Below are 57,671 nucleotides of genomic sequence, written 5' to 3'. Positions count from 1 at the left end.
ATTTATTTTCTTTTGCTTACCTGGCAGTTTTTTATAGCCGCTAAATCTGAAGCAGGATTAATACCATTAAAGGGCAAAGCAGTTGACATTTCTGTTATGCTTTTCTTTTCAATTCAGCCTAATGGTTGGAACGAAAATATTATAAATTTAGTTATTTTGTTGGCCTTAGTACCTATCTTTGGAGCTGGTCTCTTAATCTATTTTAAAAATAATAATATGTTTAGCGCTGTCCAGCAAAGAATTGGATATCATGGTTTTATTAAAGCAGGGAGTATTAACTCCTTTATTATTGGTGTAGTATTTTCTTTAATAACTAATCTTTACCAGTTAGTATTAATTAACTTATTTTATTATCCCTTTTTCTTTAAAACCAGACCTATCAAATTATACATTGGTGCCAGACCAGGATATTTTTCCACTAACCAACTAATTGACTTATGTTCGTATGTTATATTATCTGCTATTGGCTGGGGTATTTTTGCTGTTTTAATTTTCAGTATTGGTCTGTTTGTATCAAAAAATAGTATTTATCTAGTTTTGGGCCCGTGTGTAGGGATGGGTTTAACCTTATTGTCATTCATAATATCACTGGGCAATGAATTTTTGCTCTTTCTCTCGTATTTGTGGTTTCCATTTGCTGTACTTGCACCGGGACAGTTTGCGTTAGGATCTCGCTTGCCACCGATTAATTCATATTTGCTTTTTGTTTTGGTTGCATTGCTTTATCTGTTACTTGCTGCTTACTTAATCAAACTGTGGCAGCAGAAAAGAAAGCTGGGCTAATCATGCGCTTAAAAAGAATATCCTGCAGACTTGTTTTAATTGGTTTCATCATATTTTTGATAGGACTAATGGGAAGCATTATACTTATAAAAACAGGTTCACCAGAAACCATGGAATTGCCAAATGAATACCTCAATTTTCACATGGTATCACTGTATTTGCAGCCAGCGGTCTTCTTGCTATTTTATAAGCAGGTACTTACTTTTCGTAACATCAACGTGTTTGTGACGGTGCGAAAAAAGAATAAGTGGATGACATTTCACTTAATGGTACTGGCTACAATTTATTGTTTAATTTTTTTATTAGGTCTTTTTGTTCCGTATTTTTTAACTGATTATCCCATATTTAAATTTGGTAACCCAATTGTGGGCATTGAACTCATACTACTACACGTGCTGGTTTTTTTGCTTCTACTTTGGCTGTTAGTTGGTGGCTATAACTGGCATAGGCCTTATTTATTATTGCTAATGGCGATAATCATAGATTTAATTTATCACTACTATATAGAAAAAAATATTTTAATAAATTATAGTCCCGTGTATGACGAGTTATATCGGGCTATCCATGAAATTTATGGTGGCTTTTAAGGAGAAATAATGTTAGAGCTTAAGCAGATAAAAAAGTCATTTGGTCAGAAGCTGGTTTTAAAAAGCGTATCTTTGACAGCTAAGCCAGGAGAACTAATTCATATTTCAGGTATTAACGGTTCTGGAAAGTCTACCATTTTTAAGATTATTACCGGTTTGTTAAAGCCTGACAGCGGTGAAATTAAGCTGGATGAAAAAGATATTGTTGGGGCATTAATTGAAAATCCCAATTTTTTGGAATATGAGTCAGCCATGTCTAACCTTCATTTTCTGGCTAATCTTAACAAGCGCTTTAATGAGAAAGAAGTTAGGGATTTACTACAGTACTTTATGCTTGATCCTGACGATCCGGAACCCATGGTCAAGTATTCTGTTGGTATGAGGCAAAAGGTGGGCATCATCCAGGCTGTGATGGAAAACCAAAATATTATTTTGCTTGATGAGCCGACACGTGGAATTGATCAAGAGAGCATTGGCTTATTTGTAGCTATGCTTAAAAAATTAAGACAGCAAAATAAAATTATAGTGGTTGCCAGCCATGATCAAATTAGTGAGCTTAAATACGATCGTCAATTCGTATTGCAGCGGGGAATACTACAGGAAAAACAATTTTAAATACCTATTCAAAGCGTATAAAAAAGCATTGGGAAAACTTCAAGGTGATATAACCACCAAATTTCTCAATGCTTTTTAATATTTAACTTTTTGAACGGAAAAAATAACTTTATTTAAAAGCCAAAGCGCCCATTGGATCCCATGGTAATAATTGAATCGGATCTTTAGCTCCTTCATCAAAGGCTGTTCTTAAATCATCAGGTAAGAATTTCTTGTTAATAACGGCTTGGTAAACAAAATCATCAAACCAAGAATCACTCATGACAAAGTAGCCTTTAAAGCCAGGTTTTTCTCCCCAGGAATTTTCAATCTTCCATTTAGTAGGCTTGTCATCGACTAAGTCAACGCCGGTGATAACCATGGCATGATCCATCATACTTTCACTTGAATCAAGCTTGTCTGCCTTTGACATTGAAAAGTCAACGTCAAATAGCTCATCACGCTTATAAATGTTAGTATCAAGCAGGCCCAGTTGTCTTTCTGAATCTTTACCAACATTTGAACCAAACCAAACAACTTCTCCGGCTTTCAGTTGTTTAATAATCAAGTCTTTCATTTCTGAGATTTTGACGTTAAGATGACGTACTTGTCTGCCGCCAACTACATTACCTAAGTACTCAACTGAAAAGACTTTGTGATATGGCTTGTCATCAGTAGGGGAGTTAATAATTGAAACATGGTCTTCTAAGTTCATGCCCACAAATTTATCAAAGAATTCTTTAGGAGTAATACCAGCTTCACGGTGGTAGTTACCATCATCATCTTTATATTCAAAGTCAAATTTCTTTGGTGGTACGCCTAATGAAATAGCTAAAATGCGGAAAACATCATTTAACAATTCGTTTTTACGTTTTTCAATCTCGTCTTCTGACTTACCTGCATTGACCAAATCACGTAATTCTAAGCCGTCTTTACGCAAAAGAGTATTTAAAGTATCATTTAAGGCTCCAGAATTGTTTGAGTTGGCAGTTTCTGGATAAACAGACTTGGGTACAATACCATACTTTTCAACTAATCCACATAACATGTCCCATTGACCACCATCTTGTTGGGGGGTTGCGAATAAGAAGCTTACCTTACGGTCACCGAGTGGCTTCTTAGCTGACGCAATTACATTTTCAAAGAAGAAGTTTGATTTTTCAAATTTGTCCCAGAAGTTAGTGTAATTTTGAGATAATTCAAAATCCTTAATCTTAAATTCTTTTTGCAATGGGTGACGCATAGTATTTAATGCAGAAAACATCCAGCAGCGACCAGACTGCTTTTGATCAGCAGGTTTACCGGTATCAATCTCTACGGAAAAAGTAGGTGTTAAATCAATTTTTGATTGCAAATTTTGACTTGCCTTAAAAATGCCGTTTTCTTGAGCAGCATGACTGGCAATATTAATTCCAGCATGATTTGATAAGTCTTTTGTAAATTTATCAATGGCTGCACTTGTAATTTCTTTTGTCATTTATATTAAAATCCTCCTTAAACAAACTAATACTATTTTAGCCTAACTAAATAAAGTAGTCTATCTTTGAAAATTTAATTATTGTTAAAAATATATTTGCTTTTGCTTTACCTATTTAATCTGAAATGTTTATATATTTTTGTTTGCTGGATTTGGCTTATGATACCAGATCGAATGAAATTCCGAATGCTTCTCAAAGTATTTAATAACTAAAGGATCAAGTGGCCAAACAGGTAAGTGAGATTCTTGAGCAATAAACATTACTGTTGCCATTTGTTTGTGTAAAATCTTGATACTGTCTATTTTGGGGTTGATAAAGAAATGGCTCATTATCCAGACAGTAGCGTCTTTGCGCTTAATTTTATCCATGGTCCAGCTGCAAATAGTTTCGCCATTATCATCATCTTCGCGAAAAAATTGGTGAGGGTTATCTAAGTTAAACATTTATTCTTCCTTCAAACTTTAATATTTCAGCTAATTTTACCAAACTAATTATATAAGATTTTAAAACACAGCAGTAAATTAATGTAAAATAGTGTTTAAAGATTTTTAAAGGAGATAACATGGAGAAAATTCGGGGCTTTGAAATTGTATCTAAATATAAAAATAAAAATGTGGCGTTACCTAGAAGACAAACAATTGCCAGCGCAGGCTATGATTTAGCAGCAGCAAAAGACGTTTTAATTCCCAGTATTTGGCGGCTTAATTTTGTGCGTATTTTTCGGTTAATTCGTAATGGTCATCAGCTATACGAACAAGACTATGAAATGGCCGAACATGTGCTCAAGCCGTTTTTGATTCCGACAGGTGTAAAGGCTTATATGCCTGAAGATGAAGTGTTAATATTGGCTAACCGCTCTTCAAATACTTTTAAAAAAAATCTTTCTTTGCCAAATGGCGTGGGCGTCATCGATGCGGATTATTACAATAATGATGACAATGAAGGTGAAATTTTCGTACAGTTAATTAATTATGGCGTCAGACCAATTCAGATTCACAAGGGGGATCGAATTGGTCAGGGGATTTTTGTTCATTATTTAAAAACCGATAATGATCTGCCTATTGACAGGCAAAGGTTAAGCGGTTTTGGCTCAACTAATAAGAAGGAAAGCTAAATGGCAAAACTTAAAACAAAGTATAAATGTCGTTCTTGTGGCTATATTTCTGCCAGCTATTTAGGACGCTGTCCTAATTGCGGTGCCTGGAATCAGTTTGAAAAGGAAACTGAAGCGGTGCAAAATCGCTCAACTAAAGGCAGCCCTAGTCGCTTGATCAAGAAAACCGGAATAAGTGAACCGGTTAAGCTGGAAAATGTTAAGGCTGAAAAAGAAGAACGCATTCAGACTAGTATGGAAGAATTGAACAGGGTTCTAGGTGGGGGCATTGTTCCAGGCTCCTTAGTCTTAATCGGTGGTGATCCAGGAATTGGCAAGTCGACTTTAATGTTGCAAATCATGAGCGAACTAGCTGGTAAATATAAAGTATTGTACGTTTCCGGTGAAGAATCAGCTAATCAAATCAAGTTAAGAGCAGATCGCTTGGGACTGCCGGCTAATGATATGATGCTTTATCCAGAAACTGATATGGAAGATATTCGCCAGCAAATTGCCGCTTTAGCACCTGACTTTGTTGTCATTGACTCAATTCAAACTATGAATGAACCTAGCTTAGACTCAATGACGGGTTTAGCATCACAAGTAAGGGAAGTTACAAGTGAGTTAATGAAAATAGCAAAAATGGATGCTATTACCGTTTTTGTTATTGGCCATGTTACAAAGGAAGGGGCAATTGCCGGCCCTAAAATTTTGGAGCACATGGTTGACACTGTTCTTTATTTTGAAGGTGATGAACACCATGCCTACCGTATTTTGCATTCCGTTAAAAACAGATTTGGCGCAGCTAATGAAATCGGCATGTTTGAAATGGTTAATAATGGTTTAAAAGAAGTTACTAACCCGTCTGCTATTTTTTTGGATGAGCGTTTACCGAAGTCAACCGGGTCTGCTATTGTCGTTTCACTCGAAGGGACTCGTCCTATTTTGGCAGAGATTCAGGCATTAGTTACACCCACTGCTTTTGGCTATGCTAAAAGAACTACATCTGGTATTGATTATAACCGCGCTGGACTGCTTTTAGCAGTTTTGGAAAAACGGGGCAACTTAATGTTGCAAAATCAGGATGTCTATTTAACAGCTACCGGTGGAATACGCCTTAACGAACCCGCTGTCGATTTGGCTGTAGTGATGGCTATAGCGTCTAGCTATAAAAATCAGGAAATTTTGCCCACAGATTGTTTTGTAGGCGAAGTCGGTTTAACTGGTGAAGTAAGGCGAGTTAATCAAATAGATGCGCGAATTAAGGAAGCAGCAAAAACTGGGTTTAAGCGTATTTTTATTCCCAAACATAATATGCATACCAGCCTGAAAAACGCAGATATTGAAATTATTCCGGTTTCAAGTATTCCGCAAGCATTAAAACTGGTTTTAGGCTAACGAATATTGAACTTTTTGACTATTACGCGTAAACTTAAATTGTTTATATTTACTTTTTGAAAGAGGCATGAATTTTGGCTAAACAAAAAATTCGGGTAAGATATGCCCCAAGTCCAACGGGGCATTTACATATTGGTAATGCACGGACTGCGCTATTTAATTACTTATTCGCGCGGCATAATAAGGGCACTTTTGTTTTAAGAATTGAGGATACGGACCAGAAACGGAATGTTGCAGGCGGCTCGCAGTCGCAAATGGAAAACCTGCACTGGCTTGGTATCGATTGGGATGAAGGTCCTGATAAAGGTGGCGCTTATGGCCCATACCGTCAATCTGAGCGTAAGGATATTTACAATAAATATATCAAACAGCTGATTGATGAGGGCAAAGCTTATTATTCTTATAAAACTGAAGAAGAATTAGAAGAGCAGCGTGAAGAACAGCGGGCCATGGGAATTGCGCCCCACTATACTTACGAATATGAGGGCATGACAGCTGCTGAAATTGCTCAAAAGCAAGAAGAAGCAGAAAAGAAGGGCTTAAAGCCGGTTGTTCGTATCCACATTCCTGAAATGGAAACATATTCTTGGGATGATATTGTTAAGGGACATCTAAGTTTCGAATCTGATACTATTGGTGGCGATTTTGTCATTCAAAAGCGCGATGGTATGCCAACTTATAACTTTGCTGTTGTTATTGATGATCACCTGATGGAAATCACTCATGTTTTGCGTGGAGATGATCACGTTTCAAACACCCCAAAACAATTAGCGGTTTATGAGGCATTAGGCTGGCAGCCGCCAAAGTTTGGTCATATGACTTTGATTATTAATTCTGAAACAGGTAAGAAACTTTCTAAGCGTGATGAATCTGTTTTACAATTCATTGAACAATATAGAGATTTAGGTTATTTGCCTGATGCAATGTTTAACTTTATTACTTTATTGGGCTGGTCTCCTGTGGGCGAGAGTGAAATTTTCAGTCAACGAGAATTAATTAAGCAATTTGATCCTGCGCGTTTGTCAAATTCTCCTGCTGCTTTTGACCAGAAAAAACTGGAATGGATTAACAACCAGTATATTAAGAAAGCTGACCGGGACACTCTTTTAGATTTAGCACTTAATAATCTGCAGGAAGCTGGTTTGGTTGAAAAAGATCCCAATCCGGAAAAGATGGAATGGGTAAGGCAATTGGTTAATATTTATTCTGTCCAAATGTCTTATACAAAACAAATTGTGGATCTGGCAAAGATTTTCTTTAATGCACCTAAAGATTTAAGTGAAAAAGAAATTGCGGAAATTCGTCAGGATGAAGCCAGACCAGTAATTGAGGAATTTAAGAAGCAAATTGATTTAATTCCCCGGTTTACTGCTCCGCAAATTATGAATGCGGTTCAGGCAACTCGTCAAGCAACTAAAATTAAGGGCAGACGTTTGTTTATGCCAATCAGAATCGCTACCACGAGATCAATGGTAGGACCAGGAATTGGCGAAGCGATGGAGCTCTTAGGCAAAAAACGCGTATTAGAGCATCTGGACTTAACATTAAAACAAATGAGTGAAAATGGCTTGTAAATAAAAGCAGCGTATTATTCCGTTATTGAATGAGTAATACGCTGTTTTAGTGTACATTTGAAAGAAACTTGGCTACATTAAGCTTAAATCTTTTGCTTGTTAGGATTTGCCAGAGTTTCTGGTAAAATGAGAATATAAGATTTTAGAAAGGCAAGTCAGCCGCTGTGAAAATTTATAATACTTTAACTAATACAAAGGAAGAATTTAAGCCGATAGTCCCAGGACAAGTGACAATGTATGTTTGTGGACCAACGGTATATAATTACATTCATATTGGTAATGCCAGAAGCGTCATTGCTTTTGACACAATCAGACGTTATTTAGAATTTCGTGGGTTCAAGGTTAACTATGTGTCCAATTTTACAGATGTAGATGACAAGATGATTGCTGAAGCTCAAACTGAACATCTGACTGTCCCTGATTTGGCTGCAAGATATATTAAAGCTTACCTAGCAGATATTGCTGCTTTAAATGTTGAGCCTGCTACTAAAAATCCTCGTGCTACGCATGAAATCACTGCGATTATCAAATTTATCCAAAAACTAATTGATAAAGGATATGCCTATGAATCAGATGGGGATGTCTATTATCATGCCCGGAAATTTAAGCACTATGGTCAACTTAGTAGTCAAAACATTTCCGAACTTGAAGAAGGGGCTTCTAAGCATATTAATGCTGCAGAACAAGAGCGTAAAAAAGACCCGATTGATTTTGCCTTATGGAAAAAGCAAAAAAGTTCAGCTGAAATAGCTTGGAAATCGCCTTGGGGAATGGGTCGGCCTGGTTGGCACATAGAATGTTCAGTGATGGCTATTAAATATTTGGGAGAAACCATTGATATTCATGGTGGGGGCCAAGACCTGGAATTTCCCCATCATGAAAATGAAATTGCACAAAGTGAAGCTGTAACAGGAAAAACCTTTGTTCATTACTGGATGCACAATGGTTTTGTGACAGTCGGGGCAGATGCAGAAAAAATGTCTAAGTCACTGCACAATTTCGTGACTGTCCACGATTTACTGCAAGAAGTGGATCCACAAGTATTGCGCTTTTTTATGGCAAGCGTTCAATATCGCAGACAAATTAACTATTCAGCGGAAAATCTAAAACAGGCGCAAATTATTTTACAGCGGTTCAAAAATACATTTAATAACCTGGAATATCGCCTAAAAGATGATTCAACTAGTGAAGAGTCAGAATTTCTAGCCGCTAAAATTAAAGATACTGAGCAAAAATTTGTCACAGCTATGGACGATGACTTTAATGTGCAAAATGCTTTAACTGCCATTTACGATTTATTACCAGAAATAAATGCTAATATTAATGCTAAAAATGCTGATAAAGGTGCTCTTAAAAAAGCGGCTAAGCTTTTAACAAGCTGGCTGGCTGTTTTTGGAATAGATGTACAGCGCTTAATTACCACTGAAAATCAAAATAATGATGAGCAAGTTCTGCGACTAATTAAAAAACGTGAAAAAGCACGTAAAAATAAAGATTGGGCACAAAGCGATGCGCTGCGTGATGAATTAAAGCAAATGGGCATCACAGTTGAAGATACCCCGCAAGGAACGAGGTGGCTACGTGAGTAAAACTAAAATAATGATAGAAAATGATGTTAATCCAGAGACCTTAAATGGGCAAACTTTAGCTTATCTTGGTGATGCTGTTTATGAAATATTTATTAGGCGTCACCTCATCAAATGTGGCATTGTTAAACCCCAATCTTTGCAAAGACGGGCAACCCATTATGTTTCGGCTAAGGCACAGGCAGCATTAATTACAAAACTGCAAGAAGATAATCTGCTTACAGCAGATGAGATTGCAACTTTTCATCGCGGAAGAAATTCAAAAACTTATACGAAAGCCAAAAACACCAGTTTAGCCACTTACCAATTATCTACAGGTTTTGAGGCAGTTTGGGGCTACTTGGAGCTTTTAAACAAAAGAAATCGCATTCAAGAATTAACTGAGTGGTGTATTAAAACCATTGAGAATGGGGGCATTGAAAAGTATGACTTCAAGTGACAAGGATTTTGTCTATGGCCGGCATGCTGGACTGGATTATTTAAGAACACAAGATGCTGATCACATTAACAAAATTTTCTTGCAACAAGGAATAAAGGAAAATTTTGCTAATGAAATTTATGCCCTGGCTAAGCAAAAGGGCTTAATTATACAAACTGTTCCTAAAAGTAAATTGGATAAGTTAGTTCAGGGTGAGAATCATCAAGGACTAGTTTTAACAGTTGCGAGTTTCGAATATGCTGATTTGGAACAATTATTAGAGCAATTTGCTAATACTAAAGAGGATCCATTTTTATTAATGCTTGATTCAATTGAAGATCCCCACAATTTAGGCTCTATTTTAAGAACTGCTGATGCAACTGGCGTTGATGCAATTATCATTCCTAAAAGAAGAGCTACTGGTTTAACTTCTGTGGTGGCCAAAACTTCAACTGGTGCGATTGATTATGTGCCAGTAGCACGGGTAAATAATCTTGTACAAACTGCAAAGATGCTTAAAAAGCGGGGCTACTGGCTTTTTGGTACTGATATGAAAGGCACAGATTATCGTCAATGGAATAGTAATGGTAAAACAGTTTTGGTAATTGGCAATGAGGGTAAAGGAATATCACGACTTCTCAAAGAGCAGATGGATCAGATGTTGACTTTACCCATGATCGGTCACGTACAATCACTTAATGCCAGCGTCGCTACAGGCGTTTTGCTTTATCAGATGCTTAATAGTAGAAATCCACTCCCATAATTTCGTAACACTTTGGTTTAACCAGAGTGTTTTTTTATTGCAAAATTCTAAAAAACTCTTTTTAGTTTAATGCAGCTTTAACAAATTTAACTTTTTGTCATGGCTAAGTTAACACAAAAAAATAGTTGCTGAATTTGAACCTAAGTTCGATTTTTAGGATATTTTGGTTGTTGTATTCTTCAGAAAAATTTACCAAAAGGAGAAAGTAAATGAAGGATACCGAAAAAACCATTAAAAGTGAGGCGGAATTAATTCGGCAAATTAAAGAAGGGGATGATGAGGCGCTAATAAATTTGTGTCGGCTTTATAAACCTTTGGTTAATAAAATTAAGAACATATATCATGTTCGCTACTATGATAGTCAGGACTGGGAGCAGGATGCGATGATTATTTGTCATGAATCGGCAATTGGTTTTGATTTAAATAAAGGAAAATTCAGCAGCTATTATAAGACCAGGCTTACTAACCATGCGCGATCTTTGGTTAGGTATGACAATGCTTATCGCAGACAGGCGTTGAAACAATCAATTTCTTTAGAAACGGCAAAGAAAAATCATATTTTGCCCCTAAATAAGTCTTTTGCCTCTATACCAGAAATACCTTTAAGTGAAAATATTGCAATTTTAACCGCAAGATTATCTGATTTGGAAATTAATGCGCTGCTAGTGGGATTAGGCATTAAGGATCAAGAAGATGTAATCAACAATTTAAAGATCAGCCAGCTAACTTTAGCGAGAGCGCGTTCGCGCCTTGTCCAAAAAATGCGCCAAACATTGCTTAGTTAGTATTTTTATAGTATACATTTAGAAAATGCGGTATAATTTTACATGTAGAATAATTTTTAGGAGGTAGTTAAGATGGCAGAAGATGTTATGAAGACTGCATTGTTAGATCGTCACATGAAAGAAGTTTTTGACTGGAGTGATTCAGATCTTCCAGTTAGAGATGCACTTTGGGATTATTTTATGGAAAAGAATGGTAAAGATACCATTAAGACTGAGGAAGCTATGCTCCCATTCCTAAAAGATACTAACGATAAAATCGAATCCTTCGTAAACGAAAATCTTAAGAAGTAAATCCGACTAATACAATGTTCTACGCACAGTGGTCACGCTATTGTTTGACCACTATAAAGCAGCTGCTTGAAGAAGCAACTGCTTTTATTATATTTTTTAAAATTTGAACTTAATCAAGTTTATAGGTAATTATTAAATTAATTGCTTAAGCAATTAATTTTTGCTAAAATACAATAGTTTGGAAGTGAGATTATGGCAGTGAAAAAAGCATCTTTGGCCTGCAGTATTTGCGGCTCTCGTAATTACTCAATCACCGCAAGTAAAAATCGCACTCAGCGGCTTGAATTGAAAAAGTTTTGTAAGCATTGCGGTAAAATGACTATACATAAGGAAACGAGGTAAGTTATGGTTAAATTTTTTAGAAGTGTAGTTGAAGAAATGCGTTTGGTTACTTGGCCAACTGCTAAACAAAATCGTCATGACACAGCAATCGTAATTGTTTCCTCAATTTTGTTTGCAGCATATTTAGGTTTGCTTGATTTATTGCTCACCAATATTACACAAATTGTTATGTAATAGCACAGTTTCTCTGTTTGTGGTACAATTGAATAAGTTATAAAAGTCTTCTGACGTGGAGGCTTTTTTGTTTGCCAAAAATAAAAGGAGAATTTCTAATAATGGTAGAAACAACTAAGAAGCAGTGGTATGTGCTTCACACTTATTCAGGATATGAAGATAAGGTTAAATCAGATCTATTGTCACGTGCACAAAGTATGGGAATGCAAGATTATATCTTTCGCGTTATGGTTCCTGAACAAGAAAAAATTGAAAAAGTAAATAATAAGAAAAAAGAAGTAGAAGAAAAAATCTTTCCGGGCTACGTTCTGGTGGAGATGGTAATGACGGATGAAAGCTGGTTTGTCGTGCGTAATACGCCAAATGTAACTGGCTTTGTGGGTTCACACGGTGGTGGTTCGAAACCATCTCCTCTTTTAGAAGAAGAAGTAAATAGACTCTTACGTCAACAAGGTGAACCGGCTAAAAGACCACAAATTGACTTTGAAGTTGGGGAAACTGTTACTATTATTGATGGCGCTTTTAATGGCGTTGAAGGCAAAATTACTGAAATTCAGCCTGATAAATATAAGTTGTTTGTTTCGGTTGACATGTTTGGCCGTGCTACTACCACTGAGCTTGACTATGATCAAGTGAAGAAGATTAGTTAATAAATAGGTCAATTATTGCAAAATTGCTAAATTGATGATAATATATTAAAGTACTTTTATTATTGTGGGAGGAAAAGTAGGTAACTTTTCCATTTTAACCACGCACGGAATCAAGGAGGTTTTGACCGTGGCAAAGAAAGTTGTAAATGTTGTTAAATTACAAATTCCAGCTGGTGCTGCAACACCCGCTCCACCAGTTGGTCCAGCTTTAGGTCAAGCAGGTATTAACATTGTTGGTTTTACTAAGGACTTCAATGCTAGAACTGCTGACCAAAAAGGCATGATAATTCCTGTAGTCATCACAGTCTACGAAGATCGTTCATTCGACTTCGTAACTAAGACTCCACCAGCTCCAGTTCTTTTGAAACAAGCTGCTAAGATCGATAAGGCATCTGGTGAACCTAATACCAAGAAAGTTGGTAAGGTTACCAAGGATCAAGTTAAGGAAATTGCTGAAACAAAGATGAAGGACCTTAACGCTGCTGATGTCGAAGCTGCTATGCGGATGATCGAAGGCACTGCTAGAAGCATGGGTATCGAAGTCGAAGACTAATCCTGTTATTTATAACAATTTAGGTGGGAGAGTTTAAACTCGCTTGACCACATATTAAGGAGGAAATCACATGCCAAAGCATGGTAAAAAATATTTAGAAGCTGCTAAAAAAGTAGATTCAAAGAAATTATATTCAGTTGCTGAAGCAATTAAATTAGTTAAAGAAACTTCATATGCAGGCTTTGATGCATCAGTTGAGGTTTCATACAACTTAAGCGTTGACCCTAAACAGGCTGACCAACAAATTCGTGGTTCACTGGTATTGCCTAACGGTACTGGTAAGACCCAAAAGGTGATTGTTTTTGCCGATGGTCCACAAGCTGAACAAGCTAAAGCGGCTGGAGCTGACGAAGTTGGTTCTGACGATCTGGTTGAAAAAGTACAAAATGGCTACTTAGACTTTGATGTTGTTGTTGCTACACCAACAATGATGGCTAAAGTTGGTCGTTTAGGTCGTATTTTAGGACCTAAAGGCTTGATGCCAAACCCTAAGACCGGTACTGTAACAATGGATATTGAAAAAGCCGTTAAGAATGTTAAGGCTGGTCAGGTTGAATACCGTGTTGACCGTCAAGCTGCTATTCATGCTGCTATCGGAAAAGTTTCATTTACTGATGAACAGTTAATTGAAAACTTTGATGCTTTACGTGACGTTATTTTACGTGCACGTCCATCAGCAGCTAAGGGTCAATACATTAAGAGCGTAGCTGTGGCTGCAACCTTTGGCCCTGGAATTAAACTTGATCCATTAAATTTGGACTAAAACAAAATAGTTAACTAAAGCAACTTTGCTATCTTGGCAAGTTGCTTTTTTTCTCTTTGCAAGTATTTATGATTGGTCTATGGTGAAAGTTTTGATAAACTAAAGCTGAATTTATTTGTCTAATTGAGGGAATTATTATGAAAAAAAGTAATTTGGGTGTACTGCTAGCATTAATCTTGTTTATACCCCTTTTTTTAACTGGCTGCAGTCAAAACCGGGAAAAAATTACTATAGTTGGCTCCAGTGCCTTACAGCCTTTAATAGAACAAGCAGGTAATGATTATCACCTGGCCCATATGAGCAGCAATATTGTGGTTCAGGGCGGAGGTTCCGGTACCGGTTTAAGTCAAGTGCAAGCCGGAGCTGTTGAAGTGGGTACTTCAGATGTTTATGCGGAAACACAAAAAGGTATTGATGCCAAAAAACTGGAAGATTATCCAGTCGCTGTAGTGGGAATTGTTCCGATTGCTAATAAAGGCGTTGGGGTTAAAAATTTATCACCGAAACAGCTTTCTGATATTTTTACCGGCAAAATTACAAACTGGCGTCAAGTAGGTGGCAAAAATCAGTCAATCATTGTGATTAATCGTTCACGTGGCAGTGGTACAAGATCTACATTTGAAGATTTGATTTTAAAAGGAAAAGACGCGGTAAATTCTCAAGAGCAAGATTCTAACGGTACGGTTAAAAAGATTGTTAATTCAACACCTGGTACTATTTCTTATATTTCTTTTCCCTACGCAAATGACCAAAATATTCAAAAAATAAGTATAAATCATGTTCAGCCCGAAAATAAAAATATTCCTACGAATAAGTGGCCGCTTTGGTCCTATGAGCATATGTATACAAAAGGCAAGCCCAATAAGGCAACGGCCGCTTTTATCAAATATGTACTAAGTAAAAAAGTACAAAAAGATTTGGTTCCCAAAATAGGCTATATAAGTGTTCACGAAATGAAAGTAACACGCAATAGTCAAAATAAGGTTATAAAGATAGGTAAATAAAATGGCAAAAAAAGAACAAGACTTACAGCAAGTGGTTGAAAATGCAATTGCCGAACAAAAAGTACCTCACGTTAAGTTTAAAGGCATTGATCCTAAAAATATTGATGTTGATCGTCTGACCAAGCCATCAAAAGAGACCCGACAAGAGTGGTGGGGCAGAGGACTAACATTTTTAGCAATTATCTTAATTGGCATACTAATTATTGCAATTATTGGCTTTGTTGGGATGCATGGCTTGGCCACTTTCATTGATAATAAGGTAAATATCTTTCATTTTCTTTTTTCTACTGACTGGAATCCCGGTGCTGGTAAGAACCACGTTGGGGCAGCAGCAATGATTGTAACTTCGTTTGCAGTAACTCTACTTGCAGCGCTAATTGCGACACCTTTTTCCATTGCCGTAGCACTATTTATGACTGAATATGAATCAGGCAAAAGGGTGCAACTATTGCAATCGGTAATGGAGTTATTAGTAGGAATACCATCCGTAGTATACGGCTTTATTGGTTTAATGGTAGTGGTTCCGGCTGTCAGAACAATTTTTGGCGGAACAGGTTTTGGTATTTTAACAGCAACATTAATACTTTTTGTAATGGTTTTGCCGACAATTACTTCTCTAACTGTTGATGCGTTTAAAGCGATTCCTAAGGATTTGCGTAAATCTTCCTCTGCATTGGGCGCGACAAAATGGCAGACTATATATCACGTTGTTTTAAGGGCTGCGCGTTCCCGTATTATGACAGCTATTATCTTTGGTATGGCTCGTGCTTTTGGGGAGGCCCTGGCTGTTCAAATGGCAATCGGAAATGCGGTTCTAATGCCTTATAACTTGGTAAGTCCGGCAGCTACTTTAACAAGTCAATTGACTAGTCAAATGGGTAATACTGTTATGGGGACTTTACCTAATAATGCGTTATGGTCATTGGCACTTTTACTGTTAATTATGTCATTGGTGTTCAATTTCTTAGTACATTTAATTGGAAAGAAGAGTTAGTAGTATTATGAATGCAAAAAAAACAAATCGAATTGCTACTGGCGTAATTTACTTTTTAGTGGGAATTGTTATATTGCTTTTGGTGGGAATTTTAGGTAATATTTTGGTTTCCGGAATCCCACACTTATCTTGGCATTTCTTAAGTTCAGCTTCCTCATCCTTTGAAGCAGGCGGCGGAATTAGAGACCAACTGTTTAATTCTCTCTACCTTTTACTTTTAACTTTGATTATTTCCCTGCCAATCGCTCTGGGAGCTGCTATTTATTTAGCTGAATACGCCCCAGACAACTGGTTTACGCAATTGATTAGAACTACTATCGAAATTTTGAGTTCATTACCATCAATTGTTGTCGGTCTTTTTGGCTATCTTCTGTTTGTAGTTCAGTTTGGCTTGGGCTTTTCCATCCTTGCTGGTGCTTTAGCACTAACCTTTTTTAATTTACCTACTTTGACCAGTAATATCGAAGAAGCAATTAAAGGTGTTCCTCAGACGCAAAGAGAAGCCGGCTGGGCTTTGGGGCTGTCAAATTGGAAAACTATTCACGGTATTGTTTTACCAGCTGCTCTTCCTGGAATAATTACTGGCGTGATTTTAAGCGCCGGAAGAGTCTTTGGCGAAGCTGCTGCTTTAATTTACACAGCCGGGCAGAGCGGCTCTACCGTAGATTATTCAAACTGGAATATGTTTAGTCCTACTAGTTTTTTAAATATTATGCGTCCCGCTGAGACATTAGCTGTACACATTTGGAAAGTAAATACTGAAGGTATTATTCCTGATGTTAACGTGGTGTCTGCTGCGACTTCAGCGCTGTTAGTAATTGTGGTTATCATCTTTAACTTTGGTGCGCGTGCACTTGGCAACTGGATCTATAAACGGTTAACCGCTGCCAAGATAAAGTAGGAGGGTTCTTATGGAAAATTGGCAAAATCAAAAAAGCTACATTAAGACCTTTGCTGAGGATGAGTGTGCAATATCAACGAAAAATTTGAGTGTTTTCTATGGTGGTACTGTCCAGAAGTTGTTTGATGTCAGCTTGGGCTTTAAGAAAAATACAATTACTGCTTTAATTGGAGCTTCTGGATCAGGAAAATCAACTTTCTTGCGCTCACTTAATCGTATGAATGATCGGGTAGCCCGGGTTGATGGCAGCATTATGTTTCATAATCTTGATGTTAACCAAAGTAAAATTAATGTCTATGAATTGCGTAAAGCAATCGGTATGGTTTTTCAAAAACCAAATCCTTTTCCTAAATCGATTAGAGAAAACATCACTTACGCTTTGAAAGCTAACGGTCAACAGAACAAAAAGAAACTAGATCAGATAGTTGAGGAAAGTCTTAGAGCTGCAGCTTTGTGGGATGAAGTCAAAGATAAGCTCGATCAGAGTGCTCTAGCTCTTTCTGGGGGTCAGCAACAAAGACTGTGTATTGCTCGAGCCATTGCTTTAAAACCAGAAATTTTACTTCTAGATGAACCGGCCAGTGCCTTGGATCCGGTGTCTACTGCCAAGCTTGAAGATACGCTGAAGCAACTGCGCAAAAAATATACCATGGTTATGGTAACTCACAATATGCAGCAGGCTTCAAGAATTAGTGAGTATACAGCATTCTTTCATCTGGGACATGCGCTAGAATATGATACTACAACCAATATTTTTACTAATCCTCAAGGTGAAATTACTGAAAAGTACATTCAAGGTAGTTTTGGATAAAGGTGGCGTTATTAATGACAAATGTAATGGAGGCAAAAAATGTTAAACTTAAATACGGCAATTTTGAAGCTTTACATGGAATTAGTTTAGCATTTCCTGCCCAAAAATTGACCGCCTTGATCGGGCCTTCTGGTTGCGGCAAATCAACCTTCTTGCGTTGCCTAAATCGCATGAATGACGATATTGATGATATTAAAATTACCGGTGAAATTTTGTTAGAAGGTAAAGATATCTATCATTCTCATATCGACTTAGTTGCTTTACGTAAGAAAGTGGGTATGGTATTCCAGCAACCAACACCGTTTCCGTTTTCAGTTTTTGATAACGTCGCTTACGGCTTGCGTATAGCTGGGGTCAAAGATAAGGAACTGATTGAGCAGAGAGTTGAAGAAAGTTTAAAGCAAGCTGCAATTTGGAACGAAACAAAAGATAGCCTGCAGCGCAATGCCCTTGCTTTTTCAGGAGGACAACAACAACGTATCTGCATAGCCCGGGCGCTGGCAATTAGGCCGGAAGTGGTTTTGCTTGATGAACCAACTTCTGCTTTAGACCCAATATCAAGTTCTGAAATTGAAGAAACGTTAATGGCATTAAAGCAAAAATATACTTTCATCATGGTGACACACAACTTGCAACAAGCGAGTCGGGTTTCAGACCAAGTAGCTTTTCTAATGAATGGTGAGTTGATCGAATCTGGTTCGACACAGGAAATGTTCTTGTCACCTAAGAAAGAAATGACAAACAATTATCTTAATGGCCGTTTTGGCTAAATTTGGAGGTGGATTATGCACGAAATATTTTTAGACGAATTGAAGAAATTGAATGCTCGGTTTATGGAGATGGGAGTTTTAGTTAACGACCTGATCGATAGAGGTACGCGTTCTTTCGTCGAACATGATAAAAAAGCAGCGCAACAAATGATTGCTGAAGATAAGGAAGTTGCTAAAGAGGCCGTTAAAATAGAAAAAAAGGCTTTGGAATTAATGGCTTTACAGCAGCCGGTTGCGACTGACTTCCGAGTTGTTATTAGTATTTTAAAAGCTACAACAGACTTAGAAAGAATAGGAGAAAATGCTAATAGCATTGCTATTGAAACTGTCAGAGTTAAAGGTAATCCACGTCTGCCAGATGTTGAAAAAGTGATTTCCAACATGACACATCAGGTGCGTGAAATGCTGGTACAAGTATTAACGGCTTATGTTCAAGAAAATGAAAAGGATGCCAGACAAATGGTACTTGGTCATGCCAAAGTTTATAAGGATTATAAAAACGCCAGACAAATGATTATAGACGGAGTTGAACAAGAACCTGATGCTGCAGTGGCTTCTGCTAGTTATTTTGTCATTATTAGATTACTCGAAAGAATTAGCGATCACATTGTTAATTTGGCGAGTTGGGTAATTTACAAGACTTCGGGTGAATTATTCGAATTAATTAAGCCTGATCCGAAAGAAAAATAATTAACTTGCATTTAGAATATAATCCTGTTATATTTAATAAAGTAAATTCTACCTAAGACTCGGGTGGCATGATGCCTTAATTTCCCGCCGAGGCCAGAAGATAATGAAGAGTTTGAAGCTCCATGTCTTTCTTGGCATGGAGTTTTTATTTGGGCCTGATGGAATTTATTATTAATTTGATGGAGGTGAAATCGAGTGAGTAAAGCTGCTATTGCTGAAAAAGAGAAGTTCGTTGACGCGTTTGCTGAAGAACTTAAAGCTGCAAAAGCAATCTTGGTAATTGATTACCTTGGCTTAACTGTTGAAGAAGTTACTAACATGCGTAAGGAACTTCGTGAAAACGACGTTAACATGAAGGTTGTTAAGAATACTTACTTAAGACGTGCTGCTGCTAAGGCTGGTATTGAAGGCCTTGAAGAGACTTTTGTTGGTCCTACTGCTGTAATTTATACTGATAATGCTGAAGATATTACTGAACCAGCACGTATTGTTTCTAAGTACGAAGATAATTATGATGTTATCGACATTAAGGGTGGTATGCTAGAAGGCAAATTGACTTCTAAAGAAGAAATCAAAGAACTTGCTGCCATTCCTGGACGCGAAGGTTTACTGTCAATGCTTGTTTCTGTATTACAAGCTCCAGTACGCAATTTCGCATATGCTGTTAAAGCTGTTGCTGATTCAAAAGATGAATCTGCAGAATAAATAATGTAATTTATATCTAAAAATTTTGGAGGATAAAATAAGTATGGCTTTAGATACTGATAAGATTATTGAAGACTTAAAAGGTGCTTCAATTCTTGAATTAAATGACCTAGTAAAGGCTATTGAAGATGAATTTGGTGTTTCTGCTGCTGCTCCAGTTGCTGCTGCAGGTGCTGCTGGTGGCGAAGCTGCTGCTAAGACATCATTTGATGTTGAATTGACAGAAGCTGGCCAAGAAAAGGTTAAGGTTATTAAGGCTGTCCGTGATATTACTGGACTTGGTCTTAAGGACTCAAAAGATCTTGTTGATGGCGCTCCTAAGAACGTTAAGGAAGGCGTTTCTGAAGACGAAGCTAATGACATTAAATCTAAGCTTGAAGAAGTTGGCGCTACAGTTACAGTTAAATAATTGTAGTCTAGCTAGCCAAGCTAATAAAGGACGTATTTGCGATAAGCAGGTACGTCCTTTTTATATTACTTATTACTATACTTTTAAGTATTATAACTACAAATATCATCTTATAGGATAATAAAAAAGATAGTTATTTATTTATAAAGTTGGTAGTGCTATTATTAAATTAATAATGTACCCAAATAAAAAACTGTAAAAAGAAATTTTTAAAAGGTAGTTAACAGCTATTTTGGAGCTAAAGCTATTTCACAGTGGTGTAATTATTTCAAAGTCAGTTTTTTCTAAAAGGCACTAATAAACAAAAGGAGAAGTAAATGAAAAAGATTAATTATCATAAACTTGTGGCTGCAGCAATAGCAATCACAAGTATTGCAAGTGGGTTATTTGTTGACTCAAGAGTTACTGAAGCTAAGTCAGTATCGGGCAGTATTGTCTTGAAAGCACCTGCAGTAAAAAGGGTGAAGGTCAAAAGAAAAGCAAATTTATATAACAATAAGGGCCGCAAATTAAAGAAAAAAGTTTTGAAAAAAGGCAGGAAATTAACTGTTATTAAAAAAGCCACGAAAATAAGAGGTAAGAAGTTTTATTTTGTGACTAAAAATAGGCTGATTTTGGCCAAAGATGTTACTACTTTAAAAGCGAAAGCTAAAAAACCACAAAAGTTGCCGGCAAATCCGACAAACCCTTCCGCTACCCAAGATAAAGTAACACCACCAAATTCGACCAATACAGGTACAACTCAGACTGCTAAAAAGAATGCAAAAATTGAAAGTTTTTCTCTAAGTGAATTTAGACAAGAATTTTTAAAAAAATTGAATGAAGAAAGAGCTCAACGTGGACTTAATGCTGTTAGTGAAGATGCTAATCTTGATGAAGTAGTTCAAAATAGAACAAAATTATTGCTTGATAATTTTGCACACGTAGATGCTGCTGGCAATTTCATTTTGAATGATTTCTTTAATAAAGCAGGAGTCAAGCGTCACAGTACAGCAGAATGCTTAGCAATGTTTCCTTGGGGTGTAGACGTGAACCACTCAGACAATAGTTTGCATGATGCTACGAAAAACGCAAGCAGTGCGCTAGTTGCTGACAATATGATTTACGAATATATCTATAATGATGCTGAATCTAATTGGGGTCACCGTGACATTTTACTCGATCCGAGTGCCAAAACAATTGGTCTGGGTGCAATAGCAGAAAATGAAAGCGAGCAGATATATTCTTCAGTTGGTGTAATTTATTAATTACTAAACTTAAATAAAAGTTTTAATTATAAAAATAATAAATCTAATTATGTTTTGAAATAGGTTTCTAACATAGTTAGATTTTTATTTTGTTTGCAAAAATACTATTGTCCGCTAAAATTAATTAGATAAGGTTTTAAGAAATGAGCAAATTATGACTGATAAAGAAAATCAAATGTATTTCACTGAAAATCCAACTTCCGCGCATAATGAACATGTCATTGACTATCAAGTTAATGGGATTGATCTTAAATTTACCACTGATGCAGGAGTTTTTTCCAAAACGCGCGTAGATTACGGTTCAGGTGTCTTAATTAAAGAAATGGCAAACATTGATTTCCCTCAAAATAATATTCTGGATGTCGGAACTGGTTATGGTCCTATTGGACTGTTTGCAGCCAAATTTTGGCCCGATCAAATTGTAGATATGGTTGATATTAACGAGCGAGGACTGGTTCTGGCGAAAGAAAACGCTGCAGTTAATGGAATAAAAAATGTCAATATTTATAAGTCAGATGTTTACGAAAATGTTTCTGACGAACCAAAATTTGGTTTAATTGTGACTAATCCGCCTATTCGAGCCGGAAAGAGCGTCGTTTCTAATATCTTAAGTGGTGCCAAGAGCCACCTTATCCAAAATGGCGTTTTGTTAGCCGTAATTCAGAAGAAGCAGGGAGAACCCAGTGCGCGCAAATTGCTAATTAAAACTTTTGGCAACTGTGTGATATTAAAAAGAGATAAAGGTTACTATGTATTGCAGGCGGTGAATAGGTAATGCCATTTTCAAGCGCTGACAAAAAGAATTTTATGCAACTAGCTTTTAAACAGGCCGAAAAAGCGCAAAGCTTGGGGGAAGTTCCAATTGGCGCCGTAATAATTGCGCCAGATGGGCAAGTTATTGGAGAAGGGTTTAACCGGCGAGAATTAGACCAAGACGCGACGCAACATGCCGAAATGATTGCAATCAGGCAAGCTTGCTCAAAGTTCGGTACCTGGCGTTTAATTGACTGCAGTCTTTTTGTCACCTTAGAACCTTGTCCAATGTGTGCGGGTGCAATTATTAATTCCCGCATTAAAAATGTCTTTTTTGGGGCACTTGATCCTAAAGCTGGTGCAGCTGGTAGCGTGGTTAACCTTTTTGAAATAGCTAAATTTAACCACCATCCCCATGTAATTCGTGGACTATATCGTGAAGAAGCCAGTCAAATGCTGAAAAGCTTTTTCAAAGAGATCAGACAAAAGCAGAAAGCAGCAAAAGACTCTGGTAAAAATTTCGCAAATTAGTGGAAAAATACTGTAAAATAAGGTAATATATCTTATGGGCAATGTTTGACCTCCAAAGCGTGTCAGGACCGGAAGGTAGCAGCACTAAGGTTGCTCGGGCATGTGCCTTTTATTAGATAATTACAAACTCTTAACTCTTTCGCAAGAGTTAAGAGTTTTTTACTAGGGAAGACTGATCAATGGCTTATCAAGCGTTATACCGCAAATGGAGACCGCGCACTTTTGCTAGTGTGATTGGTCAAAATGATATTACGGATACTTTGAAAAATGCAATTAAGCGCGGTACAATCTCCCATGCCTTTTTATTTGCTGGGCCTCGTGGTACTGGGAAAACTTCCTGTGCCAAGATCTTTGCTAAAGCTTTGAATTGTACCAACCTGCAAAGCGGTGAACCATGTAATAAATGTGCTAATTGCCTGGCAGCCGATAAAGGTGCAATGGCGGATATTATGGAGATTGATGCGGCTTCCAATAATGGTGTTGATGAAATACGCGACATCAGAGATAAAGTAAAATACGCACCAACTCAAGGTAAATACAAAGTATATATCATTGATGAAGTCCATATGTTGTCAATGGGTGCATTCAATGCTTTGCTTAAAACATTAGAAGAACCGCCAGAGCATGTTGTTTTCATCTTAGCTACTACCGAACTGCAAAAAGTGCCGGCAACAATAATATCAAGAACTCAGCGATACAATTTCAAGCGTATCTCTCAAGCTGACCTAGAAAAGCGAATGAAGTATATACTGGAGCAAGAAAAGATCAGTTATGAAGATAAGGCTTTGGCTGTGATTGCTCAGGTAGCTGATGGTGGTATGCGGGATGCTTTGAGTATCTTAGACCAACTGTTGAGTTTTGACAAAAACAAAGTTGAGTATGATTCGGCTCTTGAAATAACTGGATTTGCCGCTAAAGAAAAAATTGAACAGATTTTATTAGCAATATTGAATGAGGATGCAACTAAAGCATTATCTTTAGCACAAACCGAACTTGCTAATGGTGCTAGTACGAAAAATATTTTAGATGAACTTATTGAAATGGCGACTAATGCCTTAATGGTTATTAAAACCAATGACAGTAGCCAAAATTTCTTTCTAAGCGACGACTTTGTTGATCAGATTAAAGAAGTTGCTCCTGAACGCTATTTTCAATTGATTTCTGCGGCTAATACCGCATTAAATGATTTACGTTATACTAATCAGCAGCAAATTCCGCTAGAAGTATTTGTAGTTGAATGTGCTGGGAAAAAGGCTAGTACGGTAGACTCTAAGAATGTTATATCAGGGTCTGCCAATTCTCAAAATGCTGACCCGGATTTGATGGAAGAAATAGCAGCGTTAAAGAAGCAAGTTACGGCTTTAACCAAAAAAGTTTCCAGTTTAAGTAAAAAACAAACTAGGAACAGCGATCAGATTTTTCATCTTGACAATGTTGCAGCCGACCGATTTGATAAAAACAATGGCAAAGGTTCTAAAATAAAGTCTGCCGCAAAACCTAAAAAAGCAAATAAAAACAGAAAAAAGGCCAATCAACAAAATCGTAAGCAAGTTTACCATGTGTTAGAAAATGCCACGAAGGATGACCTCACTGCTATCAAAAATGTTTGGCCCGATTTGCAATCTGTTTTGGGTGTTTCGCAAAGAGCTTTGTTAGATGTACTTGAGCCGGTTGCTGCTAGTGCGAATCAAGTAGTAATGAAATGTAAATACACCCTTTGGTTTGAAAAAGCTAGTGAAGATGGCAATTTATTAGATATTTTGACTGAAGAAATTGCTAAATTTACTAAGCATAGTTATGAAATAGTGCTAGTACCTGATGAAGATTGGGCCACAGTACGTAAAGAATTTATACAGAAACATGGTAAAGAATTACTTGATAAGCAAAAGCAAAAAGATTCAGAATCAGAACAGGCTGAGTCAGATAAGCAGATAGTGGATAAAGCCAAAGAGTTATTTGGTGACACAGTAAATGTTAAAGACTAAAATTTAAGGAGAAAAGATAATGAGTAAAAGACCTAATTTTGGTGCCATGGGCGGTATGAATATGCAACAAATGATGAAACAGGCCAAAAAATTGCAAGAGCAAATGGCTCAGGAACAAGAAAATATTACTGCCCAGGAATTTGTGGGCAAATCTGCAGATGATTTAGTCGTAGCTACTTTTAGTGGTGATCGTAAATTAAAAAATATTACCATTGATAAGGATGCAATCGACCCGGATGATCCAGATATGCTGCAAGATTTAGTTATTGATGCCGTTAACAAAGGACTGCAAGAAATTGATCAAGCTACGCAGCAAAGTTTAGGCAAGTATACGAAGGGTATGATTTAATTGCAATATCCAGCACCGATTGCGCATTTAATTGATTCTTATATGAAATTACCTGGTATTGGTGAAAAAACAGCAACAAGGCTTGCTTTTTATACTCTTGATATGCCAGATGAAGATGTTCACGGCTTTAGTACAGCACTAACAGAGGTAAAAGAAAAGCTTCATCGCTGTTCTATTTGTGGCAACATTACGGAAAAGGATCCGTGCCTAATCTGCAGTAATCCTGAACGTGACCAGTCGACTATTATGGTGGTTGAACAGCCTAAAGACGTGATGGCTTTTGAAGACATGGGTGAATATAGTGGTCTATATCATGTTCTGCACGGTGTTTTATCACCAATGGATGGTATTGGGCCAGAAGAAATTAATATTAAGTCACTGATTGTTCGCTTGCAAAAACAGGATGATGTCAAAGAGGTTATTTTAGCTTTAAATTCAACTCCCGAAGGTGAATCAACAGCGATGTATATTAGCAAACTAATTAAGCCTGCTGGAATTAAAGTAACCCGCCTGGCTGCTGGTTTGGCTGTCGGTAGTGATATTGAATATGCTAATTCGATTACTTTAAAAAGAGCGGTACAAGGGAGAACTTCAATCTAATGGCTCGTAATAAAGTTAAAAAAATGGGTGACGAATTGCTAATGACCACAATTGAAGATTTGCAGGAGCAGATTGCTGTTCAAAAAAATCTTGATCCAACGACACTTGATATGTCTGAGGATAACGTGGTATCAGGTAAAATTTTAAGAGCAAAATATTCTTTCTTATATAATGAAGCTCGTCATCGTCATACAAGATTTAGTGGTTTTTCTAATGCGATTTCAGACTAAAAAGTCCTTAGTGAAAGGACTTTTTATTTTGCGCAAAAATTAAAAGTACGTTGGGGTGTTCATATAAAGAGAACTCTTGTAAAATAGAAACATGGAGAGTTTTATGAAAAGTTATTTTATCAGTTTCGAAGGACCAGATGGGTCAGGAAAAAGTACAGTTTTAAAGCAAGTTGTAGCTCAAATAGGTCCTAGGTTGAAGACACAATATCTAGTAACTAGGGAACCTGGAGGCTCAAAAATTGCAGAAAAAATCCGGCAATTAATTTTGGATCCTGTGAATGAAGAAATGTCCGCTAAAACTGAAGCATTGCTTTATGCAGCTTCTCGCAGCCAACACATGTTTGAAACTGTGATACCGGCTCTTAAAGCTGGTAAGGTAGTTTTCTCTGATCGATTTGTTGATAGTTCACTTGCTTATCAAGGAGCAGGACGAGATTTGGGTATTGCCGCTGTGAAACAGATTAATGATTTTGCCACCAGTAAAATTGAACCTGATCTCACTATTTTTCTCGACGTTAAACCGCAAATTGGCTTAGACAGGATTGCCCAAGAACGAGCTGGTCAAGAAGACCGTTTGGAACAGGAAAAATTAATTTTTCATCAAAAAGTTTACCGGGGCTATCAAGAAGTAAATCAAGCTTATCCTAAAAGAATAGTGGTAGTTAATGCAAATAAACCACTCAATTTGGTTGTAGAGGATTGTGTTAAAATAATTGCAAACCGATTACCAGCAGATTTGTTAAAGGACTGATTAAGATGAAATTAATAGTTGCAATTGTTCAAAAAGAAGATGCTAACCGTTTGCAGCGTACCTTTGTTAAAGAGAGTATTCGCGCAACTAAACTTGCTACAACAGGTGGATTTCTTAGTGAAGGTAATACGACCTTTCTTATCGGTATAGATGATAAGCATGTTAAACAAGTTTTGCGTATTATCAAGGATGAATCCAAATCACGTGAAGAATATATGAATCCGAATATGGTAATGACAGGCTTTGATATTAGTAGTCAACCGATAAAAATTACAGTTGGTGGGGCTACTTGCTTTGTCTTGCCTGTTGAAGAATTTAAGCAATTCTAATGTCTGTCAATATTAAGGAAGCGGGCCAGAAGCAAACTGAATTTTTGCGTCAGGCATTTGAACAAAATAAAATGGCGCACAGTTACTTATTCGTTGATGCTAATGAAATTCAGGCTTTAAATACAGCCTATTGGTTAGCCTGTCTTTTTAATTGTAGTGGTAGTAAAAAACCAGATGGTACTTGTCAGAACTGCCGGCAGATTATTTCAGGCAATCACCCGGATGTTTTGCTGGTAAAGCCCGAAGGCAAGCAAACTTTGGGCATCGATCAAGTGCGCATTTTAAAAGAAGAATTGGCTAAAAGTCCGGTTCAAAGCAGTGTACGTTTCTTTTTTATTAATGAAGCACAAAAGTTAACTTTGCCTGCAGCTAATGCTTTGCTTAATTTACTAGAAGAGCCTATTGCACCTGTCGTTACAATTTTAATCACCAATAATACTGATCAAATTTTGCCAACAATTCGGTCACGTACTCAGATTATTAATTTTGCGAATAATGACAAAGAGAATGGTAAAAGTGCGGAATTATTAGCAAATGGCTTCAGTCCTAGTGAAGTTAGCGAGCTGGAAGATACAACTAAATTAGATAAAGATACTAAATATTTTTACCAAGAGATGATGGAGCACAATTCATTAGCACTTGTCAGTGCGCACCAGTTGGCAGAAATAGCAAGAAGCAAAAGTGAACAAAATTATATTCTCTTTTTACTTAAGAAATGGGCACAAGAGGATTTAGACAATAGTCATCAAGATGATGGAGCAAGAATGCTAAAGTATTTGCTTGAAATTGATAAGATGCAGTACAGCAATGTTAGTTTTCGTAATTTACTTGATTTTCTTACTTTGCAGTGGAAACGGTAGGTGTTCGTGGTGGATTCATATTCAAAGTTGGAGCAGCTTCACGATTCGATGGTCAGCATGACCAAAACAATCGAAAGTTTAGAGAATAGTATTTTAGAGACTTTAAAAGAAAATACTGAATTAAAAGTAGAGAATCAATTGCTGCGCGAAAAAATGGACAAAATGAATAATGCCCACAATAGTACCGTAAAAACTCAAAGTGGCCTTGAATCTTTGCGGCAAATTTACAGCTCAGGTTATCATATTTGCAATATGTACTATGGCTCTCATCGTGATCCTAATACAGACTGCATGTTTTGCCTGGATATTCTTGATAATTTCGGTGAAAAAAAGAAGAAACATTAAAGGACTGATCAAATGCAGAGGCAAAGTAGTTATGCCCAAGAAAATGGTAAGCTTTATCTAGTGCCAACTCCGATTGGTAATTTGGAAGACATTACAATTAGAGCAAAAAAAGTTTTACAGGAAGCTGATTATATCGCAGCTGAAGATACCAGAACAAGTGGCATCCTACTTGAAAAAATTGGGGTCCATAATCATATGCTTTCCTTTCATAAGTATAATTCAAAGGAAAGAGCGCCCGAATTGATTAAATTAATGACGAAGGGTGCAGTTATCGCAGAAATTAGTGACGCTGGAATGCCCGTCATTTCTGATCCGGGATATATCTTGGTGCAAGAGTGTATCAAGAATAATATTCCAGTTGTCCCTTTACCAGGTGCTTCCGCCTTTACTACTGCCTTGATTGCCTCTGGCTTTGATGCTCAGCCATTTACTTATTATGGCTTTTTACCGCGGAAAAAGAGTGAGCAAAAATCCTTTTTTGAACAAATGAATAAAGCACGCGCAACTTCTGTTTTTTATGAAGCACCACATAGATTGGTTAAAACTCTTAATAATTTGTCTGAAATTCTGGATTCTGAGCGTCAAATTGTTGTCGCCAGAGAACTGACTAAGATTCACGAGGAATTTGTTCGTGGTACAATCAGTGAAGTAACTACTTATTTTGAGCAAAATGCGCCGAGAGGTGAATTTGTGATTTTGGTTTCACCAAATACCAAGCAAGCTGAAAAATTATCTTGGACTGCACTAATTGCGTTAGTAGAGCAGTTGGTTGCTAAAGGAAAAAGCAAAAAAATGGCAATTAAGGAGATTGCTCAGGAAAATCACGTTTCAAAAAATGAGTTATATGAACGTTATCATCAAAAGTAGGTGAAATTATGAAGTACAGTGAAAAACATATTGTAAATTATTATGAATGTGATGAAAATAAAAATTTAAAATTACCTGCGATGATTGATTTGATGATGAGTGTTTCGGAGCATCAATTAGATTCAGGTAATGGTAGTACTAATGCCTTGACCAAAAGGGGATTAGGTTGGGTCGTGACGCAATATCATATGGAAATTGCCCGCCTGCCCCATCCAAATGAAGAAATTATACTTACAACTGAGCCATTTGGCTATAACCGTTTTTTGGAATATAGAAATTATGTATTTACCGATCAGACTGGAAATGAGTTGATAACAGTAAAGAGTGAATGGGTTTTATTTGATTTAAAGACCCGCAAACTAGTATCAACTGATAAGGAAATGATGGCTGAATTGGGAATACCACTCTTGAAAAAGCTGCCTCGTTTTCCAAGACTGCGGGTCCAGGAAAATTACGAGAAAAAACGGCAGTATCGCGTACGCTATGATGATTTGGATACCAACCATCACATGACTAATGGTCACTATTTTAATTGGTTTCTTGATACGCTTGACCGCGATTTTTTAAAAAATCATGTCGTCAAGACTATTGATATTAAATTTAATCTTGAGGTCCGTTATGCGCAAACGCCATATGCATGTGTAAACTTAATCAAAGATGGTGACACTATAAAATCATTTCATGCGATTGCGGATGAAGACAAAAAGGATAAAGCTGTTTGTGAACTAACTTGGCGCAAAATATAATATAATTATTTTTTGTGTTCTAACATAATTTAATTAAAGAAAGAAAGTGTTCCAAATGACTATTAAAGAAATGTTTAAGGTCGAATTGCGTGATCTTGTACTCTTAGGAATTATTGTCGCAATGAAGATCATTCTTAGTCGTTTTACAGTCGGATCAGCTGTTGTTCATGTAAGTTTGGGCTTCATCGGAAGCGTAATGCTGGGATTCTTATTTGGGCCTGTTTGGGGTAGCATTGGCGGTGGAATTAGTGACTTGGTTTCATCGGCTTTATTCGGTAATCAAGGGGGCTTTTTTATCGGCTTTACCCTGAGTGCAATGATTGGTCCGTTTATTTATGGCTTGGTATTTTATCAAAAGCCAGTCAAAATTTGGCGCATTATTTTGGCAACTTTATTAGTGACAGTTGTTGTTAATATCGGCTTAAATACACTTTGGGTTCATCTTTTATATGGCATTGACTATTCCGTTGCACTTATTCAAAGAATTCCGAAGGAAGCCATTACCCCCTGGGTGGAAATGATTGTTAGTTATTTTGTTTTAAACGCAATTTCAAGGGTTAGGATTAACAGATAATTTTCGAAAAGAGTAAAAATATTTTAGAATGAAAATTTTGAGTATGTCGACTGCGACAAATAATTTAAGTGTGGCTTTAAATGACGCTGCTAAAGTAATTATGGAAAAGAATGAATTTGATCAGCGTAATCACAGCGCACATTTGGATCCATTAATTGCCGAAATTTTGAAAGAAAATAATCTAAGATTGGCAGAAATCGATCGTTTTGCCGTTGCAATTGGACCAGGGTCATATACTGGATTACGGATTGGTGTAACTACGGTAAAAATGTTTGCCAGCATTTTACATAAAGAGGTAGTAAGCATATCTACTTTACAAGCACTGGCTGCAAGTTGTGCAGAAGAAGGCACTTTAATAGTGGCTGGAATTGATGCTCGTAATGACAATTACTTTGCGGGTGCTTATGTCAATAAGGAAGATGATTGGGGTCCTGAATGTGTAATACCTGATGGGCACTATCATATTGACACACTTTTAAGCGCAATAGCAGAATATTGTGCAGATAACAATCTGGAAAATGTTATTTATGTTGGTTCTGGCTTTGAAAAACAAAAAGAGGCCATCAAAAAGATAAATATTCCCTTTAATTTTGGGACAGAAAAACAAAACATTGTTCATGCTGGTTTAATAGGCAAGCTGGCTGTGGATGCTCAACCCGATGATCCTGACCAGTTGTTGCCAAACTATTTACGGCGCACACAAGCTGAAATTGATTGGCATAAAAAGACCGGAGAAGCATACAAACCTGACAGTAACTATGTGGAAGAAGTTTAAGTGTTTCTGGCCTTTTTTATTTGTGGCGCAAAAGAAAAAGTTTGTTAACTTTACTCCAGAAAAATTCATTATAAAGGACTCTATCCTGGATATTAGACAAGCGCAAATTGAGGACATTTCTGCGATATTGTTACTTGAGCAAAGTTTATATCAAGGAGAGGAGCCTTGGAGCGGAGCAATTTTTCAAACTGAATTGGGCAAAAAGAATGCACTTTATTTACTCGTATTGCAGTCGCAATTAGTGGTAGGGCTAATTGGTGTCCGAATTAATAATAGGAAGGCGCACATTACCAATTTAATGGTTGATTCAGCTTGGCAAAAAAGAGGCATAGGTACTTATTTAATTAGAAAAGTAATTGAAATTGCCCAAGAAAAAGGCTGTGAGGAACTTAGCCTGGAAGTAAGAGAGGATAATTTGAATGCCCAAAAGTTATATCAAAAATTAGGTTTTGTTACAACTTTCGTCTGGCCCAATTATTATCAGGACTCTAAGCAAAACGCGTTTAACATGGTGCTTAAATTGATAGATAAGTGAAGAAAGGAAATAGAAGTGGTACATAAAAAAGACATCCGGATTTTAGCTTTTGAAAGTTCTTGTGATGAGACTTCGGCTTCTGTTGTTAAAAATGGCAGAGAAGTTGAAAGCTTGATAGTGGCAACTCAAATTAAAAGTCATCAGCGTTTTGGAGGGGTCGTTCCCGAAGTAGCCAGTCGCCATCACATTGAAGTGATAACGCAAATTACCAGGGAAGCGTTAAGTGAAGCAAAAGTAACCTGGAATGATATCGATGCTATTGCCGTAACTTATGGACCTGGATTAGTCGGAGCCCTGTTAATTGGTGTCAGTGCGGCTAAAGCAGCTTCCATGGCTACAGGCATCCCCCTAATTGGTGTTGATCATATTATGGGCCACATTATGGCAGCACAATTAAAAGAAGAGATTACTTATCCGGCTCTTGCACTGCAAGTTTCTGGTGGACATACTGAAATTGTTTTACTAAAAGACCCGACCCATTTTGAAATAGTTGGTGATACTAGAGATGACGCGGTAGGAGAGGCTTATGATAAAATCGGCCGAGTTTTAGGAGTTAATTATCCAGCTGGTAAAACAATAGATGAATGGGCTCACCAGGGGCAGGATACCTTTAATTTTCCCCGGGCAATGATTAAAGAAGATGATTACGACTTTTCTTTTTCAGGGCTAAAAAGTGCATTCATTAATACTTGTCATCACGCTGAACAAATTAACCAAGAACTAAATAAATATGACTTAGCGGCCAGTTTTCAAGCCGCAGTAATTGATGTTTTAGCAACTAAAACAATTAGGGCAATTAAGCAGTATCAGCCGCAGACTTTCATCATGGGGGGTGGTGTAGCCGCTAACCATGGTTTACGGGACAGAATGAATAGTGAAATAGCAAGTTTACCGCAAAATATTCAGCCCAAAGTCATTTTGCCTGATTTAAAGCTTTGCGGTGACAATGCTGCGATGATTGGTGCAGCGGCATACAATTTATATCAAGAAGGAAAATTTGCTGATCTAACTTTAGATGCTGATGCATCATTAGAACTACCTTACGCATCAGAAATGCTGCAATAAAATAAATAATATCAGGATCAAGACAAAATCCCTACGAAAAAAGGCGTTGAGTTCAACGCCTTTTTGTTGTTCTGGAAATAGTTTTTTCCCAGACCCTTTTTTATCATTATGTGTTTTGAGCCCAAGTATTTTAAACATTAAATTTATGTATCAATTACTAAATGATCGTAGTATACAAAATGACAGCTGGTGAATAGCTACAGTATCGGATTGCAAGAACTTTTAGACAGTAGTATTAAGAAATAAAAAATGTCACATATGTTTTTAAAAAGTCATATGTGACATTTTTTAATTTAGTTTTCCTACCTGAATATAATAAAGTCAAACAGGTAAGGGAGAAAATCAAATGGTTAGTTTATTTCATTCATTGATGATCCTAGCTGTTAGCATATTTTAAAGAGTTCAAAATACAAAATTTGATAATCACTTTGATTATGAATTTTAGACGGATAGACTATTAATAAAACTCAAATACAAACAAGTTTCTATCAATAAATAGGGATACGTTTAAATTTCTAATCAAAAAACAATAAAATTATGGTAGGCTAAATTATAGTAACACTATCATTTTTAAATTAATTCACCACTCAAAAAAGGAGACAATGATGTTAACAGTCCAAAACCTATCGCTCAAAACCAGGCAGCCGATCCTGCACGATTTTTCTTATCAATTTGCACCTGGTCAATTTTATCAAATTGCTGCAGAAAACGGTTCTGGTAAAACAAGTTTCTTGCGTGCTGTTACGGATCTAATTCCAGCTTCTTCTGGTAAAGTCTTATTAGACGGAAAACCATATGCCAAAAATAAGCGTAAGCTTTTGTTCTTTGAAAGCAATGAATGGTTGAATGTCAATTTAACCAGCCTTGATTACTTAAAATTTGTGAAAAGACAATGGCATTCTAATGTCGACCTTGATCAAGAACTTGATTTCTTGGGTGTACGTAAGTATGTCAAAGTCCCGATTAAAAAGTGTTCGCTTGGAATGAAACAAAAATTGATTGTAGCCATGTACCTAGTTAGTGGCGCCGAATATTACTTGATGGACGAGATCACTAACGGTCTTGATGAAGAAAGTCGCGCAATTCTTTATAAGAGACTAAATGATGAGGTAGTTCAGCATAATAAATGTATTATTCTAACCTCCCACTATAGCAGTGAGATTAAAGTGAATAACTTACACCGGCTCGTTTTACAAAAACAAATGATGCACGAGGTAGAACAATGAGCTCATATTTTTCATTGCAACTTAAAAAAGTTACTAAACACAATCTATCAATTATTTCACTGGTTATTTTATTATTAATTTCTTTTGGCTTACTATACATGAAGTCTACGCAGCTCATGGGTACAGGTTCTTTAAAAGGAGATGCTCAGGGGCAGATTGCCATGAAAAAGCAAGCTTTACAAGCCGATCGTCAAGCACTCAAACGATATTCACCGCAAGGAAAATCATATAAGGCCATTGAAAAAGATATCAAACAAACTGAAATAGGATTAAGAAAAGATCAAGCCTTTGTTGATAATATTAATCATAATCACTGGAAGCGAGTTTATGAGACCAAATTAAAAAGGGAACAAAAAGGCAAATTGACTGATCTAAGCTCGGATGAAAAAGATGGATATAAAAGTGTAATACTGCGTTTAAAGTATCTCATAGCTCACCCTATGCCTTATGAAAGCGATAACGCAGTTACCGGAATACAATTTTTGTTAGATTTGAATGCAAACTATTGGCCCGTCTTATTTAGTTTGGTAATGATTTTTATTTTGACTTATTTATTTACTGGTTCTTATAAAACTGGTCTTGACATTTCGACTGTCTTGCCAATTAATCGCTTACAAAGTACCTTGACTAATAATATTGCTGGGTTAGTGGTCGTCAGCTTTATTTTTCTTTTACTAAACTTATTAGTTTTCGGGGGAGCAGCGAGCATTTTTGGTACTGGTCGCAGTGACTATCCTTACATCATTCACCATCTGGTTAGCGACCACTTGGTGCCGGGAATTGTTCCGACTGCCAAATTGTTGCCCCAAGCAGTTATGCTGCAGCTCTTAAATTTCATATTTATGGTTTTGCTTGTACAGCTAATTGCTAAAATTTTTCATAACCAGTTACCGACTCTGTTAGTTTCGCTATTGCTTTTATTAGGCGGTCATTTTGTTACAGTTTTTATTATTCCGCTGGAGAAGATTGCGCAGTGGCTTCCTGATACTTATTTAGCAGTTTTAAACATTGTATCAAACCAAACAGCCTACACAATGAACAATTCCGCGATTAACTTTTCAAATGGTGTGTATACCTTAATACTGAGTTCTATATTATTATTGTTATTGGTATTTTTAATTGATCGCTTTACAACTGTTGCTCATAGAAATGGGAGGATGGCATAATGTCCTACTTGGCTTTTCAACTTAAAAAAGTATTTAAGAATAAGCTAACTCCAGTTTGCATAGCGATTTTAGTCTTATTAATGGGTATTGTCTTATTCATGAATATTCGCACTAATCCCCAATTTTCCTTACAGGCGGAGGCTAAATCGGAGATTGCTTACTTTCAAAAAGAAATTAATCGGCAGCAAAGATTACTTAAACAAGAAAAACAAAAAGCGGAAACTGAGATTTACAATGATACTAAAGCTGCCATTAGGCAAAACCAAGAAGTAGTTAAGCAAGATAAACAAGTTCTAAATGCGGCAAATAAAGGTAACTGGCGCAAAGCCTACATGATTATGTGGCAACAAAAAAAGCAAGAACAAACTATTTCATCAAATGGCCAAGATTTAGCAGGCCTAAATTCAAGAATAAATGTAGAGAAAAAACTGCAATTCTTTAACTATTTACGTCATGAGCCTTTGCCTTATGAAAGTCAGGATATGCCAGTAACAGGCTGGCAGTTCTTACTGCAATTAAATCAGCAATATTTGCCTTACGTATTTACTCTTGTTGCTCTGTTTTTATTAACTTTGCTTTTAACTGATTCTTATCATCAAAAGTTAGATACGGCGCAGTTATTACCGCTTGAAAAAAATAATTTAATGATTTCGAATACCATAGCAGGAATAGTCCTGACTCTTGGTAGTTTTTTAGCGATTAATTTAGTATTATTTATTGTAGCTTCCCTTATTTCTGGTACAGGTAGTTTGTCCTTTCCTTATATCGTTGGTCAATATACTGGTAGTAGGCCTCTTATTGAATCTGTATCTACTGGTAGTTTTATTATTAAAGTAATTGTATTGCAGGCACTTACCTTGATCTTCGAGGTTGTCTTAGTTCAGTTCCTTGCCCGAATTTTTCGTGATAAATTACCAGCATTACTTATCGCTATTTTACTTGTCCCAGGGCTCAACATTGCAACTATGATCGTTGAGCCGCTGCGTAAGATTTGCGCCTGGTTGCCAATGACTTACCTGAACGCAGTTGACATAGTATCTGGCAATTTAGGAATGAATTATCAAAATGTGCAGTTGAACTATACGACAGGGCTGTTAACACTGTGCTGCTCAATTTTAATAATTACTATTATGATTTCACTATCCAGTCATATAAAATACAAAGAATAAAATTTTATATTTTGTAAATCAACGTTTTTACTTCTAATTTAGTGTTATCATGACTTTAAAGGATTCATTTGTTTTATTTAAATTATACTTACCTAATAAGTCTTTTAAAACTAAGTATAAAAATATATAACAAGTAATAACATACTTACCATTACAAAATGGGAGACTCATTTCAAAAAAGTCTCCCATTTTGATTAAACAAGTATTTACAGATTTAATATTCAATAATATCTTGCCTTGCTGTGTAAATTTTAGTGCTATAGTATCATCTATTCTAACTAGGTAATAAGGTACGTACCATGATAAAGTTAATTAGATTGTTGTAAGCTCTTCTTAATATTAAAAGATAAAATATTGAGCAAAGGAGTCTGGGAAAAGATAGTTTTTTCCCAGACTCTTTATTATCTCTTAAAAATCTTTGTAAAAAGCAATCAAATCGTATTTATCACACGGATTAAAATTACAACTCTTATAAGACATGTGCGTTTTAAGGGAATTTTCGGTCAACAAAACTTTCTGTCTGACAGAATTATATTTCTGTAATACGCTATTCATTAATTTCGTACCAATTTCCCGACTTTGATAAGCAGATTAACCATTAACTCTTGGATATAAATGAAGGTTAGACCATTACCAACTACTCAGATTAATCCAACTAATTGGTTATGATTATAAGCACTAATAGCAAAAAGCGAATTTGCCACTGCCTTTTGCAGTTGCTAGGGATTTTGTGTATAAGAACTCCAACCGACGCTGGTGTATAAATTGATGAGTTGGTCTAAAGTAATATTTTGGTCAACTATATATTTCATTTTTATTCCTCCTTTATTAATTAATAATTGAAGAGCAATAAGTAATTTTCCCGTGCGTATCTCCCAATTCATTTCTTATAAAGCCAGCAAAATTATCTCTTTTAGTTTAAACAACTACAATTTTAAAAGCAGCACTAAATTCATCAAGTTTTGCAAACAAAAAATAAATTAATAGTTAACAAGGTAATTTACTGTAAGTTGAAATATAGAAATAGTAAACAAGAAGGCAGATTTATTCCTATTTTTGTTGCGTTTCCAAAATATAGATTATTTTAGTCAAAGCTATCCAGTTCAGTCAGTGCTTTTTCCCAAGCATCATTTGCCTCAGCAAGTTGTTTTTGCACTTCAGTGAGCTGTTCTTGCAAGGGACCTAATTTGTCAAAATTAGTGGCAATTTCAGGATCAGCCATTTGATTTTGAATATCTTTTTGCTCTTTTTCTAATTCATCAATCTTATTTTCGGAATGCTCAACCGCTCTTTGTAATTTTCGTTTTTGTGAATCACGGAGCTTTTGTTCTTGATAGGACAACTTGTTTTTATTTTTTTCGGGTTCAATGACAGTTGTGTCTTCATTAGCAGATGTACTGGCGGAAACGGCATTTTGCTTAGTTTTCTCGTTTAAATAATAATTATAATCACCCTCATAAACTTGGGCAGTACCATCTTTGATCTCTACAATTTTATTAGCTAATTGATTGATGAAATAGCGGTCGTGAGAAACAAACAATAAAGTACCGTCAAAATCCTGCAAAGCTTTTTCTAATACTTCTTTGGCCTCAAGATCCAAATGGTTAGTAGGTTCATCCATCAGCAGAAAGTTGTTATGTTCAAGTGACAAAACCGTTAATGTTAATCTGGCCTTTTGACCACCAGATAATTGTCCGACAGTTTTATCAATATCTTTTGCCGTAAACAAGAAACTGGCTAAAATAGAACGAACATCTTTTTCAGGCATTGTTTTATGACGGTCCCAAACGGTGTCAATCACCGTTTTAGTGGGATCAAGTCCTTGTAGTTCCTGATCATAGTAGCCGATATCAAGGGATGCACCGTACTTAATTGAACCTTTTTTTGGCTTTAACTCCTTCATCACGGTTTTTAGTAAAGTTGACTTACCAATACCATTTTGACCAATTACGGCTACGCGGTCACCTTTATTTATTTGCAGAAAAATATCGTGCACCATTGTTTTTGTCGGATAGCCAATTGTTAAATCACGTAAAATTAGTACTTCTTTACCAGATGGCCGCTCGCTTTGAAAATTAATGCGTACTTTGCTTTTGTGTTTTGGCGGAGTAATTCTTTCCATTTTCTCCAATTGCTTGCGGCGACTTTGAGCTCGTTTAGTAGTTTTGGCTCTGACAATATTTTTTTGAATAAATTCTTCGTCTTTTTTGATTTGCTCTTGCTGCTTTTCATACGCTTCTTCTTGCTGTCGATCACGCAGCTGCCGTTCAGCAACATAAGCGGAATAATTACCCTTAAAAACGGTTAATTTGCCAAATTGCAATTCAAAAATCTGTGTGGCTAAATTATCTAAGAAATACTGGTCATGGGAAACAACTAAAATAGCACCAGAATAGTTTTTAAGATAACTTTCCAGCCAGTCCAGAGTGTCTAAATCAAGGTAGTTGGTAGGCTCATCAAGTAATAGCAGAGCAGGTTTGCGCAGTAGCAATTTAACAAATGAAAGTCTGGTCTTTTCTCCTCCAGAAAGACTTGCGATTTTTTTGGACCAAGTTTCTTCGGGAAAGTTAAAGCCATTCAAAATACTTTTGATATCAGCCTGGTAGGTGTACCCTCCTTGCTGCTCAAAGTTGAATTGCAGCTGGTCATACTGTTTTAACAAATCACTTTTTTTAGGGTTAGCAGCGATGTCTTGCTGTAAACTTGTGATTTTTTTGCTCATATTAATTAATGAAGTAAAAACAGACAACATTTCTTCCCAAATTGTTTTACTTTCATTTAAGCCATTTTCTTGGGCAATGTAGCCGACATCTATGTTTTTATTGATGGTGAAGTCACCATGTGTGGCTTCTTCCTCGCCAGTCATAATCTTAAGCAGGGTTGTTTTACCAACCCCGTTAGGTCCAATCAGACCTATTCTGGCATTTGCGTCAATTGAAAAATTGACATTTTTAAATAATGTGTTGGCACCAAATTGTTTTTCTAAATCGTGTCCTTGTGCAATTATCATAATTTTTCACCTAAAAACCATTTTAGCATACGTAGTGAAATTCTTGTGTGAGAGTTTGATGGATATATGAAAGAAAAAGAGCAAAAATACAGCTTTTTAAGCGTGAATGAATAAAAATACCAGTTTCTATTATCAAGCCTGTTACCATTATGCTAAAATTTAAAAGATTGTGAAAAAAATGTTTGCAAATGACGTAAATTTATAGGTAAAATAGAATTGATTGCTGAGAAATTCACAAGAACGAATTATGGTTACTTAATTAAGTTGGAGGCTTCTTAAATGGAAAAAATCAAAATACCAACGGCAACGGCTAAAAGGTTGCCGTTATATTACCGTTATCTTATTATCTTAAATGAGGCTGGCAAAGAAAAAGTTTCTTCGACTGAATTGTCTGAAGCTGTCCAGGTAGACAGTGCTTCAATCAGACGTGATTTTTCTTATTTCGGCGCTTTGGGCAAAAGGGGTTATGGCTACGATGTAAAAAGTTTACTTTCTTTTTTTAAAAAGATTTTAAACCAAGACACTTTAACAAATGTTGCTTTGGTTGGCGTAGGTAACTTGGGTCATGCTTTATTAAATTACAATTTTAAACGCTCAAATAATATTCGCATTTCTTGTGCTTTTGATATTGATGAGAAAATTACCGGCAGAATTCTAAGCGGTGTGCCTGTCTATGATATGAGTGAACTTAAAAAGCAGCTTAGTGACCAACAAATTTCTATTGCGATTTTAACGGTGCCATCTGCGGCTGCTCAGAAAACTGCTGATGATATGGTAGAAGCTGGAATTAAGGGAATCATGAATTTCACCCCAATTCGTTTATCTGCACCAAGTGGCATTAGAATTCAAAACGTTGATTTGGCTACTGAGTTGCAGACACTTATTTACTTTCTTGATTCGGATAAGAAAAAATAGTTTTAAAAAGCAAATTAGCACTTTTTTACTCAAAGTGCTAATTTTTTCTTGCATTTTTTCATAAAAGGGGTTATTATCATAAATGTAAGTTAGCACTTGACAAATAGGAGTGCTAATGGCACATAAAAGAGATTAAAATTTAATTTTAGGAGGGACAAACGTGTTACAACCAATTGGTGATCGCGTGATCGTAAAAGTTAAAGAAGAAGAAGAAAAGACTGTAGGCGGAATCGTCCTGGCTTCTAATGCTAAACAAAAGCCGACAGAAGGTGAAGTAGTTGCTGTTGGTGAAGGTAACTTTGCTGAAAATGGCAACAAAATACCTATGACTGTTAAGGAAGGCGACGTTGTTTTATACGACAAGTATTCTGGTACAGATGTTAAATACGATGGTCAAAAATATTTAGTCCTTCACGAAAAAGATATTTTAGCAATTGTTAAGTAATTAAGGAGCGTATAAAAATATGGCAAAAGAAATTAAATTTTCAGAAAAAGCAAGACGTTCCCTGTTAAAGGGCGTTGACAAATTAGCTGATACTGTTAAGGCTACTATTGGTCCTAAGGGTAGAAACGTTGTCTTGGAGCAATCTTACGGCAACCCAGACATTACTAACGATGGTGTGACAATTGCCAAGGCAATTGAATTAAAAGACCACTATGAGAATATGGGTGCTAAGTTAGTTGCAGAAGCAGCACAAAAGACCAATGATATTGCCGGTGATGGTACTACTACTGCGGTTGTTTTAACCCAAGCAATTATTCGTGAAGGTATGAAGAATGTTACTGCTGGTGCTAACCCTGTTGGTGTTCGTCGCGGTATTGAAAAAGCCACAAAAGCTGTAGTAAATGAATTACACAAGATTAGTCACACTGTTTCTTCAAAAGACCAAATTGCTCAAGTTGCTTCAGTTTCTTCAGCTTCAAAAGAAGTTGGTGATTTAATCGCTGACGCAATGGAAAAAGTTGGTAATGATGGTGTTATCACTATTGAAGACTCACGTGGTATTGAAACTGAATTATCAGTAGTTGAAGGTATGCAATTTGACCGTGGTTACCTGTCACAATACATGGTAACTGATAATGACAAGATGGAAGCTGATCTTGACAATCCATATATTTTAATTACTGATAAGAAGATTTCTAACATTCAAGACATCTTGCCATTGTTACAAGAAATTGTGCAACAAGGCAAATCACTTTTAATCATTGCCGATGATGTTTCTGGTGAAGCTTTGCCAACATTAGTTTTGAACAAGATTCGTGGTACATTCAATGTTGTTGCTGTTAAGGCTCCTGGCTTTGGCGACCGTCGTAAAGAACAACTGCAAGATATTGCCGCTTTAACTGGTGGTACAGTAATTACTGAGGACTTAGGGCTCGAATTAAAGGACACTAAGCTTGACCAACTAGGTCAAGCTCGCCGGATTACTGTAACTAAGGACTCAACTACTATTGTTGATGGTTCAGGTTCAGATGAAGCAATTAAAGACCGTGAGGACTCAATTAGAAAGCAAATTGCAGAAACTACTTCTGACTTTGACAAGAAGAAATTACAAGAGCGTCTGGCTAAATTAACTGGTGGCGTTGCTGTTATTCATGTTGGTGCTGCTACGGAAACTGAATTAAAAGAGCGCAGATACCGCATTGAAGATGCTTTGAACTCCACTCGTGCAGCCGTTGATGAAGGCTATGTTGCTGGTGGTGGTACTGCTTTAGTAGATGTTAAGGACGCTGTTAAGGACCTTAAAGGTGACAATGCTGATGAACAAACAGGTATTAACATTGTCTTAGAAGCTTTGACTGCTCCAGTTCGTCAAATTGCTGAAAATGCTGGTGAAGATGGTTCAGTTATCTTGAATAAGCTTGAAGGTCAAGAAAATGAAGTTGGGTACAATGCAGCCAACGGTAAATGGGAAAACATGGTTGAAGCCGGAATTATCGACCCAACTAAGGTAACCCGTACTGCTTTACAAAATGCTGCGTCTATTGCTGCCTTGTTATTGACTACTGAAGCCGTTGTTGCCGAAATACCAGAAGATAAACCTGCCGCTGATCCAAATGCAGGTGCTGGCAATCCAGGTGTGATGTAATTTAGTTTTTATTAGTTAATTAATAAATCCTACTAGCAATCCTGTGGGGCTTGCTGGTAGGATTTTTTGCTTTGAAATTTTGCTTACAGAATTTGATAAGTAATTGCTGCCATTACATAGGAAGGAATATTAGTGGAATATTTAAGTTTACTAGGTATTGTAGTTATAGTGATTGGCTTTACACTGGGACTTGATACCATAGCCGTTGTTATTATCGCTGCTTTAATTACAGCCTTAGTTTCAGGAATTGATTTTGTCTCGTTTTTGGCAATTTTGGGTAAAGGATTTATGGATAACCGCATGGTTTCCCTGTTTTTCCTGACTTTACCAACAATTGGCATTTTGGAAAGACATGGTTTAAAGCAGGCCGCTGTTAATTTGATTAAAAAAATGAAAAAATTGACGCCAGGTCGTATTTTCGATATTTACCAAGCCATTCGTGAAATTGCTGGTGCTTTCGGCATTTCATTACAAGGACACGTCCAGTTTATTGCTCCTTTGATTAATCCAATGGCACAAGCGGCCGGTAAGGTTAATAGCGAATTGACGCCTCTTGAAGTAGACCAAATCAAAGGTAGGGCGGCTGCAACAGAAAATTTTGGTAATTTCTTTGCCCAAAATTTATTCGTAGCTTCTTCAAGCGTTCTACTTATTGCAAGTACTATGAAATCGCTGGGTCACCCAGTTGATCCTAGTGGCATAGTTTTATATACTTTTCCAGTTGCAATCATCAGTTATATTTTATGTGTGGGTTACAATCATGTGTTTGACCAAAAATTACTCAAACAGCAAGAGAAGTAGGAGAAATAATGGATACTTTAATCAATAATATTTTATTAGCGTTCTATATCTTAATCGGGCTGTTTTTCTTGGCTGCAGCAATTGAGTCTTGGCGTGATCAATCAAATCCTGTGCGTTGGGGTACCGGGCTTTTCTGGTTTTTGTTTGCAATACTATTCTGTTGTGGGCAATGGCTTTCGAATGCAATTAACGGTGCAATTATAATAAATATTGCTTTATTATCTCTGTTTAAACAGGTTCGCGTAGGTCACATAAAAGATTTGGATGAAAAAGTTGCTCAACAAACGGTTAAACGTATTGGCAACTGGATTTTCTTACCAAGTATCTTGCTGGCAGTTTTAGCTTTACTAATAGCCCAATTTACTAATCTAGGTGGCCAAGTAGGTATAGGTGTGGCAGCAATTGTTTCACTTATTTGCGCACAAATTTTGACAAAAGCAAATGTGAAAGTTGTGTATGAGGATACTCAGAGAATGGTGCGTTCGGTAGGGTCAGCGGGAATCTTACCACAGCTGCTTGCTACTCTGGGTGTAGTGTTTACAGCTTCAGGTGTGGGACAAGTTACTGCTAAAGCTATTTCTGGACTTTTTCCTATTGGAAACCATTTATTGGGAGTTACACTCTATTGTGTTGCCATGGCTTTGTTTACAGCCATCATGGGTAATGCGTTTGCGGCCTTTGCAGTTATTACTGCTGGGATTGGCATCCCTTTTGTTGTGGCACAAGGAGGTTCACCGGTTGTAGTTGCAGCTTTAGGGATGACTTCGGGTTATTGCGGTACACTGTTAACACCAATGGCAGCAAACTTTAATACTTTGCCCGTTGCTCTTATGGAAATGAAAGATCAACTAGGCGTAATTAAACAACAATTTCCGATCGCAATCAGCATGTTGCTTATTCAAATTATGCTAATGTATTTTTTGGCATTTTAAGATAGTAAGGAGAAATATAATGAAAATTCTTGTAACAGGTTTTGATCCATTTGGTGAAGATAAAATTAATCCTGCGATCGAAGCAGTTAAACGGCTGGATGATGAAATCGCCGGAGCACAAATCGTAAAGCTTGAAATACCAACAGTTTTCGGTGATTGTGCTGATGTGGTTCATGAAGCTATTCTGAAGGAAAAACCTGATTATGTTTTAAATGTTGGACAAGCTGGTGGTCGCTATGGTCTAACTCCCGAACGAGTGGCAATTAATTTTGATGATGGTCGCATTGCCGATAATAAAGGATACCAACCACTTGCTACACCTATTCAGGCAGACGGTCAAAATGCATATTTCACGCAACTGCCTGTTAAGGCAATGGCACGGGCAATTAGGGAAGCTGGACTTCCAAGTTCAGTTTCTACGACGGCAGGTACATTTGTCTGCAACCACATTATGTATCAAGTGCAGTATATGATTGATAAAGAATTTCATGACTTAAAAGCTGGCTTTATGCACATTCCGTATTTACCAGAACAAGTTGTTGCTAAACCAGAAACTCCTTGTCTGAGCTTAGCAGATGATGTAAAAGGTATTACGGCTGCCATTAGTGCAATTGTGAAGATGGATGGCAAGAAAGATTTGGCAAGTATTGAAGGACATATTGCTTAATTTTTTGAATTATTTATATGTGTTGTGTGAAGAGATCGTTTTACTTGCGGTCTTTTTTCTTTTAATGAATAGTTTAGCGTATAATAATAACAGTAATGCAGAAAAGAAGGAGAATAATGGCGCAAACAAACCTGACTCCGATGATGGAGCAATATCACCAAATTAAAAAGCAATATCCCGATGCTTTTCTTTTTTATCGGGTGGGGGATTTTTACGAATTATTTGAAGACGATGCAATCAAGGGTGCCCAAATTTTGGAATTAACCTTGACTCACAGGTCCAACAAAGCCGAAAACCCTGTTCCTATGGCAGGAGTACCTCACGTGGCAGTGCAATCTTATGTAGATACACTGGTTGAAAAGGGTTATAAAGTAGCTTTATGCGAACAACTTGAAGATCCGAAAAAGGCCAAAGGAATGGTTAAACGTGGTATTATCCAACTTGTGACTCCCGGAACCTTGATGAATGACAAACCCAGTGAAGCCAAGGAATCGAATTATCTTACCTCTGTTGTAACTACCAAAAGTTGTTTTGGACTGGCATACAGCGATTTATCGACTGGTGAAATTTATGCCACTCATTTGAAGAGCTTTGCAGCTGTTTCAAATGAATTATTATCATTACGCACACGGGAAGTTGTTTTCAATGGTCATTTAAATGATCAGGATAATGACTTTTTTCATAAAGCAAATATTACTGTATCAGAGACGGTAGAGTTAACTGGCAAACATGCGGAGATTTCCTTTGCTGAACAGGATCTGACAAACTCTGCTGAAAAAGCTGCTGTAAAACAGCTGGTAGGATATTTATTACAAACTCAGCGTCGTAGTTTAGCGCATTTACAAGTCGCTAAAAGCTATGAAGTCAATCAATATTTACAAATGTCGCATACTGTGCGGGATAATTTAGAATTGATCGCATCTGCAAAAACAGGTAAGAAGATGGGTTCACTTTTTTGGGTGCTTGATAAAACACATACCGCAATGGGTGGCCGCTTGTTAAAACAATGGCTTGCTCGGCCATTATTATCCGTTGAACAGTTAAACAGGCGCCAAGAGATGGTACAGGCGTTAATTGATGAGTACTTTACGCGGGAAAATATTAATGATGCTCTCAAGGGAGTTTATGACCTAGAACGCTTAACGGGGCGAATTGCTTTTGGTAATGTCAATGCAAGAGAGTTATTACAGTTGGCTCATTCTCTTAATGCCGTACCAACAATTTTGACAGCAATGCAAAAGGCTGAAAATAAAAATTTGCAAAATTTTGCCAGTCAAATTGATCCTTTAAAAGGAATTGCTAAATTGATTACGGATACTATTGTTGATCAGCCTCCAGTTCTGACTACCGAAGGAGGATTAATCAAGGATGATGTTGATAGTCAATTAGATCGTTATCGGGATGCCATGAATAATGGTAAAAAGTGGCTGACTGAAATGGAGCAGAATGAACGAGCTCAAACGGGTATTGATAATTTAAAAGTTGGCTATAACAAGGTCTTTGGCTACTATATTCAAGTTACAAATTCAAATAAGAGTAAGGTTCCGCTTGACCGGTATACGCGTAAGCAAACTTTGACCAATGCAGAGCGTTATATTACCCCAGAACTTAAAGAACATGAAAATCTTATTTTAGAAGCACAAACCAAATCAACAGATTTAGAATACGATTTGTTTGTTAAATTAAGAGAAGAAGTCAAAAAATATATTCCAGCATTACAAAAGTTGGCTGGACAAGTAGCTCAACTTGATGTCTTTTGCTCTTTTGCTCAGGTGGCTGAAGACAATAATTATTGCAGACCTCATTTTCATACCGATAATCAAGATGTCAAGGTAGTATTAGGACGTCACCCAGTAGTTGAACAAGTGATGAAAGCTGGTTCCTTTATTCCAAACGATGTTAAGTTAACAGAAGATACTGATATTTTTCTGATAACAGGTCCTAATATGTCAGGTAAAAGTACATACATGAGGCAGCTGGCTCTTATTGCGGTAATGGCTCAAATAGGATCATTTGTACCAGCCGATAGTGCTGACTTGCCGATTTTTGATCAAATTTTTACTCGTATTGGAGCAGCTGATGATTTGATTTCTGGTCAAAGTACCTTTATGGTTGAAATGACTGAAGCAAATGATGCTTTACAACATGCCACTAAACGGAGCTTAGTTTTATTTGATGAAATCGGTCGGGGAACAGCCACTTACGATGGTATGGCACTGGCTGGTGCTATTGTGCAGTATTTACATGATGAAGTTGGAGCCAAAGTTTTATTTGCTACACACTTTCACGAGTTAACAGCCTTGGAACAGACCTTACCTCATTTGAAAAATATTCATGTAGGAGCAACTGAAGAAAACGGCAAGCTGATTTTTCTCCATAAAATTTTACCAGGACCTGCAGATCAAAGTTATGGCATCCATGTTGCGCAACTTGCTGGTTTACCGAGAAAGGTTTTACGCCAAGCTACTAAGCTGCTTAAAAGACTTGAAGCTCAAGGTAGTAATTTGGGACCGGCTTCAACACAACTTGATTTATTTAGCTCAAGTAATGAGCCGGCCGAGGAACTACCAGTTGGTGCAGAGTCAGATTCTGCCAGTGAATTGACTGACAAAGAAAAAGATATCCTAGATGAAATTTCTAACCTTTATTTGGCAGATCAAACACCGTTGCAAGTGATGCAACTGGTGGAAAATTGGCAAGAAGATTTAAAGGATGAAAACTAATCATGGCACAAATACATGAGCTTTCAGTTAATCTGTCTAATCAGATTGCAGCTGGGGAGGTAATTGAAAGACCGGCAAGTGTGGTCAAAGAGTTGGTCGAGAATGCGATTGATGCTGGCAGTAGCAGAATTAGAATAGATTTTATTGATGCTGGTTTAAAACAGATTGTAGTTCAAGATAACGGCTCGGGGATCCCTAGTAATCAAATTGATCTTGCTTTTACTAGACATGCTACCAGCAAAATAAAAAGTGAACATGATTTGTTTAATGTCAGTACTTTAGGCTTTAGAGGAGAAGCTTTAGCTTCGATTGCTGCAGTTAGTCATGTTGAAATTTTAACTAATTCTTCTGGAGCAATTGGAACGCGTGCTGAATTTTCTGCTGGTGTTAAAAAAATGCAGGAAGATGCTGCAGCAAGACAAGGTACTCAGATAACGGTCAAAGATTTATTCTATAATACTCCGGCACGATTAAAATATTTGCGCAGTCCCAGGACTGAGATTATGAAAACAGTAGATATTGTTAATCGTCTTGCATTAGGATACCCAGAAATTGCCTTCACTCTAATGAACGAAGGAAGGATTCTGCTTAGAACTGCTGGTAATAACAATTTACGCCAAACAGTATCAAGTGTTTATGGCCGCAATATTGCTGAACGAATGTTGCCTTTTAAAGGTAGTGATAATGATTTTGAAGTGAGTGGTTTAATATCCAAGCCGGAACTCACGCGGTCTACTCGTAATTTTATTTCTATTTTGCTTAATGGCCGTTACATTAGAAATTTTAAGTTGGCAAGTGCAGTGATGGCTGGTTATGGTAATAATCTCACTGACAAACATTACCCTATTGCAGTTATTAAAATCAAGACGGACCCCTTATTGGTTGATGTCAACGTTCACCCCACAAAGCGGGAGGTTCGCTTATCTAAAGAAACAGAATTGAGTCGCTTGCTTACCAGTGCTATTAGCAGCGTTCTTCTGAAAAATGACGTGAAATCTGATGCATTGAGTAATTTACATTCAAGTAAAGAAGATACACTGGTTGATCAACTTAAGTTTAATTTAAATAAAAATGTGGTACAAACGAAAAGGCCAAATGCAGGAATTGCGGAAATTAATGAACAGCCTCCAGCAGAAATCAAACACATTCAGCATTCACAGTATGTGAATTTGGATATTCCGAGAGACGATGAACATTATCTCATAACTGCGACATGGGATGATAATGTTGTCAAGCAGTGCAGTTTAACACCCTTTACTAGTAAAAATACTAATAATGAGATTATTTCAAGCGGTGATGAAGTGTTAGCTGCAAGCCTACCCGAGTTAAGTTTTGTTGGCCAAACCCCAATGTTTATTATTGCTGCAAATAATGATGATTTATACTTAATCGATCAGGTTGCAGCCAGAAGACTGCTTTCTTTTCAAAAAATCATGCGTGAACTTTCAAGCTCTAAAATCAACCAGCAGGGATTGCTGAGTCCTTTAATTTTAGAATTTGGCAACCTGGATTTTTTGCAAATAAAAGAAAAGATAGCGGACATCAAAAAAATTGGGATTTTTTTAGAAGATTTTGGTCAAGATACCTTTATTTTAAGATCATATCCCACCTGGTTGAAACAAAATATTGAGCATTCTATTCGCAAGATTTTAGACTTGTTTTTAAATGTTGATCAAAGTAATTCTCAAAATTTAATTAAAAGAATAGCGACCGATCAAGCTCAACGAGAAGTTTCGGGACGTAAAAAATTGACGGCTGCTGATTGTGGTGCAATTTTGACCAATCTGAGACAAATTGCTGATCCTTATCATGACGCTAAGGGCAATTTGGTGATTGTGCGCATCAGACAAAGTGATTTACGCAAAATGTTTAAGAGGAATAAATAAGATATGTATGAATATTTTCAGGGTGTTATTGTCACAATCAAACCTGATTTTGTAGTAGTTGATGTAAATGGAATTGGTTATAAAGTTTTTAGTCCCACACCTTATGCTTATCAAGAAGGACAAAAGGCGCGCGTTTTTATTGAACAAATTGTGCGGGATACCGGTATCACTTTATATGGCTTTCAGACTGAGGATGATAAGGGACTGTTTTTAAAGCTCCTAAGTGTAAGCGGTATTGGCCCTAAGTCTGCTTTGGCAATCATGGCGGCTGAAAATAGTGATTCGTTAGCAGAGGCCATTGAAGAGGGTGAAGTAAAATATTTAACCCGCTTTCCAGGCGTTGGTAAAAAGACTGCTTCACAAATTGTGTTGGATTTAAAAGGTAAATTGGGAAGCTTTGTTAAGAACGCAAATAAGGCGGCTTCGGCAGAAGTATCTCCCGAATTAAATGACGCATTATTAGCATTATTAGCGTTAGGATATACCAAAAAAGAAGTAGATAGAATTACACCAGCTTTAATTGCAGAGGAAAAAACAACTGCGGATCAATACATTAAAAAGGGATTGGCACTTCTCTTAAAGAAGTAAATCTTGTTATAATGAAAATGACATTTAAAAGGGAAGTGAAACAGGTGACAGAAGATAAAAATAATATTGTTTCTGGAGAGGTTCAAGGCCAAGAAGAAGAACAAGCTGAGTTTTCTTTGCGCCCCCAGACTTTAAATGAGTACTTGGGTCAAAAACGCGTTAAAAAAGAAATGGCAGTTTATATTAAAGCTGCCCAAAAAAGGGATGAGGCTCTAGACCATGTGTTATTGTATGGCCCTCCTGGACTGGGTAAAACGACATTAGCTTTTGTGATAGCTAACGAACTTGGTGTGCATTTAAAAAGTACAAGTGGCCCAGCGATAGAAAAAGCGGGCGATTTGGTTGCCCTTTTAACTGATCTCGATCCTGGAGATATTTTATTTATAGATGAAATTCATCGTCTTGCCAAGCCTATTGAAGAAGTCCTGTATTCAGCGATGGAAGATTATTATGTTGATATTGTAATTGGAGAAGGACAAACTACTCACGCCGTTCATGTTCCCTTGCCCCCATTCACGCTTGTTGGTGCTACTACTTTGGCTGGCCAGCTGTCAGCTCCTTTACGTGACCGCTTTGGTATAGTTGAGCATTTGCAATATTATACGGTTGAAGAACTTGAAAAAATCATTTCTCGTTCCAGCAAAGTTTTCAATATTGAAATTGAACCCCAGGCAGCACACGAATTAGCTCGCAGATCACGGGGAACTCCCAGAGTAGCTAATCGGCTATTAAGACGAGTAAGGGATTTTGCCCAGGTGAAAGGAGAAAAAGTAATTTCTTTTGCGACCACAGCAAGTTCTCTTCAACAATTGCAGGTTGATGAAGAAGGACTAAATCAAACAGATCGCAAAATTTTACGGGTAATTATTGAAAATTATCATGGTGGACCAGTAGGTATTAGAACTTTAGCTGCTAATACTGGCGAAGACGTGGAGACAATTGAATCCCTTTATGAACCATATTTAATGCAAAACGGATTTTTATTAATGACACCCAGAGGCAGAATGGTGACAGAGAAGGCTTATGTTCATTTAGGCCTGCCGCTGCCAAACAAGTAATGCAATTGTTCGTTATTTTCTGTATAATAAATATTTAGACAATAATTAATTTTAATTTGAGGAGTGTAAAAGTGAATAATTTATTTTTAGCACAAGCAAATGGTGCAGGTAGTAGTATGTGGACAATCATCGTTTTTGTAGTTTTGATTGCTTTTATGTACTTTATCATGATTAAGCCACAAAAAAAGCAACAACAAAAGAAAATGGAAATGATGAACCAATTGAAAAAAGGTGACAATGTCATTATGATTGACGGTCTTCACGGCAAAATCGATTCAGTAAATACTAAGGATAAAACGGTTGTGCTGGATGCTGATGGCATTTACTTAACATTTAGTCGAATGGCTGTACAACAAATTTTACCAGCTAATACGGCAAGTGCTGAGCCTGCACCAACACCATCAACTTCTGATGACGCTGAAAAGCCAGCAGAGAGTGAACCTGCTCAAGCTTCAAAAGAAGAGCAAAAACCTGCTGCTCCTGCAGAAAAGCCAGCTGCAACCAAACCAGCTGATGCAGCTGATGAAACTCCAGCTGATGGATCAAAAGAAAATTAACCAATCTTAAGTGCCTTAGGGGCACTTTTTTGTTAGTAAAATTTATTTAGCTTAAAAAGTAAATATTGCTCAAGGCGCGAGTTTAACGGCAAAATAGTATAAAATGATGTTAGTGTAAAAAGGTATGAGAAAGGATTTTTTCATGAATAACATTCCAGTAATTATGATTATCTTTGGTGGTAGTGGTGATTTAGCGCATAGAAAGCTGTATCCTGCACTTTTTAATTTATATGAACAGGGCCTAATTCACGATAATTTTGCCGTAATTGCAACGGCTCGGCGACCATGGTCACATGATTTTTTACGTCAGCAAATATGCGATGCTGTGCACGAAACGCATGTTGAAGTAAACGAAAATGATTTAGTTGCTTTTGCTAGTCATTTTTATTATCAGTCACACGATGTAACCAACATTGAACACTATGAAACTCTGAAGAATTTGGCACAAGAATTAGATGATCGTTATAGTGCGCAGGGAAATCGTATCTTTTATATGGCAATGGCTCCCAAGTTCTTTGGCACAATCGCTGAACATATTAAAGATCAACATTTGACCAGTACCGGCTTTAAACGTATTGTTGTTGAAAAACCCTTTGGAAGAGATCTGGCAAGTGCAGAAGAATTAAACCAGCAGATTACTGCTTCCTTTGCTGAAGATGATATTTTTAGGATTGATCATTATTTAGGTAAAGAAATGATTCAAAACATTCTGCCTATGAGGTTAACTAATCCTCTAATAAAAAATATATGGAATAATCAGAATATCAAAAATGTTCAGGTCACTTTAGCAGAACAGCTGGGAGTCGAGGCTCGTGGCGGCTATTATGAAACTTCAGGCGCTTTACGTGATATGGTGCAAAATCATATTTTTCAGATTATTACCCTTCTAGCAATGCCGGAGCCAAAGGATTTGACCTCGCAAAGTATTCACGAGGCTAAGCAAAAACTTTTAGACAGTATGGTAATCCCGACAGAAGACGAGATTGCGCGTCATTTTGTGCGGGGGCAATATTTGGGTAGTGATGTTACCTTTGGGTATCGGCAAGAACCAAACGTTGCTGCCGATTCAAATACAGAAACTTTCGTTGCTGGAGAGGTTAAATTTAAAAAGGGTCCTCTTGCTGATTTGCCAATTTATTTTAGAACCGGCAAAGAAATGCGGGAAAAGAAAAACAGGATTGATATTGTTTTAAAACACATGTCTAATCAATACGGTAAAGCTCATTCAAACAACATATCAATTATAATAGATCCACAGATGCAAATTTTTATTACTATTAATGGTAAAAAAATTAATGAACCCGGAATTCGCAGGGAAAATCTAAGCTACGGCTTTACAAGTGAAGACCAAAAACAGGTACCAGATGGCTATGAGCGTTTACTACATGATGTTTTTGTTAATGATTCAACCAACTTTACTCATTGGAGTGAATTAAAGAATTATTGGAAATTTATTGATCATGTAGAAGAAACATGGCAAAAAGAAAATGAAAATGGTCAAGAGCCAGAACAATACTTGCCTTATAGAATGGGTCCAAAATCAGCAAATAAAATTTTCGAATCAGCTACCGAGCGCTGGATTTATGAGTAACTTTGATGACGGCCTTTTACCACAAAATGACACTCACAGAAAGATTATTCACCTTGATATGGATGCTTTCTATGCTGCAGTTGAAACACGTGATCATCCTGAACTAAAAGATAAGGCGCTGGTAATTGGTCAAGATCCCAGAAATTATCATGGCCACGGTGTTGTTGCTACGGCAAATTATATTGCTCGCCAGTATGGCGTCCATTCAGCTATGCCATCAATTAAGGCTTTAAAGCTCATACCGCCGGATAAACTGGTATTTAAGAGCCCTGATTTTAAAAAGTATCATAGTGTTTCTGCTGAAATTCATCAGTTGATGCATGAAATTACAGACAATGTTCAGTCTATTGCACTGGATGAAGCATATTTAGATGTTACTGAAAATAAGCTGGGATTAACTTCTGCTTTGCAAATCGCGATTGATCTGCAGGTAAAAATAAAAAAAGAAATAGGTTTAAATTGTTCTTTCGGCGTGACCTATAATAAATTTTTAGCAAAAATGGGTTCCGAATATTCGAAGCCTTTTGGTCGAACTATTATTTTGCCCCAAGAAGCTAAAGAATTTTTAGCCGTACAAAAAATTGCTCAGTTTCATGGTATTGGGCCTAAGACGCAAGCTAAGTTAGCTGAAATGGGTGTCTACACGGGACGTGGGTTGCAAAAAATGCACGTTCGTGATTTAATAAAACATTTCAACCGCATGGGTTATTTAATGGCGGAACATGCAAATGGCATTGATTTGTCGCGGGTAATTCCTGATGATGAGCGTAATCGCAAGTCTATTGGGATTGAACGCTCGTATGAACCCAGTGTATACAATGAACAGACCGCTCTTACCAATTTGCGCAACTATGTTAATGATTTAGCTGACAAGTTAATTGAACGCAATTTTTATGCCAATACGGTTGTCTTAAAAATTCGCAATAGTAATTTTAAGACTGTTACGAAAAGGCGCAAGCTTGAACATGCTACTAATAATCCATTAGAATTATATGACGCAGCTAAAGATCTTTTTGAGCCCATTTCCAGCTCGTTTTTAAATGATGGTATCAGGCTCTTGGGGGTAACAGCTACAGATTTTACAGAGGCTGATTATGAAAATATGGATCTAGAATTATTTTCACAATAAAAAATTTGTTAAAGTAAAACCGCTAAAATTAAGAAGGAGAATAGATATGAGTACTTTTACCGAAATATACCAAAAAATTACGCAATATGACACGATTATATTGCATCGTCATACCAGTCCTGACCCTGATGCTCTAGGCTCTCAGGCTGGACTTGCACGTTCTTTAAAACTGCAGTTTCCAAGTAAGAAAATTTTGTGTGCTGGAGAAAATGATGAGGGTGATCTCGCTTGGATCAATCGTATGGATCAGGTGACTGAAAAGGATTATCAAGGAGCCTTGGTAATTACCACTGATACAGGAAATACTGCCCGCATTTCTAACAAATTATATAATAAGGGTGATTTTCTGATTAAAATTGACCATCATCCGGATGTTGAACCATATGCAGATATGAGTTATGTTGATGATCATGCACCTGCTGCGTCACAAATTATTGCTGATTTCATTATTACTGAAAAAATGCCACTGACTGCGGAAGTGGCTTATCCGCTTTATGCTGGTATAGTTGGTGATACAGGCAGATTTATGTATCCTGAAACAACTGACCATACTTTTAAAATAGTTGCTAAATTAGCAGCAACTGGAATTAATATTAATGAAATTGCTCGCAACATTAGTGACGTTACCTTTGAACAAGCAAAGTTACAGGCCGTCGTTTTGGAATATATGAAAGTTGACCCGAGTGGTGCAGCCTATGCGATTTTAGCCCAAGATACTCTGCATAAATTAGGTGTAAATTCGGAACAAGCTTCATGCACGGTTTCTACTCCTGGAAGAATTAAGGATATCATTGCCTGGAATGTTTTTGTGGAAAAGCCTGACGGCACTTATAGGGTTCATTATCGTTCAAAGGGCCCAGTAATCAATGAACTGGCAGCCAAACATGATGGTGGTGGCCACGCATTGGCAAGTGGGGCTAATGCTAAAGATATAGCTGAAGTGAAGCAAATATTTGCGGAATTAGTTCAAGTAACCAAGGAATATCAAGAGGAACATGAATAACATTTTTGAAAATGAGAAATTAAGTCCAGCACTAAGACAAGGTCTGAAAAAAATAAACTTTGTTAAACCGACTGAGGTGCAGGAAAAAGTAATACCTGTTTTACTGGCACACAAAAATGCTGTAGTACAGGCAGTTACGGGATCGGGTAAAACTCATGCTTTCTTAATCCCTGTAATGAATGAAATCAATGAAAAACTGCCGTATCCACAAGCAATTTTGACTACTCCTAGCAGAGAACTTGCTCAGCAATTATATCAAGTGACTCGTCAATTAAGGGATGCTGCCGGATTAAATATTTCGGTTGCCCAATTGGCAGGAGGCACTGATCGGGAACGCCAACTTGAAAAAATAGGTAGGCACAAACCACAAATTATCATAGCTACTCCTGGTAGGCTTCATGATTTTGTTGCCAAAAAGATTTTACCATTAGACTATGTCACAAATTTTGTCATTGATGAAGCTGACATGACTTTAGATATGGGTTTCTTGGGTGAAATTGACTTTATTGCGCAGAGATTGCCTCAAAATTGTGTTTTAACAGCTTTTTCTGCCACCATTCCTGTTAAATTAGCTAACTTTTTACGCAAGTATATGGCTAAACCAGAAACCATTATTGTAGATAATCCTACAGTTATTTCGCCAACAGTAAAAAATGATTTACTTGATGTCGGATCTAAAAATCGCAAGAAAATACTATATCAGTTACTAACAATTGGTCAGCCTTATTTAGCACTTATTTTTGCTAATACCAAGCAAACGGTAGATGAATTAACTGAGTTTCTTATTAAACAAGGGTTAAGAGTTGCTAAAATTCATGGCGGTATTACTGAACGTGAACGAAAAAGAACCATGAGAGAAGTAGAAGCTGGACAATTTCAATATGTCGTAGCCACTGACTTGGCCGCGCGGGGGATTGATATTGCAGGTGTTAGTCTAGTCATTAACTATGAAATTCCGCGTGAATTAGAATTCGTAATTCATCGTATTGGCCGAACCGGTCGCAACGGTATGAGTGGTCATGCTATTACTCTAATTCGTGAAGAAGAAATGGATCAGATTTTTAAATTAGAAAATATGGGAGTCCATTTCGATTTTGTGGAATTAAAAAATGGGGCTCTAGTAGCACGTAAACATTATCATAGCCGTAAAACAAGGCAGTCATCTTCTCAAAGTCTTGATAATAAGATGCGTGGCTTGGTGAAGAAAGCCCAAAAGAAACGTAAGCCTGGCTATAAGAAAAAGATTAAGCGTGCTATCCAACTAGATAAAGCGCAAAAGAATAAAATTGAGCAACGTAGTAAAATTCGTAAGGCAAAGCGCCAAAGAAAAATGAAGCGTAACAATCAATCTTAATTCTAAAAATAAACTACATTTAGTTTGATTCAAATGATTGATGCAAACGACTAATTTCTGGTTTTAATCCAAATTAGTCGTTTTATTTTGCTTTGCAAAATACAAAGAATGGATTTTGTTTTAATAATACTGTTAGTCTTTAAAAATATCGCCATTATTTTCAAAGAAAGTATTGCTTGTCATAACCATTATTGATATACTTATGGCACCATAAGTAGGAGCGATGAAAATGAAATTGACAAAAACTGAGGAAGTTCTTGTTTTTGAGCTATCAAGATACAGCGTGGAAAAGTATACTGTTACTAAATTTTGTCAGAAATTAGACATTAATCGTGGCGCTTTTTATAGAAGATACAGTAATATTTGTGATTTATTTACTTCAGTCTTAACTTTGCAAACCAGACGAGCCTTACGCAGTGTGGGCAATGAATCAATGGATCGAATGTTTTATCGCATGTTGAAAAAAATTAAAGAAAATAAGACTTTTTATGGCAATTTGCATAGAATTGCCAAGGATCCGCCATTATTTTATCGCGTGTTAAGAAAAGAATATGCTTTAGCCATAGAGAATTATATGCGACCTAGAGGACCGTTTTCGGTGCGTAAAGTTGAACTGGTAGCAAACGGAATATACGCTATTATATTCAATTGGGTTGTTGACGAATGCAGGCATGATATCAGGGATGTTTATCAAAGTATTCATTTGTTACTAACACATATAGAGCAAACAATAAGACGGACTGAATAAGCCCCTTTTGCTAGTGTTTTACTGGTAATAATAATTTTTTGCAAAAAAGACTTGCAAAAAAGAAAAATACTTGCTAGTATTAATAACTGTCGTCGGGCAATGAGCCGCAAGGCAAGAGCACAAAGACAGCGTTAAAAAAATCAAGCAAAAGCAGTTGACAAAAGACAATTGTTTTAGTAAGATAATAAACGCTGTCCGGTAAGACGGCAAAATAAGTCAGAAAAAAGTGCTTGACAAAAGTAACTGGATCTGGCAAAATAAAAAAGCTGCTTTAGCAGCAGGTAGTACCTTGAAAACTGAACAATGTTTTCGCAAAAATGTGCGGGTTTAAAGAACCCAAAACAAAAGAGCGAAGTCAATTTCGCAAGCAAATAAATCCGAGATGCGAATCTTGGAACGA

The 57,671-nt window shown here is 36.9% G+C and carries 63 protein-coding genes, 1 other RNA gene and 1 other annotated feature (1 of these 65 running past the window's edge); of the genes, 61 read left to right on the top strand and 3 right to left on the bottom strand.

The features are described from left to right. From F5ESL0259_RS06215 to F5ESL0259_RS06205, 3 genes are all read left to right on the top strand, one after another. Positions 1-783: the 3' portion of a hypothetical protein gene (locus tag F5ESL0259_RS06215; protein WP_122037852.1), read on the top strand. The gene continues 42 nt to the left of window position 1, outside the view; 783 of the gene's 825 nt are visible here — the last part of the coding sequence; the start codon falls outside the window, past its left edge; its stop codon occupies positions 781-783. A 68-nt stretch (positions 784-851) separates the two neighbouring features. Continuing rightward, positions 852-1,370, top strand: a complete 519-nt coding sequence (locus F5ESL0259_RS06210; RefSeq protein WP_147446441.1) for a hypothetical protein — start codon at positions 852-854, stop codon at positions 1,368-1,370. A 9-nt stretch (positions 1,371-1,379) separates the two neighbouring features. Continuing rightward, positions 1,380-1,985 carry an ATP-binding cassette domain-containing protein gene (locus tag F5ESL0259_RS06205; protein WP_122037850.1) on the top strand — a complete coding sequence of 202 codons (606 nt, stop codon included), beginning with the start codon at positions 1,380-1,382 and terminating at the stop codon, positions 1,983-1,985. Positions 1,986-2,094: 109 nt separating this feature from the next. On the opposite strand, the gene pepC is transcribed toward F5ESL0259_RS06205, so the two are convergent. Beyond that, a complete protein-coding gene (pepC, locus tag F5ESL0259_RS06200; protein WP_122037849.1) occupies positions 2,095-3,441 on the bottom strand; it encodes an aminopeptidase C in 1,347 nt (448 codons plus the stop codon). A gap of 129 nt (positions 3,442-3,570) precedes the next feature. Next, complete coding sequence (locus tag F5ESL0259_RS06195) at positions 3,571-3,885, bottom strand: hypothetical protein (protein WP_122037848.1); 315 nt, start codon at positions 3,883-3,885, stop codon at positions 3,571-3,573. A 119-nt stretch (positions 3,886-4,004) separates the two neighbouring features. Here F5ESL0259_RS06195 and F5ESL0259_RS06190 point away from each other — a divergent pair, with 119 nt between their 5' ends. From F5ESL0259_RS06190 to F5ESL0259_RS05985, 42 genes are all read left to right on the top strand, one after another. Further along, the gene (locus F5ESL0259_RS06190; RefSeq protein ID WP_046325293.1) at positions 4,005-4,556 is read left to right on the top strand and encodes a dUTP diphosphatase; all 552 of its coding nucleotides are present in this window, start codon (positions 4,005-4,007) and stop codon (positions 4,554-4,556) included. After that, complete coding sequence (radA, locus tag F5ESL0259_RS06185; RefSeq protein ID WP_122037847.1) at positions 4,557-5,933, top strand: DNA repair protein RadA; 1,377 nt, start codon at positions 4,557-4,559, stop codon at positions 5,931-5,933. 74 nt (positions 5,934-6,007) lie between these two features. Continuing rightward, positions 6,008-7,507 (top strand): glutamate--tRNA ligase, encoded by a 1,500-nt coding sequence (gene gltX / locus F5ESL0259_RS06180; protein ID WP_122037846.1) that lies wholly within the window; start codon positions 6,008-6,010, stop codon positions 7,505-7,507. 164 nt (positions 7,508-7,671) lie between these two features. Beyond that, on the top strand, positions 7,672-9,096 hold the full coding sequence (cysS, locus tag F5ESL0259_RS06175; RefSeq protein ID WP_122037845.1) for a cysteine--tRNA ligase: 1,425 nt from the start codon (positions 7,672-7,674) through the stop codon (positions 9,094-9,096). Beyond that, the gene (locus tag F5ESL0259_RS06170; RefSeq protein WP_122037844.1) at positions 9,089-9,532 is read left to right on the top strand and encodes a Mini-ribonuclease 3; all 444 of its coding nucleotides are present in this window, start codon (positions 9,089-9,091) and stop codon (positions 9,530-9,532) included. The genes cysS and F5ESL0259_RS06170 overlap by 8 nt, the downstream gene beginning before the upstream one ends. Then, positions 9,519-10,274 (top strand): 23S rRNA (guanosine(2251)-2'-O)-methyltransferase RlmB, encoded by a 756-nt coding sequence (gene rlmB, locus F5ESL0259_RS06165; RefSeq protein WP_122037843.1) that lies wholly within the window; start codon positions 9,519-9,521, stop codon positions 10,272-10,274. The genes F5ESL0259_RS06170 and rlmB overlap by 14 nt, the downstream gene beginning before the upstream one ends. A 209-nt stretch (positions 10,275-10,483) precedes the next feature. Then, positions 10,484-11,059, top strand: coding sequence for a sigma-70 family RNA polymerase sigma factor (locus F5ESL0259_RS06160; RefSeq protein ID WP_122037842.1), 576 nt, complete (start codon positions 10,484-10,486; stop codon positions 11,057-11,059). 72 nt (positions 11,060-11,131) lie between these two features. Continuing rightward, positions 11,132-11,350 carry a hypothetical protein gene (locus F5ESL0259_RS06155; RefSeq protein WP_122037841.1) on the top strand — a complete coding sequence of 73 codons (219 nt, stop codon included), beginning with the start codon at positions 11,132-11,134 and terminating at the stop codon, positions 11,348-11,350. Between the two features lie 192 nt (positions 11,351-11,542). Then, positions 11,543-11,692, top strand: a complete 150-nt coding sequence (rpmG, locus tag F5ESL0259_RS06150) for a 50S ribosomal protein L33 (protein ID WP_110446375.1) — start codon at positions 11,543-11,545, stop codon at positions 11,690-11,692. A gap of 3 nt (positions 11,693-11,695) precedes the next feature. Then, positions 11,696-11,866 (top strand): preprotein translocase subunit SecE, encoded by a 171-nt coding sequence (secE, locus tag F5ESL0259_RS06145; protein WP_122037840.1) that lies wholly within the window; start codon positions 11,696-11,698, stop codon positions 11,864-11,866. A gap of 101 nt (positions 11,867-11,967) precedes the next feature. Beyond that, complete coding sequence (gene nusG, locus F5ESL0259_RS06140) at positions 11,968-12,516, top strand: transcription termination/antitermination protein NusG (protein WP_038523578.1); 549 nt, start codon at positions 11,968-11,970, stop codon at positions 12,514-12,516. A gap of 127 nt (positions 12,517-12,643) precedes the next feature. Beyond that, positions 12,644-13,069, top strand: coding sequence for a 50S ribosomal protein L11 (gene rplK / locus F5ESL0259_RS06135; RefSeq protein WP_046325284.1), 426 nt, complete (start codon positions 12,644-12,646; stop codon positions 13,067-13,069). 70 nt (positions 13,070-13,139) lie between these two features. Next, positions 13,140-13,832 (top strand): 50S ribosomal protein L1, encoded by a 693-nt coding sequence (rplA, locus tag F5ESL0259_RS06130; RefSeq protein ID WP_038523574.1) that lies wholly within the window; start codon positions 13,140-13,142, stop codon positions 13,830-13,832. A gap of 137 nt (positions 13,833-13,969) precedes the next feature. After that, positions 13,970-14,836, top strand: coding sequence for a phosphate ABC transporter substrate-binding protein (locus tag F5ESL0259_RS06125; RefSeq protein WP_122037839.1), 867 nt, complete (start codon positions 13,970-13,972; stop codon positions 14,834-14,836). A 1-nt stretch (position 14,837) separates the two neighbouring features. Beyond that, positions 14,838-15,830 (top strand): phosphate ABC transporter permease subunit PstC, encoded by a 993-nt coding sequence (gene pstC, locus F5ESL0259_RS06120; protein ID WP_046325282.1) that lies wholly within the window; start codon positions 14,838-14,840, stop codon positions 15,828-15,830. 7 nt (positions 15,831-15,837) lie between these two features. Further along, positions 15,838-16,731, top strand: coding sequence for a phosphate ABC transporter permease PstA (pstA, locus tag F5ESL0259_RS06115; RefSeq protein ID WP_046325281.1), 894 nt, complete (start codon positions 15,838-15,840; stop codon positions 16,729-16,731). A 10-nt stretch (positions 16,732-16,741) separates the two neighbouring features. After that, on the top strand, positions 16,742-17,542 hold the full coding sequence (gene pstB / locus F5ESL0259_RS06110) for a phosphate ABC transporter ATP-binding protein PstB (RefSeq protein WP_046325280.1): 801 nt from the start codon (positions 16,742-16,744) through the stop codon (positions 17,540-17,542). 14 nt (positions 17,543-17,556) lie between these two features. After that, positions 17,557-18,312, top strand: a complete 756-nt coding sequence (gene pstB / locus F5ESL0259_RS06105) for a phosphate ABC transporter ATP-binding protein PstB (protein ID WP_046325279.1) — start codon at positions 17,557-17,559, stop codon at positions 18,310-18,312. A 15-nt stretch (positions 18,313-18,327) separates the two neighbouring features. Then, a complete protein-coding gene (gene phoU / locus F5ESL0259_RS06100) occupies positions 18,328-19,002 on the top strand; it encodes a phosphate signaling complex protein PhoU (protein ID WP_122037838.1) in 675 nt (224 codons plus the stop codon). Between the two features lie 33 nt (positions 19,003-19,035). Then, positions 19,036-19,159 (top strand) — a sequence feature (ribosomal protein L10 leader region). 38 nt (positions 19,160-19,197) lie between these two features. After that, positions 19,198-19,707 carry a 50S ribosomal protein L10 gene (gene rplJ, locus F5ESL0259_RS06095; RefSeq protein ID WP_046325277.1) on the top strand — a complete coding sequence of 170 codons (510 nt, stop codon included), beginning with the start codon at positions 19,198-19,200 and terminating at the stop codon, positions 19,705-19,707. Between the two features lie 43 nt (positions 19,708-19,750). After that, positions 19,751-20,116, top strand: coding sequence for a 50S ribosomal protein L7/L12 (gene rplL / locus F5ESL0259_RS06090; RefSeq protein WP_046325276.1), 366 nt, complete (start codon positions 19,751-19,753; stop codon positions 20,114-20,116). A gap of 317 nt (positions 20,117-20,433) precedes the next feature. Next, entirely contained in the window at positions 20,434-21,363 is a 930-nt protein-coding gene (locus F5ESL0259_RS06085) for an SLAP domain-containing protein (protein WP_122037837.1), read from the top strand. Between the two features lie 154 nt (positions 21,364-21,517). Further along, positions 21,518-22,138 (top strand): class I SAM-dependent methyltransferase, encoded by a 621-nt coding sequence (locus F5ESL0259_RS06080; RefSeq protein ID WP_122037836.1) that lies wholly within the window; start codon positions 21,518-21,520, stop codon positions 22,136-22,138. Next, on the top strand, positions 22,138-22,647 hold the full coding sequence (gene tadA, locus F5ESL0259_RS06075) for a tRNA adenosine(34) deaminase TadA (RefSeq protein ID WP_233558046.1): 510 nt from the start codon (positions 22,138-22,140) through the stop codon (positions 22,645-22,647). The genes F5ESL0259_RS06080 and tadA overlap by 1 nt, the downstream gene beginning before the upstream one ends. Positions 22,648-22,674: 27 nt before the next feature. Then, positions 22,675-22,772, top strand: an RNA gene (gene ffs, locus F5ESL0259_RS06070) — signal recognition particle sRNA small type. Positions 22,773-22,826: 54 nt separating this feature from the next. Further along, positions 22,827-24,632, top strand: coding sequence for a DNA polymerase III subunit gamma/tau (gene dnaX, locus F5ESL0259_RS06065; protein WP_122037835.1), 1,806 nt, complete (start codon positions 22,827-22,829; stop codon positions 24,630-24,632). Positions 24,633-24,651: 19 nt separating this feature from the next. Further along, entirely contained in the window at positions 24,652-24,981 is a 330-nt protein-coding gene (locus tag F5ESL0259_RS06060) for a YbaB/EbfC family nucleoid-associated protein (protein ID WP_122037834.1), read from the top strand. Next, positions 24,982-25,581, top strand: coding sequence for a recombination mediator RecR (gene recR / locus F5ESL0259_RS06055; protein WP_046325271.1), 600 nt, complete (start codon positions 24,982-24,984; stop codon positions 25,579-25,581). Then, positions 25,581-25,811, top strand: coding sequence for a YaaL family protein (locus F5ESL0259_RS06050; RefSeq protein ID WP_046325270.1), 231 nt, complete (start codon positions 25,581-25,583; stop codon positions 25,809-25,811). The genes recR and F5ESL0259_RS06050 overlap by 1 nt, the downstream gene beginning before the upstream one ends. A gap of 103 nt (positions 25,812-25,914) precedes the next feature. After that, the gene (gene tmk, locus F5ESL0259_RS06045) at positions 25,915-26,562 is read left to right on the top strand and encodes a dTMP kinase (protein WP_046325269.1); all 648 of its coding nucleotides are present in this window, start codon (positions 25,915-25,917) and stop codon (positions 26,560-26,562) included. Positions 26,563-26,567: 5 nt separating this feature from the next. Then, positions 26,568-26,891 (top strand): cyclic-di-AMP receptor, encoded by a 324-nt coding sequence (locus F5ESL0259_RS06040; RefSeq protein WP_046325268.1) that lies wholly within the window; start codon positions 26,568-26,570, stop codon positions 26,889-26,891. Then, positions 26,891-27,751, top strand: a complete 861-nt coding sequence (locus F5ESL0259_RS06035) for a DNA polymerase III subunit delta (RefSeq protein WP_122037833.1) — start codon at positions 26,891-26,893, stop codon at positions 27,749-27,751. Before F5ESL0259_RS06040 ends, F5ESL0259_RS06035 begins: the two co-directional genes overlap by 1 nt. Positions 27,752-27,760: 9 nt before the next feature. Then, positions 27,761-28,096: a DNA replication initiation control protein YabA gene (yabA, locus tag F5ESL0259_RS06030; protein ID WP_034980509.1), complete on the top strand. Its 336-nt coding sequence runs from the start codon at positions 27,761-27,763 to the stop codon at positions 28,094-28,096. Positions 28,097-28,108: 12 nt separating this feature from the next. After that, positions 28,109-28,963 (top strand): 16S rRNA (cytidine(1402)-2'-O)-methyltransferase, encoded by an 855-nt coding sequence (gene rsmI / locus F5ESL0259_RS06025; RefSeq protein WP_046325266.1) that lies wholly within the window; start codon positions 28,109-28,111, stop codon positions 28,961-28,963. Between the two features lie 8 nt (positions 28,964-28,971). Further along, positions 28,972-29,709 carry an acyl-[acyl-carrier-protein] thioesterase gene (locus F5ESL0259_RS06020; protein ID WP_046325265.1) on the top strand — a complete coding sequence of 246 codons (738 nt, stop codon included), beginning with the start codon at positions 28,972-28,974 and terminating at the stop codon, positions 29,707-29,709. Between the two features lie 55 nt (positions 29,710-29,764). Further along, the gene (locus F5ESL0259_RS06015; RefSeq protein ID WP_122037832.1) at positions 29,765-30,283 is read left to right on the top strand and encodes a folate family ECF transporter S component; all 519 of its coding nucleotides are present in this window, start codon (positions 29,765-29,767) and stop codon (positions 30,281-30,283) included. Positions 30,284-30,311: 28 nt separating this feature from the next. Further along, complete coding sequence (tsaB, locus tag F5ESL0259_RS06010) at positions 30,312-31,058, top strand: tRNA (adenosine(37)-N6)-threonylcarbamoyltransferase complex dimerization subunit type 1 TsaB (protein ID WP_122037831.1); 747 nt, start codon at positions 30,312-30,314, stop codon at positions 31,056-31,058. Beyond that, positions 31,042-31,593, top strand: coding sequence for a ribosomal protein S18-alanine N-acetyltransferase (gene rimI, locus F5ESL0259_RS06005; protein WP_158596000.1), 552 nt, complete (start codon positions 31,042-31,044; stop codon positions 31,591-31,593). The genes tsaB and rimI overlap by 17 nt, the downstream gene beginning before the upstream one ends. A 15-nt stretch (positions 31,594-31,608) precedes the next feature. Continuing rightward, a complete protein-coding gene (gene tsaD, locus F5ESL0259_RS06000; RefSeq protein ID WP_122037829.1) occupies positions 31,609-32,658 on the top strand; it encodes a tRNA (adenosine(37)-N6)-threonylcarbamoyltransferase complex transferase subunit TsaD in 1,050 nt (349 codons plus the stop codon). Positions 32,659-33,260: 602 nt separating this feature from the next. Further along, positions 33,261-33,884: an ABC transporter ATP-binding protein gene (locus tag F5ESL0259_RS05995; protein WP_233558045.1), complete on the top strand. Its 624-nt coding sequence runs from the start codon at positions 33,261-33,263 to the stop codon at positions 33,882-33,884. After that, positions 33,881-35,050, top strand: coding sequence for a hypothetical protein (locus F5ESL0259_RS05990; protein WP_122037827.1), 1,170 nt, complete (start codon positions 33,881-33,883; stop codon positions 35,048-35,050). The genes F5ESL0259_RS05995 and F5ESL0259_RS05990 overlap by 4 nt, the downstream gene beginning before the upstream one ends. Further along, positions 35,050-36,219, top strand: coding sequence for a hypothetical protein (locus tag F5ESL0259_RS05985; protein WP_122037826.1), 1,170 nt, complete (start codon positions 35,050-35,052; stop codon positions 36,217-36,219). The genes F5ESL0259_RS05990 and F5ESL0259_RS05985 overlap by 1 nt, the downstream gene beginning before the upstream one ends. Before the next feature lie 1,084 nt (positions 36,220-37,303). Here F5ESL0259_RS05985 and F5ESL0259_RS05975 read toward each other — a convergent pair. Further along, complete coding sequence (locus F5ESL0259_RS05975; protein WP_122037825.1) at positions 37,304-39,229, bottom strand: ABC-F family ATP-binding cassette domain-containing protein; 1,926 nt, start codon at positions 39,227-39,229, stop codon at positions 37,304-37,306. Between the two features lie 279 nt (positions 39,230-39,508). Here F5ESL0259_RS05975 and F5ESL0259_RS05970 point away from each other — a divergent pair, with 279 nt between their 5' ends. From F5ESL0259_RS05970 to F5ESL0259_RS05895, 16 genes are all read left to right on the top strand, one after another. Next, a complete protein-coding gene (locus tag F5ESL0259_RS05970) occupies positions 39,509-40,144 on the top strand; it encodes a redox-sensing transcriptional repressor Rex (protein WP_046325257.1) in 636 nt (211 codons plus the stop codon). A 160-nt stretch (positions 40,145-40,304) separates the two neighbouring features. After that, positions 40,305-40,589 (top strand): co-chaperone GroES, encoded by a 285-nt coding sequence (groES, locus tag F5ESL0259_RS05965; protein WP_122026291.1) that lies wholly within the window; start codon positions 40,305-40,307, stop codon positions 40,587-40,589. A gap of 19 nt (positions 40,590-40,608) precedes the next feature. Continuing rightward, entirely contained in the window at positions 40,609-42,234 is a 1,626-nt protein-coding gene (gene groL / locus F5ESL0259_RS05960) for a chaperonin GroEL (protein WP_122037824.1), read from the top strand. A 132-nt stretch (positions 42,235-42,366) separates the two neighbouring features. After that, entirely contained in the window at positions 42,367-43,035 is a 669-nt protein-coding gene (locus tag F5ESL0259_RS05955; RefSeq protein WP_122037823.1) for a DUF969 domain-containing protein, read from the top strand. Between the two features lie 8 nt (positions 43,036-43,043). Further along, complete coding sequence (locus tag F5ESL0259_RS05950) at positions 43,044-43,967, top strand: DUF979 domain-containing protein (protein ID WP_122037822.1); 924 nt, start codon at positions 43,044-43,046, stop codon at positions 43,965-43,967. A gap of 19 nt (positions 43,968-43,986) precedes the next feature. Continuing rightward, positions 43,987-44,634 (top strand): pyroglutamyl-peptidase I, encoded by a 648-nt coding sequence (gene pcp, locus F5ESL0259_RS05945; protein ID WP_122037821.1) that lies wholly within the window; start codon positions 43,987-43,989, stop codon positions 44,632-44,634. Positions 44,635-44,774: 140 nt separating this feature from the next. Then, positions 44,775-47,357, top strand: coding sequence for a DNA mismatch repair protein MutS (mutS, locus tag F5ESL0259_RS05940; RefSeq protein WP_122038057.1), 2,583 nt, complete (start codon positions 44,775-44,777; stop codon positions 47,355-47,357). A gap of 2 nt (positions 47,358-47,359) precedes the next feature. Continuing rightward, a complete protein-coding gene (gene mutL / locus F5ESL0259_RS05935; RefSeq protein WP_122037820.1) occupies positions 47,360-49,243 on the top strand; it encodes a DNA mismatch repair endonuclease MutL in 1,884 nt (627 codons plus the stop codon). A 3-nt stretch (positions 49,244-49,246) separates the two neighbouring features. After that, entirely contained in the window at positions 49,247-49,831 is a 585-nt protein-coding gene (gene ruvA, locus F5ESL0259_RS05930) for a Holliday junction branch migration protein RuvA (protein WP_122037819.1), read from the top strand. A gap of 17 nt (positions 49,832-49,848) precedes the next feature. Further along, positions 49,849-50,889 (top strand): Holliday junction branch migration DNA helicase RuvB, encoded by a 1,041-nt coding sequence (gene ruvB / locus F5ESL0259_RS05925; protein ID WP_370448806.1) that lies wholly within the window; start codon positions 49,849-49,851, stop codon positions 50,887-50,889. Between the two features lie 71 nt (positions 50,890-50,960). Next, complete coding sequence (gene yajC, locus F5ESL0259_RS05920) at positions 50,961-51,446, top strand: preprotein translocase subunit YajC (protein WP_122037817.1); 486 nt, start codon at positions 50,961-50,963, stop codon at positions 51,444-51,446. Positions 51,447-51,588: 142 nt separating this feature from the next. Then, the gene (gene zwf / locus F5ESL0259_RS05915; RefSeq protein ID WP_122037816.1) at positions 51,589-53,037 is read left to right on the top strand and encodes a glucose-6-phosphate dehydrogenase; all 1,449 of its coding nucleotides are present in this window, start codon (positions 51,589-51,591) and stop codon (positions 53,035-53,037) included. After that, a complete protein-coding gene (gene dinB, locus F5ESL0259_RS05910; protein ID WP_233558044.1) occupies positions 53,030-54,166 on the top strand; it encodes a DNA polymerase IV in 1,137 nt (378 codons plus the stop codon). The genes zwf and dinB overlap by 8 nt, the downstream gene beginning before the upstream one ends. A gap of 46 nt (positions 54,167-54,212) precedes the next feature. Then, on the top strand, positions 54,213-55,169 hold the full coding sequence (locus tag F5ESL0259_RS05905; RefSeq protein ID WP_122037814.1) for a bifunctional oligoribonuclease/PAP phosphatase NrnA: 957 nt from the start codon (positions 54,213-54,215) through the stop codon (positions 55,167-55,169). Further along, positions 55,162-56,523: a DEAD/DEAH box helicase gene (locus F5ESL0259_RS05900; RefSeq protein ID WP_122037813.1), complete on the top strand. Its 1,362-nt coding sequence runs from the start codon at positions 55,162-55,164 to the stop codon at positions 56,521-56,523. The genes F5ESL0259_RS05905 and F5ESL0259_RS05900 overlap by 8 nt, the downstream gene beginning before the upstream one ends. 229 nt (positions 56,524-56,752) lie before the next feature. Further along, complete coding sequence (locus tag F5ESL0259_RS05895; protein WP_046325242.1) at positions 56,753-57,271, top strand: TetR/AcrR family transcriptional regulator; 519 nt, start codon at positions 56,753-56,755, stop codon at positions 57,269-57,271. Positions 57,272-57,671 lie beyond the last annotated feature (400 nt).

Source organism: Lactobacillus sp. ESL0259, from assembly GCF_003693045.1.
Classification (GTDB): Bacteria; Bacillota; Bacilli; order Lactobacillales; family Lactobacillaceae; genus Lactobacillus; species Lactobacillus melliventris.
The sequence above is the reverse complement of the archived record's forward strand: the minus strand, read 5'-3'. Positions and strand labels throughout refer to the sequence as shown.

Excerpts from the sequence above, each read along its gene's own strand:
- F5ESL0259_RS06210 (WP_147446441.1), top strand. The coding sequence starts at position 852 with ATGGGAAGCATTATACTTATAAAAACAGGTTCACCAGAAACCATGGAA.
- F5ESL0259_RS06205 (WP_122037850.1), top strand. The coding sequence starts at position 1,380 with ATGTTAGAGCTTAAGCAGATAAAAAAGTCATTTGGTCAGAAGCTGGTT.
- pepC (WP_122037849.1), bottom strand. The coding sequence starts at position 3,441 with ATGACAAAAGAAATTACAAGTGCAGCCATTGATAAATTTACAAAAGAC.
- F5ESL0259_RS06195 (WP_122037848.1), bottom strand. The coding sequence starts at position 3,885 with ATGTTTAACTTAGATAACCCTCACCAATTTTTTCGCGAAGATGATGAT.
- F5ESL0259_RS06190 (WP_046325293.1), top strand. The coding sequence starts at position 4,005 with ATGGAGAAAATTCGGGGCTTTGAAATTGTATCTAAATATAAAAATAAA.
- radA (WP_122037847.1), top strand. The coding sequence starts at position 4,557 with ATGGCAAAACTTAAAACAAAGTATAAATGTCGTTCTTGTGGCTATATT.
- rlmB (WP_122037843.1), top strand. The coding sequence starts at position 9,519 with ATGACTTCAAGTGACAAGGATTTTGTCTATGGCCGGCATGCTGGACTG.
- F5ESL0259_RS06160 (WP_122037842.1), top strand. The coding sequence starts at position 10,484 with ATGAAGGATACCGAAAAAACCATTAAAAGTGAGGCGGAATTAATTCGG.
- F5ESL0259_RS06155 (WP_122037841.1), top strand. The coding sequence starts at position 11,132 with ATGGCAGAAGATGTTATGAAGACTGCATTGTTAGATCGTCACATGAAA.
- rpmG (WP_110446375.1), top strand. The coding sequence starts at position 11,543 with ATGGCAGTGAAAAAAGCATCTTTGGCCTGCAGTATTTGCGGCTCTCGT.
- secE (WP_122037840.1), top strand. The coding sequence starts at position 11,696 with ATGGTTAAATTTTTTAGAAGTGTAGTTGAAGAAATGCGTTTGGTTACT.
- nusG (WP_038523578.1), top strand. The coding sequence starts at position 11,968 with ATGGTAGAAACAACTAAGAAGCAGTGGTATGTGCTTCACACTTATTCA.
- rplA (WP_038523574.1), top strand. The coding sequence starts at position 13,140 with ATGCCAAAGCATGGTAAAAAATATTTAGAAGCTGCTAAAAAAGTAGAT.
- F5ESL0259_RS06125 (WP_122037839.1), top strand. The coding sequence starts at position 13,970 with ATGAAAAAAAGTAATTTGGGTGTACTGCTAGCATTAATCTTGTTTATA.
- pstC (WP_046325282.1), top strand. The coding sequence starts at position 14,838 with ATGGCAAAAAAAGAACAAGACTTACAGCAAGTGGTTGAAAATGCAATT.
- pstA (WP_046325281.1), top strand. The coding sequence starts at position 15,838 with ATGAATGCAAAAAAAACAAATCGAATTGCTACTGGCGTAATTTACTTT.
- pstB (WP_046325280.1), top strand. The coding sequence starts at position 16,742 with ATGGAAAATTGGCAAAATCAAAAAAGCTACATTAAGACCTTTGCTGAG.
- pstB (WP_046325279.1), top strand. The coding sequence starts at position 17,557 with ATGACAAATGTAATGGAGGCAAAAAATGTTAAACTTAAATACGGCAAT.
- phoU (WP_122037838.1), top strand. The coding sequence starts at position 18,328 with ATGCACGAAATATTTTTAGACGAATTGAAGAAATTGAATGCTCGGTTT.
- rplL (WP_046325276.1), top strand. The coding sequence starts at position 19,751 with ATGGCTTTAGATACTGATAAGATTATTGAAGACTTAAAAGGTGCTTCA.
- F5ESL0259_RS06085 (WP_122037837.1), top strand. The coding sequence starts at position 20,434 with ATGAAAAAGATTAATTATCATAAACTTGTGGCTGCAGCAATAGCAATC.
- F5ESL0259_RS06080 (WP_122037836.1), top strand. The coding sequence starts at position 21,518 with ATGACTGATAAAGAAAATCAAATGTATTTCACTGAAAATCCAACTTCC.
- tadA (WP_233558046.1), top strand. The coding sequence starts at position 22,138 with ATGCCATTTTCAAGCGCTGACAAAAAGAATTTTATGCAACTAGCTTTT.
- dnaX (WP_122037835.1), top strand. The coding sequence starts at position 22,827 with ATGGCTTATCAAGCGTTATACCGCAAATGGAGACCGCGCACTTTTGCT.
- F5ESL0259_RS06060 (WP_122037834.1), top strand. The coding sequence starts at position 24,652 with ATGAGTAAAAGACCTAATTTTGGTGCCATGGGCGGTATGAATATGCAA.
- F5ESL0259_RS06050 (WP_046325270.1), top strand. The coding sequence starts at position 25,581 with ATGGCTCGTAATAAAGTTAAAAAAATGGGTGACGAATTGCTAATGACC.
- tmk (WP_046325269.1), top strand. The coding sequence starts at position 25,915 with ATGAAAAGTTATTTTATCAGTTTCGAAGGACCAGATGGGTCAGGAAAA.
- F5ESL0259_RS06040 (WP_046325268.1), top strand. The coding sequence starts at position 26,568 with ATGAAATTAATAGTTGCAATTGTTCAAAAAGAAGATGCTAACCGTTTG.
- F5ESL0259_RS06035 (WP_122037833.1), top strand. The coding sequence starts at position 26,891 with ATGTCTGTCAATATTAAGGAAGCGGGCCAGAAGCAAACTGAATTTTTG.
- rsmI (WP_046325266.1), top strand. The coding sequence starts at position 28,109 with ATGCAGAGGCAAAGTAGTTATGCCCAAGAAAATGGTAAGCTTTATCTA.
- F5ESL0259_RS06020 (WP_046325265.1), top strand. The coding sequence starts at position 28,972 with ATGAAGTACAGTGAAAAACATATTGTAAATTATTATGAATGTGATGAA.
- F5ESL0259_RS06015 (WP_122037832.1), top strand. The coding sequence starts at position 29,765 with ATGACTATTAAAGAAATGTTTAAGGTCGAATTGCGTGATCTTGTACTC.
- tsaB (WP_122037831.1), top strand. The coding sequence starts at position 30,312 with ATGAAAATTTTGAGTATGTCGACTGCGACAAATAATTTAAGTGTGGCT.
- rimI (WP_158596000.1), top strand. The coding sequence starts at position 31,042 with ATGTGGAAGAAGTTTAAGTGTTTCTGGCCTTTTTTATTTGTGGCGCAA.
- F5ESL0259_RS05995 (WP_233558045.1), top strand. The coding sequence starts at position 33,261 with ATGATGTTAACAGTCCAAAACCTATCGCTCAAAACCAGGCAGCCGATC.
- F5ESL0259_RS05990 (WP_122037827.1), top strand. The coding sequence starts at position 33,881 with ATGAGCTCATATTTTTCATTGCAACTTAAAAAAGTTACTAAACACAAT.
- F5ESL0259_RS05985 (WP_122037826.1), top strand. The coding sequence starts at position 35,050 with ATGTCCTACTTGGCTTTTCAACTTAAAAAAGTATTTAAGAATAAGCTA.
- F5ESL0259_RS05975 (WP_122037825.1), bottom strand. The coding sequence starts at position 39,229 with ATGATAATTGCACAAGGACACGATTTAGAAAAACAATTTGGTGCCAAC.
- F5ESL0259_RS05970 (WP_046325257.1), top strand. The coding sequence starts at position 39,509 with ATGGAAAAAATCAAAATACCAACGGCAACGGCTAAAAGGTTGCCGTTA.
- groL (WP_122037824.1), top strand. The coding sequence starts at position 40,609 with ATGGCAAAAGAAATTAAATTTTCAGAAAAAGCAAGACGTTCCCTGTTA.
- F5ESL0259_RS05950 (WP_122037822.1), top strand. The coding sequence starts at position 43,044 with ATGGATACTTTAATCAATAATATTTTATTAGCGTTCTATATCTTAATC.
- pcp (WP_122037821.1), top strand. The coding sequence starts at position 43,987 with ATGAAAATTCTTGTAACAGGTTTTGATCCATTTGGTGAAGATAAAATT.
- mutS (WP_122038057.1), top strand. The coding sequence starts at position 44,775 with ATGATGGAGCAATATCACCAAATTAAAAAGCAATATCCCGATGCTTTT.
- mutL (WP_122037820.1), top strand. The coding sequence starts at position 47,360 with ATGGCACAAATACATGAGCTTTCAGTTAATCTGTCTAATCAGATTGCA.
- ruvA (WP_122037819.1), top strand. The coding sequence starts at position 49,247 with ATGTATGAATATTTTCAGGGTGTTATTGTCACAATCAAACCTGATTTT.
- ruvB (WP_370448806.1), top strand. The coding sequence starts at position 49,849 with ATGACATTTAAAAGGGAAGTGAAACAGGTGACAGAAGATAAAAATAAT.
- zwf (WP_122037816.1), top strand. The coding sequence starts at position 51,589 with ATGAATAACATTCCAGTAATTATGATTATCTTTGGTGGTAGTGGTGAT.
- dinB (WP_233558044.1), top strand. The coding sequence starts at position 53,030 with ATGAGTAACTTTGATGACGGCCTTTTACCACAAAATGACACTCACAGA.
- F5ESL0259_RS05905 (WP_122037814.1), top strand. The coding sequence starts at position 54,213 with ATGAGTACTTTTACCGAAATATACCAAAAAATTACGCAATATGACACG.
- F5ESL0259_RS05900 (WP_122037813.1), top strand. The coding sequence starts at position 55,162 with ATGAATAACATTTTTGAAAATGAGAAATTAAGTCCAGCACTAAGACAA.
- F5ESL0259_RS05895 (WP_046325242.1), top strand. The coding sequence starts at position 56,753 with ATGAAATTGACAAAAACTGAGGAAGTTCTTGTTTTTGAGCTATCAAGA.